Source organism: Alteromonas sp. ABH4_456 (assembly GCF_056160645.1).
This window is the reverse complement of sequence record NZ_JBSWXO010000004.1, coordinates 1-57,671: the sequence shown is the minus strand read 5'-3', so window position 1 is coordinate 57,671 and position 57,671 is coordinate 1. Positions and strand designations below refer to the sequence as shown.

57 protein-coding genes and 1 tRNA gene (1 of these 58 running past the window's edge) are annotated in these 57,671 nt (G+C 48.7%); 26 read left to right on the top strand and 32 right to left on the bottom strand.

All coding sequences use genetic code 11. The annotated features are described in order from the left end of the window. Window positions 1-867 carry the 5' portion of a UDP-N-acetylglucosamine--undecaprenyl-phosphate N-acetylglucosaminephosphotransferase gene (gene wecA, locus ACXAG2_RS07700; RefSeq protein WP_474865724.1) on the bottom strand. It extends 204 nt beyond the left edge of the window, so only the first 867 of its 1,071 coding nucleotides appear in the window; the start codon lies at window positions 865-867; its stop codon lies off the left edge, out of view. A 481-nt stretch (window positions 868-1,348) separates the two neighbouring features. On the opposite strand from wecA, the gene ACXAG2_RS07695 reads away from it, so the two are divergent. The 8 genes from ACXAG2_RS07695 to galE all read left to right on the top strand — a co-directional run bounded on the left by ACXAG2_RS07695 (window position 1,349) and on the right by galE (window position 9,235). Then, window positions 1,349-1,702, top strand: a complete 354-nt coding sequence (locus ACXAG2_RS07695; protein WP_474865722.1) for a hypothetical protein — start codon at window positions 1,349-1,351, stop codon at window positions 1,700-1,702. Between the two features lie 14 nt (window positions 1,703-1,716). Beyond that, window positions 1,717-3,564 (top strand): polysaccharide biosynthesis/export family protein, encoded by a 1,848-nt coding sequence (locus tag ACXAG2_RS07690; RefSeq protein WP_474865719.1) that lies wholly within the window; start codon window positions 1,717-1,719, stop codon window positions 3,562-3,564. Beyond that, the gene (locus ACXAG2_RS07685; protein ID WP_474865717.1) at window positions 3,564-4,346 is read left to right on the top strand and encodes an ABC transporter permease; all 783 of its coding nucleotides are present in this window, start codon (window positions 3,564-3,566) and stop codon (window positions 4,344-4,346) included. Before ACXAG2_RS07690 ends, ACXAG2_RS07685 begins: the two co-directional genes overlap by 1 nt. Continuing rightward, a complete protein-coding gene (locus ACXAG2_RS07680; protein ID WP_474865715.1) occupies window positions 4,343-4,993 on the top strand; it encodes an ABC transporter ATP-binding protein in 651 nt (216 codons plus the stop codon). The genes ACXAG2_RS07685 and ACXAG2_RS07680 overlap by 4 nt, the downstream gene beginning before the upstream one ends. 25 nt (window positions 4,994-5,018) lie before the next feature. After that, a complete protein-coding gene (locus tag ACXAG2_RS07675) occupies window positions 5,019-6,125 on the top strand; it encodes a KpsE/RkpR family capsule polysaccharide export protein (protein ID WP_474865712.1) in 1,107 nt (368 codons plus the stop codon). 199 nt (window positions 6,126-6,324) lie between these two features. Beyond that, window positions 6,325-7,806: a peptide MFS transporter gene (locus ACXAG2_RS07670; RefSeq protein WP_474866214.1), complete on the top strand. Its 1,482-nt coding sequence runs from the start codon at window positions 6,325-6,327 to the stop codon at window positions 7,804-7,806. A 110-nt stretch (window positions 7,807-7,916) separates the two neighbouring features. Continuing rightward, window positions 7,917-8,219, top strand: a complete 303-nt coding sequence (locus ACXAG2_RS07665; RefSeq protein ID WP_303574457.1) for a DUF6170 family protein — start codon at window positions 7,917-7,919, stop codon at window positions 8,217-8,219. Next, window positions 8,216-9,235: a UDP-glucose 4-epimerase GalE gene (galE, locus tag ACXAG2_RS07660; protein WP_474865710.1), complete on the top strand. Its 1,020-nt coding sequence runs from the start codon at window positions 8,216-8,218 to the stop codon at window positions 9,233-9,235. The genes ACXAG2_RS07665 and galE overlap by 4 nt, the downstream gene beginning before the upstream one ends. A gap of 99 nt (window positions 9,236-9,334) precedes the next feature. On the opposite strand, the gene ACXAG2_RS07655 is transcribed toward galE, so the two are convergent. The 10 genes from ACXAG2_RS07655 to ccmA are packed head-to-tail and all read right to left on the bottom strand — an operon-like array spanning window position 9,335 to window position 17,222. Next, window positions 9,335-10,153, bottom strand: a complete 819-nt coding sequence (locus tag ACXAG2_RS07655) for an MlaA family lipoprotein (protein WP_474850973.1) — start codon at window positions 10,151-10,153, stop codon at window positions 9,335-9,337. Next, the gene (ccmI, locus tag ACXAG2_RS07650; protein WP_474865708.1) at window positions 10,150-11,403 is read right to left on the bottom strand and encodes a c-type cytochrome biogenesis protein CcmI; all 1,254 of its coding nucleotides are present in this window, start codon (window positions 11,401-11,403) and stop codon (window positions 10,150-10,152) included. The genes ACXAG2_RS07655 and ccmI overlap by 4 nt, the downstream gene beginning before the upstream one ends. Next, window positions 11,400-11,852 (bottom strand): cytochrome c-type biogenesis protein, encoded by a 453-nt coding sequence (locus ACXAG2_RS07645; protein ID WP_474865706.1) that lies wholly within the window; start codon window positions 11,850-11,852, stop codon window positions 11,400-11,402. The genes ccmI and ACXAG2_RS07645 overlap by 4 nt, the downstream gene beginning before the upstream one ends. Continuing rightward, window positions 11,849-12,454 (bottom strand): redoxin family protein, encoded by a 606-nt coding sequence (locus tag ACXAG2_RS07640; RefSeq protein ID WP_474865704.1) that lies wholly within the window; start codon window positions 12,452-12,454, stop codon window positions 11,849-11,851. The genes ACXAG2_RS07645 and ACXAG2_RS07640 overlap by 4 nt, the downstream gene beginning before the upstream one ends. Beyond that, window positions 12,451-14,448: a heme lyase CcmF/NrfE family subunit gene (locus ACXAG2_RS07635; protein ID WP_474865701.1), complete on the bottom strand. Its 1,998-nt coding sequence runs from the start codon at window positions 14,446-14,448 to the stop codon at window positions 12,451-12,453. The genes ACXAG2_RS07640 and ACXAG2_RS07635 overlap by 4 nt, the downstream gene beginning before the upstream one ends. Beyond that, the gene (ccmE, locus tag ACXAG2_RS07630) at window positions 14,445-14,915 is read right to left on the bottom strand and encodes a cytochrome c maturation protein CcmE (protein ID WP_474865698.1); all 471 of its coding nucleotides are present in this window, start codon (window positions 14,913-14,915) and stop codon (window positions 14,445-14,447) included. Before ccmE ends, ACXAG2_RS07635 begins: the two co-directional genes overlap by 4 nt. Window position 14,916: 1 nt before the next feature. Further along, window positions 14,917-15,147: a heme exporter protein CcmD gene (gene ccmD, locus ACXAG2_RS07625; RefSeq protein WP_474865695.1), complete on the bottom strand. Its 231-nt coding sequence runs from the start codon at window positions 15,145-15,147 to the stop codon at window positions 14,917-14,919. Beyond that, complete coding sequence (locus tag ACXAG2_RS07620; RefSeq protein ID WP_474850959.1) at window positions 15,137-15,892, bottom strand: heme ABC transporter permease; 756 nt, start codon at window positions 15,890-15,892, stop codon at window positions 15,137-15,139. Before ACXAG2_RS07620 ends, ccmD begins: the two co-directional genes overlap by 11 nt. Then, entirely contained in the window at window positions 15,892-16,560 is a 669-nt protein-coding gene (ccmB, locus tag ACXAG2_RS07615; protein ID WP_474850957.1) for a heme exporter protein CcmB, read from the bottom strand. Before ccmB ends, ACXAG2_RS07620 begins: the two co-directional genes overlap by 1 nt. Beyond that, on the bottom strand, window positions 16,557-17,222 hold the full coding sequence (gene ccmA / locus ACXAG2_RS07610; protein WP_474866211.1) for a cytochrome c biogenesis heme-transporting ATPase CcmA: 666 nt from the start codon (window positions 17,220-17,222) through the stop codon (window positions 16,557-16,559). Before ccmA ends, ccmB begins: the two co-directional genes overlap by 4 nt. A 141-nt stretch (window positions 17,223-17,363) precedes the next feature. On the opposite strand from ccmA, the gene ACXAG2_RS07605 reads away from it, so the two are divergent. After that, window positions 17,364-19,427: a hypothetical protein gene (locus tag ACXAG2_RS07605; RefSeq protein WP_474865694.1), complete on the top strand. Its 2,064-nt coding sequence runs from the start codon at window positions 17,364-17,366 to the stop codon at window positions 19,425-19,427. Continuing rightward, the gene (locus tag ACXAG2_RS07600; protein WP_474844574.1) at window positions 19,424-19,732 is read left to right on the top strand and encodes an EscU/YscU/HrcU family type III secretion system export apparatus switch protein; all 309 of its coding nucleotides are present in this window, start codon (window positions 19,424-19,426) and stop codon (window positions 19,730-19,732) included. Before ACXAG2_RS07605 ends, ACXAG2_RS07600 begins: the two co-directional genes overlap by 4 nt. A 52-nt stretch (window positions 19,733-19,784) precedes the next feature. Here the strand turns inward: ACXAG2_RS07600 and ACXAG2_RS07595 are convergent, their stop codons facing one another. From ACXAG2_RS07595 to ACXAG2_RS07585, 3 genes are all read right to left on the bottom strand, one after another. Next, complete coding sequence (locus ACXAG2_RS07595; protein WP_474865691.1) at window positions 19,785-21,773, bottom strand: methyl-accepting chemotaxis protein; 1,989 nt, start codon at window positions 21,771-21,773, stop codon at window positions 19,785-19,787. Window positions 21,774-22,151: 378 nt separating this feature from the next. After that, window positions 22,152-23,189, bottom strand: coding sequence for a recombinase RecA (recA, locus tag ACXAG2_RS07590; RefSeq protein WP_119500446.1), 1,038 nt, complete (start codon window positions 23,187-23,189; stop codon window positions 22,152-22,154). A gap of 208 nt (window positions 23,190-23,397) precedes the next feature. Next, entirely contained in the window at window positions 23,398-23,913 is a 516-nt protein-coding gene (locus tag ACXAG2_RS07585; protein ID WP_474866207.1) for a CinA family protein, read from the bottom strand. 332 nt (window positions 23,914-24,245) lie between these two features. Between ACXAG2_RS07585 and mutS the strand changes: the two genes are divergently transcribed. The 9 genes from mutS (at window position 24,246) to ACXAG2_RS07540 (ending at window position 36,911) form a co-directional block, all read left to right on the top strand. Continuing rightward, window positions 24,246-26,819, top strand: a complete 2,574-nt coding sequence (gene mutS / locus ACXAG2_RS07580) for a DNA mismatch repair protein MutS (protein WP_474866205.1) — start codon at window positions 24,246-24,248, stop codon at window positions 26,817-26,819. Between the two features lie 166 nt (window positions 26,820-26,985). Beyond that, window positions 26,986-28,617: a CTP synthase gene (locus ACXAG2_RS07575; protein WP_303574471.1), complete on the top strand. Its 1,632-nt coding sequence runs from the start codon at window positions 26,986-26,988 to the stop codon at window positions 28,615-28,617. Window positions 28,618-28,675: 58 nt separating this feature from the next. Then, on the top strand, window positions 28,676-29,968 hold the full coding sequence (gene eno / locus ACXAG2_RS07570) for a phosphopyruvate hydratase (RefSeq protein WP_119500443.1): 1,293 nt from the start codon (window positions 28,676-28,678) through the stop codon (window positions 29,966-29,968). 77 nt (window positions 29,969-30,045) lie between these two features. Beyond that, window positions 30,046-30,705: a hypothetical protein gene (locus ACXAG2_RS07565; protein WP_474865688.1), complete on the top strand. Its 660-nt coding sequence runs from the start codon at window positions 30,046-30,048 to the stop codon at window positions 30,703-30,705. A 268-nt stretch (window positions 30,706-30,973) separates the two neighbouring features. Continuing rightward, window positions 30,974-32,533, top strand: a complete 1,560-nt coding sequence (leuA, locus tag ACXAG2_RS07560; RefSeq protein WP_474865685.1) for a 2-isopropylmalate synthase — start codon at window positions 30,974-30,976, stop codon at window positions 32,531-32,533. Continuing rightward, window positions 32,534-33,631 (top strand): 3-isopropylmalate dehydrogenase, encoded by a 1,098-nt coding sequence (gene leuB, locus ACXAG2_RS07555; RefSeq protein WP_474844571.1) that lies wholly within the window; start codon window positions 32,534-32,536, stop codon window positions 33,629-33,631. It begins immediately after the preceding gene. A 9-nt stretch (window positions 33,632-33,640) separates the two neighbouring features. Beyond that, window positions 33,641-35,041, top strand: a complete 1,401-nt coding sequence (leuC, locus tag ACXAG2_RS07550) for a 3-isopropylmalate dehydratase large subunit (RefSeq protein WP_474865682.1) — start codon at window positions 33,641-33,643, stop codon at window positions 35,039-35,041. Between the two features lie 3 nt (window positions 35,042-35,044). Continuing rightward, window positions 35,045-35,647, top strand: a complete 603-nt coding sequence (gene leuD / locus ACXAG2_RS07545) for a 3-isopropylmalate dehydratase small subunit (protein WP_474865680.1) — start codon at window positions 35,045-35,047, stop codon at window positions 35,645-35,647. An 85-nt stretch (window positions 35,648-35,732) separates the two neighbouring features. Then, window positions 35,733-36,911, top strand: a complete 1,179-nt coding sequence (locus tag ACXAG2_RS07540; RefSeq protein ID WP_474865678.1) for an HD-GYP domain-containing protein — start codon at window positions 35,733-35,735, stop codon at window positions 36,909-36,911. Window positions 36,912-36,918: 7 nt separating this feature from the next. Here ACXAG2_RS07540 and ACXAG2_RS07535 read toward each other — a convergent pair whose 3' ends face one another. After that, window positions 36,919-38,046, bottom strand: coding sequence for a general secretion pathway protein GspB (locus ACXAG2_RS07535; protein WP_474865676.1), 1,128 nt, complete (start codon window positions 38,044-38,046; stop codon window positions 36,919-36,921). Then, complete coding sequence (locus ACXAG2_RS07530) at window positions 38,039-38,950, bottom strand: ExeA family protein (protein WP_474865673.1); 912 nt, start codon at window positions 38,948-38,950, stop codon at window positions 38,039-38,041. Before ACXAG2_RS07530 ends, ACXAG2_RS07535 begins: the two co-directional genes overlap by 8 nt. Before the next feature lie 136 nt (window positions 38,951-39,086). On the opposite strand from ACXAG2_RS07530, the gene ACXAG2_RS07525 reads away from it, so the two are divergent. The 5 genes from ACXAG2_RS07525 to hemW all read left to right on the top strand — a co-directional run bounded on the left by ACXAG2_RS07525 (window position 39,087) and on the right by hemW (window position 45,245). Beyond that, window positions 39,087-40,199, top strand: a complete 1,113-nt coding sequence (locus tag ACXAG2_RS07525) for a tRNA nucleotidyltransferase/poly(A) polymerase-related protein (RefSeq protein ID WP_474866203.1) — start codon at window positions 39,087-39,089, stop codon at window positions 40,197-40,199. Between the two features lie 61 nt (window positions 40,200-40,260). Next, window positions 40,261-42,213 carry a RecQ family ATP-dependent DNA helicase gene (locus ACXAG2_RS07520; protein WP_474865671.1) on the top strand — a complete coding sequence of 651 codons (1,953 nt, stop codon included), beginning with the start codon at window positions 40,261-40,263 and terminating at the stop codon, window positions 42,211-42,213. A gap of 66 nt (window positions 42,214-42,279) precedes the next feature. Then, complete coding sequence (gene srmB, locus ACXAG2_RS07515; RefSeq protein ID WP_474865668.1) at window positions 42,280-43,491, top strand: ATP-dependent RNA helicase SrmB; 1,212 nt, start codon at window positions 42,280-42,282, stop codon at window positions 43,489-43,491. A 19-nt stretch (window positions 43,492-43,510) separates the two neighbouring features. After that, window positions 43,511-44,113, top strand: coding sequence for an RdgB/HAM1 family non-canonical purine NTP pyrophosphatase (rdgB, locus tag ACXAG2_RS07510; RefSeq protein WP_349584811.1), 603 nt, complete (start codon window positions 43,511-43,513; stop codon window positions 44,111-44,113). After that, complete coding sequence (gene hemW, locus ACXAG2_RS07505; protein WP_474865665.1) at window positions 44,106-45,245, top strand: radical SAM family heme chaperone HemW; 1,140 nt, start codon at window positions 44,106-44,108, stop codon at window positions 45,243-45,245. The genes rdgB and hemW overlap by 8 nt, the downstream gene beginning before the upstream one ends. 4 nt (window positions 45,246-45,249) lie before the next feature. Here hemW and ACXAG2_RS07500 read toward each other — a convergent pair whose 3' ends face one another. From ACXAG2_RS07500 to ACXAG2_RS07450, 11 genes are all read right to left on the bottom strand, one after another. Next, on the bottom strand, window positions 45,250-46,044 hold the full coding sequence (locus ACXAG2_RS07500; protein WP_474865663.1) for a DUF2884 family protein: 795 nt from the start codon (window positions 46,042-46,044) through the stop codon (window positions 45,250-45,252). Between the two features lie 95 nt (window positions 46,045-46,139). Beyond that, window positions 46,140-46,646 carry an Lcl C-terminal domain-containing protein gene (locus tag ACXAG2_RS07495; RefSeq protein ID WP_303574488.1) on the bottom strand — a complete coding sequence of 169 codons (507 nt, stop codon included), beginning with the start codon at window positions 46,644-46,646 and terminating at the stop codon, window positions 46,140-46,142. Between the two features lie 2 nt (window positions 46,647-46,648). After that, window positions 46,649-48,310: an Lcl C-terminal domain-containing protein gene (locus tag ACXAG2_RS07490; RefSeq protein ID WP_474865660.1), complete on the bottom strand. Its 1,662-nt coding sequence runs from the start codon at window positions 48,308-48,310 to the stop codon at window positions 46,649-46,651. A gap of 108 nt (window positions 48,311-48,418) precedes the next feature. After that, on the bottom strand, window positions 48,419-48,910 hold the full coding sequence (locus tag ACXAG2_RS07485; RefSeq protein WP_119500427.1) for a PAS domain-containing protein: 492 nt from the start codon (window positions 48,908-48,910) through the stop codon (window positions 48,419-48,421). Beyond that, window positions 48,910-49,902, bottom strand: a complete 993-nt coding sequence (locus tag ACXAG2_RS07480) for a response regulator (RefSeq protein WP_474865659.1) — start codon at window positions 49,900-49,902, stop codon at window positions 48,910-48,912. Before ACXAG2_RS07480 ends, ACXAG2_RS07485 begins: the two co-directional genes overlap by 1 nt. A 208-nt stretch (window positions 49,903-50,110) precedes the next feature. After that, complete coding sequence (locus ACXAG2_RS07475) at window positions 50,111-50,851, bottom strand: LrgB family protein (RefSeq protein WP_474865656.1); 741 nt, start codon at window positions 50,849-50,851, stop codon at window positions 50,111-50,113. Next, window positions 50,848-51,234, bottom strand: a complete 387-nt coding sequence (locus tag ACXAG2_RS07470) for a CidA/LrgA family protein (RefSeq protein WP_474844559.1) — start codon at window positions 51,232-51,234, stop codon at window positions 50,848-50,850. The genes ACXAG2_RS07475 and ACXAG2_RS07470 overlap by 4 nt, the downstream gene beginning before the upstream one ends. Window positions 51,235-51,303: 69 nt before the next feature. Beyond that, window positions 51,304-52,134, bottom strand: coding sequence for a LytR/AlgR family response regulator transcription factor (locus ACXAG2_RS07465; protein WP_474865653.1), 831 nt, complete (start codon window positions 52,132-52,134; stop codon window positions 51,304-51,306). A 17-nt stretch (window positions 52,135-52,151) separates the two neighbouring features. Then, window positions 52,152-52,499: a DUF3718 domain-containing protein gene (locus ACXAG2_RS07460; RefSeq protein WP_474865651.1), complete on the bottom strand. Its 348-nt coding sequence runs from the start codon at window positions 52,497-52,499 to the stop codon at window positions 52,152-52,154. A 322-nt stretch (window positions 52,500-52,821) separates the two neighbouring features. Then, on the bottom strand, window positions 52,822-53,151 hold the full coding sequence (locus ACXAG2_RS07455) for a hypothetical protein (protein ID WP_119500423.1): 330 nt from the start codon (window positions 53,149-53,151) through the stop codon (window positions 52,822-52,824). 118 nt (window positions 53,152-53,269) lie between these two features. Continuing rightward, window positions 53,270-54,079, bottom strand: a complete 810-nt coding sequence (locus ACXAG2_RS07450; RefSeq protein ID WP_474865649.1) for an MbnP family protein — start codon at window positions 54,077-54,079, stop codon at window positions 53,270-53,272. Window positions 54,080-54,547: 468 nt separating this feature from the next. Between ACXAG2_RS07450 and ACXAG2_RS07445 the strand changes: the two genes are divergently transcribed. Continuing rightward, window positions 54,548-54,624: transfer RNA gene (locus ACXAG2_RS07445), tRNA-Ile, on the top strand. A gap of 85 nt (window positions 54,625-54,709) precedes the next feature. On the opposite strand, the gene ACXAG2_RS07440 is transcribed toward ACXAG2_RS07445, so the two are convergent. From ACXAG2_RS07440 to ACXAG2_RS07420, 5 genes are all read right to left on the bottom strand, one after another. Next, complete coding sequence (locus ACXAG2_RS07440; protein WP_474865646.1) at window positions 54,710-55,225, bottom strand: hypothetical protein; 516 nt, start codon at window positions 55,223-55,225, stop codon at window positions 54,710-54,712. Window positions 55,226-55,232: 7 nt separating this feature from the next. Beyond that, the gene (locus ACXAG2_RS07435; RefSeq protein WP_474865644.1) at window positions 55,233-55,805 is read right to left on the bottom strand and encodes a hypothetical protein; all 573 of its coding nucleotides are present in this window, start codon (window positions 55,803-55,805) and stop codon (window positions 55,233-55,235) included. Then, a complete protein-coding gene (locus ACXAG2_RS07430; protein ID WP_474865641.1) occupies window positions 55,786-56,175 on the bottom strand; it encodes a hypothetical protein in 390 nt (129 codons plus the stop codon). Before ACXAG2_RS07430 ends, ACXAG2_RS07435 begins: the two co-directional genes overlap by 20 nt. Then, window positions 56,168-56,386, bottom strand: coding sequence for a hypothetical protein (locus ACXAG2_RS07425; protein ID WP_232091115.1), 219 nt, complete (start codon window positions 56,384-56,386; stop codon window positions 56,168-56,170). The genes ACXAG2_RS07430 and ACXAG2_RS07425 overlap by 8 nt, the downstream gene beginning before the upstream one ends. A 560-nt stretch (window positions 56,387-56,946) precedes the next feature. Next, window positions 56,947-57,219: a helix-turn-helix domain-containing protein gene (locus ACXAG2_RS07420; RefSeq protein WP_474865638.1), complete on the bottom strand. Its 273-nt coding sequence runs from the start codon at window positions 57,217-57,219 to the stop codon at window positions 56,947-56,949. Window positions 57,220-57,334: 115 nt separating this feature from the next. Here ACXAG2_RS07420 and ACXAG2_RS07415 point away from each other — a divergent pair, with 115 nt between their 5' ends. Continuing rightward, window positions 57,335-57,574, top strand: coding sequence for a hypothetical protein (locus tag ACXAG2_RS07415; protein ID WP_474865635.1), 240 nt, complete (start codon window positions 57,335-57,337; stop codon window positions 57,572-57,574). The last annotated feature ends 97 nt before the right edge of the window (window positions 57,575-57,671 follow it).

Below are 57,671 nucleotides of genomic sequence, written 5' to 3'. Positions count from 1 at the left end.
TCCTGCGCGCATAAAAATATTGTGTAAATGCTTACGGTCAGGACGCAACATTGACTGCCCTTTACGCGCCCGGCGATACATGATTGCCGCCATATCCATGAGAGGGAGCCCAATCAGCCACACTGCCGTTATCGGTCTGAATGCGGCAGCATCGCCCTGAGTATGGTCGACAAGCAACCACACAATTGTAAGGCCGACAAACATACTGCCGGCATCACCCATAAAAATTTTATTCCCTTTAAACCCTTTCCAGCTAAGATTAAAGGCCAGAAACGGAACGATAGCAGCAACAATAATTAACGGCTCCATAATCGCTATGCCATTACCTGTTCCGAGCAAAATTCCCACAACAGTCAACAACACAATCAGGCTCATACCACCGGCAAGCCCGTCGATACCATCAATCATGTTAAACGCATTGATAACACCAACTACACAAACGATAGTAAAGAAGTATCCCGCAATACCCAGATAAGCTTCTCCGAAGCCAAAAATATTCCCCAGGGAAGTTATATAGTTCTGAGCACTCCAGGCCATGATGGCGGCAACACCAAACTGACAAAGAAGACGTCCTTTCGCACTCAGTTGAAATCTATCGTCCAGCATACCCAGCAATACAATAAATGCCGAAGCCGTAAAAAACAGTGGATTATTCTTCATCCAAACATCAGTTGCCACACTAGCCACCAAAACAGCCATAAAAATGGCTACACCGCCGGTCAAGGGCACCATACCTGCATGCCTCTTACGGTAGGAAGGATGGTCAACTAATCCTAATTGGTGGGCAAGCGGCGTCATGACAATCAATAAAATCAGGGCGACAAAAAATGCCGTGAATAACGGTACAATTTGAAGATAATTAAGCATACAAAGTACTAGTCCCTAACCATAGGCATGACTTGCCGGTAGAAGTGTGTTGCGTTCGTGCGGTTTTGATAACAATATTCCGTTCTGGTTTTATATTCTCGATGTCCTGAACTGCGCATTATGCTTTTGTAGCCAAGTCATCGGGCATGATAATAAACTACAACTCAAAAGACTACCTTCTCTATAGCATGTATAAGATAAATAATTAGAAACTTTATGGTTCATTTACAGAATCGGCTGAATTTCCGGACAAGGCCCCAACGATAAAATTCAAAGAACGAAAAGTATCAATACACTTATCTGCTTACTCTACAACGGAAGATTATTCGTATCCAACTGAAGCAAAAAAAATGCCACCACACTCAAGCTTATGCAGTTTAAACGGGAAGCTTGGAACTTTATAACACCTATTACGTACTAACCGCTAACTAAACGATTGTGATATGCTACCCGGCCAGATTGAACAAGGAATAATTAAGACATGAGTATTATCAGAAGTTTAAGTGCTGGTCTGATCGGTCTTACCATGTTGTTGAGTGGTTGCTCTTCAGCCCCTGCGCAGGTTAGTGCTAATATTCCGCTGGTTTCAGGTGATTCAATGCGGTTAACTGAAAGTCAGGTACACCCTGTACCGCAAGGCAATTTGTCACCAGGTGAGATGTTGCTGATCGGCAACAACCAATATCAGATTCAAAACCGGTATATTTCTGCATCAGGATTAACCTGTATGTCTTTGCGCGATCTGACTAATCCTGCGAATCGCCGCGCAATTTGCGAACGCGACGGGCAATGGCAAATGCTTGCTCCGCTTCTTACTCAAACCACAGCTCAATAATCATGGCAAAATCTATGTCAGTATTCCGTACACTTTCCACCTTGAGTAAGGTGGTATTGGCTTGTGCCTGTTTTTCCTCTATTGCAACTGCGCAATCGCTGGCCGATCTTCAGCAATTACGTGAACAGGCCCAACAGCAAAATTCAGGCAACGCCGGTGCAGCAGGTTCAGTGAGCACTCAAACTCAAGCTGTATCCCCCATGAATGTACAAACATCCCGAACTCTGCCCGGCGCCCGCAACGACATGTCAATGACCACCGGCCAGTATACAAAGGTGCCGCGATCAGGTGTGTCATTACCGGGTGAACCAACAGTAGAAGATGTATTTCCGTATAGCGAGCCGCTTGTATCTCCTCCATTCGCAGCGAACTTGTTCATAGGTGGATTTGAATCTGAGCGCAGTTCAGGCGTTAACGAAAACTATCTGATTGCTCCCGGTGATAAGATTTCTATCTGGATGTGGGGTGCAGTCAACTTTTCAGATGTAGTTACCGTTGATAACCAGGGAAACATTTTTATTCCTAACATTGGTCCCGTTCGTGTTGCAGATACTCTTGCAGGATCTGTAAATGCACTGGTTACGAACAGTATAAAAAGAATTTATACCAACGACGTAAACACCTATGTAAATTTACTGACGTCTACACCGGTAGCGGTTTATCTCACCGGCCCTGTGATTCGACCCGGTCAGTATGCTGGTCTGGCATCAGACAGTGTACTTTATTACCTCAAGCGTGCCGGAGGTATCGATTTCAACCGCGGAAGTTTCCGTAAAATCGACATCCGCCGTGAAGGGAAAGTGATTGCTACGGCAGACCTTTACGAGTTTATTCGTCAGGGCACACTCCCCGGTGTTTCGTTCAAAGACGGAGACACTATCGTTGTTCACCCGGTAGGTGACAGAGTCACCGTTGCCGATGGTGCAAATAACAGCTATACCTTCGAATTCAAAAAAGATGAGTTAATGGGTGAAACCTTACTCGATTACGCCAGACCCCGGGACTTCACCAGTCATGTCTCGGTTGCCGGTCTTCGAAGTGACCAGCAGTTTGCTCAGTACGTTTCTTTAGAAGAATTCAACAATGTGGTCTTACAGTCCGGCGATGAAATCAATTTCATCAATGACCATGTTGCAAATGTTTACCAGATTAATATTGAAGGTGGCCATACCGGCCCCTCAAAAATCATGGTTGATCGTGGTACCCGTTTGCAGGATGTCCTGGATTATATTCATGTAGATCCATCCCTGGCCAGTGCATCAGATGTTTATCTTCGCCGCGAGAGTGTCGCTGATAGTCAACGGGAACTCATCGAGCAATCTTTGCAACGTCTCGAGCGAAGCATCTATACCGCCCCAATCAGTTCTACAGGTGAAGGCTCCATCCGTGTTCAGGAAGCACAGCTTGTCAGCGATTTTATTGAGCGGGCAAGACAAGTTGAGCCGCAAGGCAAAGTAATAGTTGCTGAAAACGGAGAAGTGGCCAACGTGCTATTGGAACCCAACGATACAATTGTCATCCCTGAAGCAACCGATCTTGTTCATGTTGGCGGTGAAGTAATGATGCCTCAGGCTATTGTATTCAATAAAGATGCAACTACTGCAGACTACATCGCCTGGGCCGGTGGATTTACTCAGCGTGCTGACGACGCACGAATTCTTATTATCAGACAAAACGGTATCGTGGAGTTTGACAGTATCCACGGTAGCCTTTGGTCTGAAGGTGAAGGCAAGCTATCGATCCGGTCAGGTGATCAGGTTGTAGTACTGCCGTCTATCGATGTTAAGTCCTTGCAAACCATCAAGGATATTACACAGATCATTTATCAGATTGCTGTTGCGGCTAACGTAGCTACTAACTGATGGAAATGACATTCAAGTCTCAGATTCAGGCATGGCGAAGAGTGATCTTCGCTCTGTTTCTGCGGGAACTGCAAAGTAAGTTCAATGATAAACTTGGACTCGGCTGGGCTTTTATAGAGCCTTTTGTGTTTATTTTTGCAATGTCTTATCTGCGTAGCTTTATTAGTGGTGATGATGTTCACTCAGTGCCTCTTTTCGTCTTCATGATGATAGGCCTGATGGGTGTACAGACTTTTATGACTTCTACTTCTGTGCTGCCAGAGTCAATCGGCAGAGCAAAGCCACTTTATGCTTTCAGACAAGTGCAGCCAATGGCTGCACTTATCACCTCTGCGTTTATGGAATTTGTGATAAAAGTTGGTGTTATTTGTCTGGTAGTGTGTGCGGTGTACTTACTGGATATTGACTTTGAAGTTAATGATCCTCTGCTCTTAATCGCCCTGTTCGCATTATTATGGGTTCTATGCTTTTCTGTTAGCTTGGTATTTGGCGTACTGATCGCATATATACCTGAAATGAAAAAACTCAAAAATATGTTAAACCGGCCCATATTCTTCATCTCCTGTACTTTTTTCAGCCTGCAGGATTTGCCGCCAGATGTCTGGCCCTGGCTAACCTGGAACCCTCTTGTACACTTTATTGAGTTGGCCAGATATGCCTGTTACAAAACATATGGTGATGCCGGTGTGTCTTTGCAATTTGCTATTGAAGTAACAACTATCAGCCTCTTTCTGGGACTTGCGCTCTATCATACGTCATGGAAGAAGGCACTGTCCCGATGATAAAAATAGAAAATCTGACAAAAAGCTATCCGAGTAAGTTGGGGCCACAATACATATTCAAGAATTTAAACTTTGAATTTCCCACCGACCACAGTGTTGCCATATTAGGTAAAAATGGAGCGGGTAAATCCACGCTGTTTCGGATGCTGGCCAAAAGCGAATACCCGGATAAAGGCAGAATCCTCACCAATAAATCCATGTCATGGCCAGTCGCACTGGCAACTGGCATTCATCCTCAAATGACAGGCAGAGAAAATACCAGGTTTATTGGCCGAATCAATCAGGTCAAATCGTTAAGTCAGTACGAACAACAAGTACAGGAGTTTGCTGAAATTGGCGGACGGTTTGATTTGCCAGTTAAAACGTACTCCTCCGGTATGCGGGCTAAGCTGGTTTTTGCCTGCTGTATCAATATTGATTTCGACATTTATCTCATTGATGAGGCAACTTCTGTGGGCGACCCCACCTTTCGACGCAAAGCCAGGAGTGCACTGAAAGAGAAAAACCAGACTGCAGGTATGATTATGGTCAGTCACGAACTTGACCAAATTAGGGAGTTTTGTACCTCAGCCATTCTTATTGAACAAGGTATACTCAATTATTTCGGTGATTTAGAGGAAGGCATCAGTGCCTACATGGCAGAATAAATTTAGGTTAAATGATTTTAAAACTATGAAAGCGAAAGCAACCCTCAATAAACTTAAAAAGAACAAGTTGGTTTTCATACTTGCCCCCTGGCTCTTATATGCGTTTTATCTGATCGTATGGGCAGCGCCACAATTTGAGAGCACCAGTAAACTTATTATTAAATCTACGGACGGCGGCAGTTCCTTTGACCCCACCAGTTTACTGGGTGCATCAATTAGCGGCGTTGCCACGACCAACGACAGTCAAATTATCGAGAGTTACATCAAATCTCAGGGCATGATGCGCTACCTCGAACAGGCTTTATCTCTGAGCAGTCATTACGGAGCAGACCATGCGGACATATTCAGTCGTTTACCGGAAGACCACAGCCAGACTCAATTTTATGAGTACTACCTGCAAAAAATTTCTGTGGAAGTAGATTCAACGTCTTCTGTTATTACTTTAAATGTAAAAGCTTACGCGCCGGAATTTGCTCAACAGGTTAACAGTACTATTGTGCACAAGGCAGAGCAATTTCTGAACGACATTAATAACAATCTGGCCAAATCTAAAATGGAATTCGCTAAGGGCGAACATCAGGTTGTAGAAGATAAACTGCAAACTGCAAAGCGTGACATCCTCGCTTTCCAGTCTAAGTATAATGTGCTTGACCCTACCGCAGAAGGTGCCGCTTCCCAGCAAATTGCGTTCTCTTTGCAGGCCACGCTGGCGCAAAAGAAGGCAGAGCTGAATACCATGGAGACGATGATGTCACCCAGTGCCCCTGAGGTACAAAACATCAAACGTCAGATTGGAGCCCTGCAACAACAAATTAATATTCAAAAGGAAGGCTTCAGCAACCAGGTAACCGGTGAATCGCTGTCTGTAACAGAACAGATGGCAAAGTACTCTGACCTGCAAATCCAGCTGCAACTGGCTATTCAGGCTTTTTCGTCCTCGCTGGTGTCACTGGAAAATGCCAGGGTCGAGGCCTATCAGAAGTTACAATATTTGGTCACCATCGAGTCACCCACCCTGCCGGATGACAATGCTTATCCTAAAATAGTCTATAACCTGGTGCTTTTTGGTGTCATTTTACTCATCCTGTATGGCACAGCACGTATTATCATTGCAACTATCAAAGAGTTGTAAACAGCTAAAAGGGCTACACCTGCCTTATAGGTTAGTCCTTTTAAAGACTAAGCGTTTTACCCTGTAATTCTCTTGTGTATAGTGGAGTCAGGCATTAATTCACCTGACTGAGTCCGCAAGGAAACAGAACCGCCGTTATCTCAGGCAATGAATTACAAAACCAATAACAATCATTACAAAACGGAACGACATTGTGACAATAAAAACATCTAACGATTCCAGTTTCTTTGGCCATCCGGGGGGCCTGCAGACACTGTTCTTCACTGAAATGTGGGAGCGCATGAGTTACTACGGTATGCGCGCCCTGCTTGTTATTTTCATGACTCTCACCATCCAGCAGGAAGGTTTAGGGTTCGACAAAGAAACCGCCTATGCCATTTATGGCTTGTATACCGGTGCTGTTTATTTCATGGGCCTTTCCGGCGGCTGGCTGGCAGACCGTCTGTTCGGTGGCCAGAATGCAGTGTGGTACGGCGGTATTATTATTATGTGCGGCCATATCGTGCTGGCCATCCCCACCACCTCTACCTTCTTTATCGGCTTAATCCTGGTTGTGCTTGGCACAGGTTTGTTGAAACCCAACATCAGTGCAATGGTCGGTCAGCTTTATTCTGAACATGATGCCCGCCGCGACAGTGGTTACACCCTGTACTACATGGGTATCAATATCGGGTCAATTATCGGTAACCTGGTGTGTGGCTGGTTAGCCGTTAATCAGGGTTATCACTGGGCATTCGGTGCCGCTGCTGTGGGCATGGGTATTGGTCTTATTCAATACAGAATGACTCAGCATAAGCTGCCTTCAGAATCAGCGAGTCCTACAGTGAACATGACACCAGCCGGTGTGAAGAAAAGCTGGACCGGCATTATTTTATTCCTCGTCACACTGTCCATCGTCACTTATGCCATGAGCATGGGTTATCTGGTCATTGATGTTGCAGAAGTCGCAGAATCGGTAGCCTATCTGTTTACTGCTATTTTCCTGCTGTATTTTGGTTTCATCTATTTCTTCGGCGATTTAAGTGAAAATGAAAAGAAGCGGATGCTTGCATTGTTCTTAATCTGCGTAGCCTCTTCCTGCTTCTTTGCCGGATTCGAACAGGCAGGTTCTTCACTGAACGTGTTTGCTAACGAAGATACTGACCGCATGTGGGGCGACTTTGAAATTCCTTTCGCCTGGTTCCAGTCACTCAATTCGTTGTTCATTATTGTACTGTCACCTTTCTTTGCCGCCCTGTGGATTCAGTTAGGTAAACGAATGATGGATCCTTCCTACGGTATCAAATGTGCCCTGGGTACCCTTATCATGGGCAGCGGTTTCATCGTAATGTTTTTTGCAGCCATGTATGCAGCGGGCGATCAGAAAGTGGCGCCTTACTGGTTAGTTGCTACCTACTTCCTGCACACTGTGGGTGAACTGTGTTTAAGCCCGGTAGCATTAAGTGCGGTAAGTAAATTATCCCCCCGTCGCTTCTCAGGACAGCTGATGGGTCTGTTCGTACTGACTTACTCTATCGGTAGTGTGATTGCTGGTGTAATGGCCGGTGCGTTTGGTACAGAGTCAGATAATGTGTCGGCACTGTTCAGCAATATCGCCATGTTTGCCGGCGTCATCGGTGTACTGGTTCTGGTATTCTCGCTGAAAACCCGTAGCTGGGAGAAGCTGCCACAGGAAGATTAAACATCTTCCACCAAAGGCGGGTTGATCCCGCTACCGATTAATCTATTATAAACCGCTGTAACGTTATTCCTGGTTCAGCGGTTTTTTCTTTTCAGGATCATCAAGCAGTAATGGCAATTTATTTTTCTACCAGACAAATTCCGGGCCTGTCCGCTCTTCCCCTTGCTCAGCGTATGACTGTGATGGACAGTGCCGCAAAATGTCTCACTGTCCCCGAAAAAACTCTGCTCAATATTTTAAAACTACTGGTTATCGTACCGGTGTTTGCATTGATTATACGGACAACGACGAACTGGCACTCATTGCTGTGGGCATTGCTGGTATTTTTGTTGTATCCGTTAGTCGTGAAACCTATTCAATATTCACTGTGCGCCAAGTATGTGCCACAAATATTATCTAAGGAGAGACAATGAAAACCATCCTGGTAACAGGCGGTGCAGGATATATCGGCAGCCACACTGTGCTTCAGCTGCTGGAACAGGAGTATCATGTTGTCGTACTCGATAACCTGGTTAATTCCAGTGCCGAATCCCTTCGTCGTGTTGAAAAAATCACTGGCAAACAAGTGACATTCGTACAGGGTGACATCCGCGATGACAATGTACTGAATACCATTTTCAGCCAGCATCAGGTCAATGCAGTGATCCACTTTGCGGGTCTGAAGGCGGTTGGTGAATCTGTACAGAAGCCTTTGGAATACTATGAAAACAACATGTACGGCACGCTGAGCCTGTGTAAGGCAATGCGTAAGCACAATGTCATGAATCTGGTTTTCTCCTCTTCAGCCACCGTTTACGGCGATCCTGTATCGTTACCATTGCATGAGAAAATGGCAACAGGTCATCCGACTAACCCTTACGGCATGTCAAAACTCATGGTGGAACACATGCTGACAGATTTGTACAAGTCAGATGAACAATGGAATATCGTATTGTTGCGTTACTTCAATCCGGTGGGTGCACATAAGTCAGGCCTGATTGGTGAGGATCCTAATGGTATTCCGAACAACCTGATGCCATACATCTCTCAGGTAGCTACAGGTAAACTGGAACAACTGAGCGTATTCGGTGATGACTACGATACAGAAGATGGTACAGGCGTAAGAGACTACATTCACGTTGAAGACCTTGCCAATGGGCACCTGAAAGCACTTGACCGTCTGGCGCTAAATATGGGACTGGATGTGTACAATCTGGGAACCGGACAGGGCTATTCCGTGCTGGAGATGATTAAAGCATTCGAAGAAGCATCAGGGCAAACTGTTAACTACCGGATAGCTCCCAGACGCAGCGGTGATGTTGCAGCCTGTTATGCCGACCCTACACTGGCGGCAAAAGAGCTTAACTGGCATGCTGAAAAAAACCTGCAGGACATGTGTAAAGATGTGTGGCACTGGCAGTCAAATAACCCGAAAGGTTACCAGGACTGATTATGAACCGGCACATTGAAATGTGTGCCGGAATAAGTAACCGGAGTGCGGAGAAACTTTCTCCGCATACATTTATTACTTCAGCAATCTGAATGGCGGTTAATTCTGTTCTTCAGGCAAATCAAGATCATCAAGCATAGATTCGAATTCTTCGAAATCGTCCAACTCTTCCTGCTTAATCACCTTTTCACCACTTTTTCCGTCAGTTACACGAAATTCAAGATTCTGGAAATAGGCGTTTTTAATGAAGGCATAGTCATCAATCGCCTGCTCAAGCTGCGGCTCCTGATCGATCAGCCCTGCACGACCTTCCAGAATAGAGACAGCGAATCTGGCCACATTCATACTACCGGTAAGCACAGTCATCGGATAATACACGTTATCCGCTACATCACCGGCCAGTGAGCGCGGATCGCTTGGCCCCAGTGCAGGAAACATAAGGTAAGGACCTGTTTCCACGCCCCAGTAACCGAGCACTTCTCCGAAATTCTCACGCTGACGTTTGATACCCATCGCGTCGGCCACATCAAACGCACCGAACAATCCGACGGTAGAGTTGATGATAAATCTGGCCAGGCTATCCAGCCCTTCATCAATTTTTCCCTGGAAAAAGTTATTAAACATATTGCCGGGCTCATCCAGGTTATTGGTAGCATTCACAAGCCCGGTCCGGGCAAATTGCGGCATGACCGTCACATAACCAATTGTTACCGGGCGCAATATGTATTGATCAAGTACTTCCCAGTTGAAATTCCAGGCCACACGGTTCAGTGGCTCCAGCGGGTCTCTGGGGTCACCTTCCGGTAACTCATTGGTGGCCTGTGCCTGCTCATCCACCGCACGCTGACTGGCGCAACCTGACATTAACGTTATGCCCAGCAAAATGCAGGCGAAGAGTGATTTAGACGTATTGATCACTGCAATTCCTTGTTGATTTGTATCGGGAGCGGGAGCACTTCGCCCGGTGACACCGGTACCGTAAGTACTCCACTGAGGTCTCCGGCAGCGGGCATAACATCATCACCGGTCGATATTCTTGCGGTAAGCTTAACCTGCTGCAGAGATGCCAAAGTGAACGTTGGCACCATGGCATTATCCGTACTTAGCGACAAAGATACAGGAAAATTTTGTAACTGCATTTTAACTACAGCCGCCGGCATGCGGTTTTCACTCTGTGCATCCTGCGCATAAACAATCAGATAACCATTGTCAGGGAGTTTATCTTTTATTTCATCTGCAATGGTTACCGTAATATCAAACCCTGTTTTAGCAGCCATTTGCTCTGCTGCAACAGGCACAGATTGTTGCTGTTTCTGAAGAGCTGCAATACGTTCTTCCAGCGCTAGACGGGTTTCATGTTGCGGCGGCAGTTTATCGCGGATTAGCGCAAAGTACCGTTCGGTGCCGGCCAGATCACCCAGCCTTGCCGATACCACAGCCATCATCAAAGATAAGTTGTCATTCTCAGGGTTTTCTTCTGTCAGACTCTGCAAAACCCGCCGGGCAGCGGCCAGCTTTCCGGGGTCTTCTGACACCATCAATGCCTGTGCATAGGTAATCCTGATAGTTATGTCACCGGGTTTGAGTGACAAAGCTCGCTGAATGGATTGTAAGGCCTGTTCATCTTCTCCCACAGACATCCACAACCGGCCCAGAAACATCCATCCGGTAGCATCTTCGGGTTCGCTGCGTAGCCGCTGACGGATAGCATAGGTCAGGCTGGCAATATCCTGCGCGGTGAAGTTACCGGCATCACCGGATGCCAGCTTGTCACTCAATTCCGGTAATGACTCAATCGCTGCCTCAGCCTGTCTGACCTGATGCAGGTGGTTAACCGACCCGTAAACAATGGTGCCAGTTGCTATGGCCAGCACTGCACCAGTCAGCAAAGGCAGAAATGCAGACTGTTTCTTCACCGTCGCTTCAGAACCGGCCTCATCCACCATAGCCAGCTTCAGTTCATCACTGGCTTTTTGCCTGTCAGCTTCGGAAATGAGACCTTCAGAGACCTCTCTTTCCAGTTCAGTCAGCCGCTGACGGACAATTTCAATATTCGACAAGACATCCCGCTGACGTACTTCACGACGACGTAACCAGGGGAAGGCAACGAGCAACAGAACCAGTGTGATCAGTCCTGAGGTAATCAGCCCGAATTCAGTCCAGCTCATTCTTTATCCTGCTTTAACATAGCTTCTGCGCGCTTTAATTTCTCTTCCGTGTCCACCGGCATACTCTGCCCTGACTTACGGGTGACGAAGAATAGCACCACTGCAATAAACAGCACGGGTAGAGCCCATAACCAGAATGTGGCAATGTTCACCGGCGGCTTGTAGTAAACAAAGTCACCGTAGCGTTTTTTCATGTAGCCGATGATTTCATCTTCCGACTTGCCCTGCTGCATCAGTGAATACACTTTCCGGCGCATATCATGGGCGATCATGGCGTCAGAATCGGCAATATTCTGGTTCTGACACATGGGACAACGAAGCTCTCCGGTCAGCTTTAGAAAAAGTGCCCGCCGGGCCGGATCGTCAAAAGCATAGTTATCTTCTACCGCTATCGCGGTCACAGACAGTAAAGAAACCAGTAAAAGCAAAGCTATCCGTATGGTATTCATCGGGCTCCTCCGGCTTGCTGCGCTTCCTTCTCAGTCAGGAGCTTACGGTACAAGGGCCCGACTTTGGTTTCCCAGACTCTGGGATTGATATCACCGATGTGATGCATTCTGACAATACCGCGGCTGTCTATCAGGAAGTGCTCCGGAGCGCCGGTCACACCTAAATCCAGCGAGGTGTCACGGTAAACATCAAAGATATTATACTGATACGGGTTGCCGTAGCGGCTTAGCATTGATGTGACTTCCTGCTGCACACGGCTCAGCGTTTTCGTGCCAAAGTCAGGATCCAGATCCTGATCAAAATACAAACCGACAAAGTTGACCTCCTGCTCATTACGTAGTTCCGTGAGATAAGGCATTTCAACGGCACAGGTAACACACCATACGCCCCACACGTTCAGAATCGTGACCTTCCCCTTAAAAACGTCGGGAGTATAAACAACATCAGGCTGCATCAGATCGGGCAACGAAAAGTCCGGCACCACCTTATCCTGCACTTGTGAGTCCAGTGCTCTGGGATCGGAAAACAATCCCTGAAAAAGAAACACCACCAGTGCCAGAAAAATCACCAGCGGAATAACAAATAAACCTGTTTTTTTCATCCCTGCTCTCCTGCCATAGCAGATGTTGAAGCACGAAAGGCTTTTTTCACTTTTGCCAGCCTCGCCATCCGGTAGCGGCGGTCTGATACAGAGCAAATCCCACCCAGCGCCATAATAACTGCTCCGGCCCAGATCCATGTGACAAAGGGTTTAATGTACACCCTCACCGCCCAGGCACCGTCATCAAGAGGCTCGCCCATAGCAATGAAAAGGTCACGGAAGACGGTGGAGTGAATGCCCGCTTCCGTCATCGGCATTCTCTGCACTGTATATATGCGTTTTTCCGGTTCCAGGTGGACCAGTTTTTCACCATTAACATACACATCAAAAACGCCGATATCAGCGGTATAATTAGGCCCCTGAAACGGTTTCACTTCACTGAATGTAAACGTGTAACCGCCGAGTTCTGCGGTTTCTCCGGGCGCCATACGGATATCACGCTCCAGCGCATAATTTGACACAAGGGTGATACCAATAATTGTGACAGCAAAGCCAAGGTGACCAAGAACCATGCCCCAGTGGCTGGGTGTGAGCTTACGTAATTTCCGCCACAAGCTGTCCTGCGGCATTGCATCAGTGCGCTGCATAACTTCCAGCACCGAGGTCACCAGGATCCACGCAGCCAGTACCAGGCCGAGTGCAGCCATATAGGTAGGAGAATCGTAGGTAAAATTAATCAGTAACCCGGCACTGATACTCAGCCCGGCGGCAACGGAAATTTGTTTTTGCAATGCCCCCGACGCCTGATGCTTCCACCTTGTCAGCGGCCCGAGGCCAAGAAAGAACACGAAAGGTACTATCAGCACTGTAAACATCTGATTAAAGAACGGTGCACCGATGGATATAGAACCCAGGCCAAGCTCTTTATGAACCAGAGGCAGCAGCGTGCCCAGAAGCACCACCAGTGTTGCTGCACACAAAAATACATTGTTCCCCATCAGCAGGACTTCACGGGAAAACAGGCCATAACGGCCTGGTGATTTCAGCTGTGATGCTCTCAGCGCATATAGCAATAAACCGGTTCCGGACAGCACTACCAGAATACCGAGTATAAAAAGTCCTCTTGACGGGTCACTGGCAAAGGAGTGTACAGATACAATGACGCCGGAGCGCACCAGGAAAGTGCCTAGCAGGCTTAATGAAAATGCTGCGATGGCTAACAGAACAGTCCAGGATTTAAACACCTTACGCTTTTCTGTCACAGCCAGAGAATGCATCAGCGCCGTACCAACCAGCCATGGCATGAAGGAAGCATTCTCAACAGGATCCCAGAACCACCATCCGCCCCAGCCGAGCTCATAATAGGCCCACCAGCTTCCCAGCGCGATCCCCACGGTGAGGAACGACCATGCAGCAATCACCCAGGGGCGTGACCAACGTGCCCAGGTTGAATCCAACTGACCGGAAATCAGTGCGGAAATGGCAAAGGCAAAGGAAACAGAGAAACCCACGTATCCCATATACAGCATGGGGGGATGAATAATCATGCCGAAATCCTGCAAAAGAGGATTTAAGTCCCGCCCGTCCACGGGAAAGAAAGGCAACATGCTGTCAAAAGGGTTTGAAGTGAGCAGCATAAACAGGTAGAAACCGATCCCCACAGCGCCCAACACCGACAAAACACGGGATACCATTTCATCCGGAATGCCTTTGCTAAATATTGCTACAGCCATGGTCCAGACAGATAACATCAGTACCCACAGCAGGAACGAACCTTCATGTCCGCCCCACACGGCTGTCACTTTATAATAGTCCGGCAGTCTGCTGTTAGAATGTTGCGCTACGTAAGCAACACTGAAATCATCGGTGACGAAGGCCCACACCAGCGCAACAAACGCCAGCAATGTAAACAGGAACATGCCTGAGGCCAGCGGCTTGGCGGTGCCCATCAAAAAAGTATGCTTTGTCTGTGCGCCCCACAGCGGATACACAGCCAGTAAAATGGCGCATACCAGTGCCAGTGTCAGTGAAATATTACCCAACTCAGGGATCATTGTCCGGCTCCGGTATTGGCCGGCTTCACGTGTTTAATGCCTTTCATCTGTTCAGCCAGTTCCGGCGGCATATAATCTTCGTCGTGTTTTGCCAGCACTTCCTGCGCTTCAATGACACGGTCTGCCACCAGTGTACCGGTAGCCACAATCCCCTGCCCTTCACGGAAAAGGTCCGGCAGAATGCCTTTGAAACGTACCGTCACCGCGGGCCCGGTATCGACAAGGTCGAAGGACACCGCGAGACTTTCTTTGTCACGGTTGACAGTGCCGGGCACAACCATACCGCCTATTTTTAATCGCTGGCCAACCTGTGGCTTCACACCTTCACGGCCATCGATGATTTGTGATGGGGTGTAGAACAAATCGATACTGTCGGTCAGTGCGAACAGCATCAGGCCCACAGCACCGGTAACCAGCGCGCCAACCAGAGTAACAACTAATAACCTTTGTTTTCTGCGCGGATTCATACTAAACGCTCCTGTCAGAATTAGGGGAAGAGGCCTGAGCGGCTTGCGCAGCCTTACGGATGCGCCCTTTACGTTTTTGCTCAGCAGCAATGTGGCGGATGAGTTGCTTATGCGCCAGCCAGCTTTGACAAATAATGCCGGTCATCACCAGCGCGGCAATGCCAAAGGACAGCCAGACATAAAAGCCGTAACCGCCCATAGCCCAAAATTCTGCCCAACTGTTAAATTGCATCAGATGTCTCCCGCAAACCGGTGATATCCCGCACCCAGGGCCGGTGCATTTCCCGCCGCAGAATTTCAGTTTTCATACGCATGGTCGTAACAGCGGCGATAAACAGCGCGAAGCCTGCAAGATTAATCAGCAGTGGCCACAACATTTCCGGTGCAATAGACGGCTTGTCGAATTTGGTGATGGTGGAACCCTGATGCAATGTATTCCACCATTCTACTGAATAGTGGATCACCGGGATGTTCACAACACCCACCAGCGCCATAACACCCGCCGCTTTACCCGCCTGCTGCTTATCTTCAAACGCGGTATACAAGGCAATGACGCCAAAATACAAAAACAGCAGAATAAGTTCTGACGTGAGCCGGGCATCCCACACCCACCATGCGCCCCACATAGGTTTCCCCCATGCCGCACCGGTAAGCAAAGCAATGAATGTCATTGCAGCACCCACAGGCGCCATGGCAATCATGGCCATGTACGCGGTCCGCCATTGCCAGACCATTCCCACCAGCGCAGCTACGGCCATGGCGACATAGGTACTCATTGACAACATGGCAGATGGCACATGGATGTAGATAATCCTGAAGGAGTCACCTTGCTGATAATCCTGAGGCGCAAATAAAAGCCCCCATACTGTACCGCACAACAAGCTGATTACTGCAGCCACTGAAAACCAGGGGAGCAGCGTATTACAAAGCTGGTAAGCCCGCTCAGGCTTTGCGTAGGGATGTAACCACTTCCACATCAGTTCTGACTCACTTTTAAAGAGTAGGCAATGGCAGCCGGAGCTAATGCCATTGCCAGCAACAACATCGCGCCAATAATAGCAATTTGCGCCCTGTAGGGTAATTGTAGCGCAGCTGCATCCACTGCCGAGGTAGCAAATATCAATAATGGAATGAAAACCGGGATCAAAAGCAGCGCCAGGAGTACGCCACCACGCTGAAGCCCTACTGTTAATCCCATGCCGATTGCACCCACCAGTGACAAAAGCGGTGTTCCTAACACCAGGGTGAGTACCAGCGCTATGTACATGTCAACAGTGAGATTGAGAAACAGCGCAAGCAGAGGTGACAACAGCAAAAGCGGAATGAAAGTCACCAACCAGTGGCAAAGTACCTTTAGGGCGGCGACGGCATAGTAGGGCTGTCCGGATAATTGTAACTGTTCCAGTGAACCATCTGCGAAATCGTCCCGGAATAACCGCTCCATCCCGAGCAATGAGGACAATATTGCGGCTATCCAGATAACGCCCGGTCCTATCCGTTGCAGGGTTTCAGGGCCGGGTCCTATTCCCAGCGGAAACAATGTCACTACCATTAATAAGAACATAAGCGGCTGTACCAGCTCGGCCTTCTGACGAAATGCCAGTGCCAGGTCCCGTTTAAAAACCCCCTGATACAGGCCGCTCAAAACCGGTACTCCAAATCAAATGTCTGATACCCGCCCGCGCGATGGCTCAGTGTCTGGTGTGAGGTAGTCAACACAGCACCGCCAGTGCTTACATGTTCACACATTTTATCTTCCAGTTGGGCAACGCCACGGGTATCCAGTGCAGTAAAAGGCTCATCGAGGATCCACACGTCTGCCTGCTTCAACCATAATCTTGCCAAAGCGGCACGGCGAAGTTGCCCTGCAGACAGTGTGCGGCAGGGTACATCTTCCATACCCACCAGCCCCACCAGAGCCAGCACGTCATAAAGATTGTCTTCGTTAAAGCTGACTTTATGCTGCGCACACCAGAATTGAAGGTTTTCGAAAGGCGACAAGGTGCCGTTTATGCCGGCTTTGTGTCCTATATAGATGAGGCTGGTGAACCAGTCTTCGCCCAATGGTTTCCCCTGCCAGAGAAGGGAGCCGCTTTGAGGCTGACTTAATCCACTGAGGATACGCAACAAACTGGTTTTCCCGGCACCGTTAGGCCCACGCAAATAAATCAGCTGCCCTGGCAGGAGCTGAAAAGACAGATCTTCGAACAGTACTCTGTCCCGTTTAATGCACGTTAGTTTGCTGGCAACCAGTCCCGACAAACCGCTATCCTCTTTAACATATCTTTGTATATTCCGGTCTGGCATTCTAGCATAGGCAAAACGGAACACATCACGCCCATTGGCGTATTAAACTTTTTTATGACTTAGTTCAAACTGAAGGACCATTGACAACAGTGAAATGCACAAAATGCTTGAATTTTTCAATTAGTTGCCGATAAATCTGACATGAACTTGCAGATTGCTCAACTGTTTTCGGCGAATGCCACTGCCGCACCGGTTAATGCCGACGCAGGAGCATTGCGTTCAGACACCTTGCAACAGCTGCCTGCAGTAGCCATAACCCGTTTACCCGGTCCGCTTATTCAGTTAACCGGGAACGCCCTCCCTCAGGAGGGACTTGTCGTAAAAGATCCCGGTCTCAGCACATCTCAGCCGCAGGTTTCCCTGGCCAGAACATCAGTCAGTCAGATAACGTTATTTGAACTTCTGCCTGTGAAACACAGTGCAGTGCTGACACAGGCTGACACACAAAGACTGGTTACAGCACTGGCAGAAGGGCTGGCACAGTCGCAGCAACTCAGCCTTGTCAAAAATAATCCGGCCTTATCTCTGGGTGCCATGGTTGAGCAGGCGTCCCCCAAACAACTAACACTCAGGTTACAGTTACCCGGCGCACCAGTGATTAAACTGGATTTACCGGCAACCCAACACGGTGCCACTGAGGCCGGCGATAAATTTTCGTTAAAAATAACGCCTTCAACTGACAACAGGCAGTCAGGATGGCAAATTACCTTAACGCCACAAGGGGAAGGCTCTGCCCAGCCTGCTCAAAGTGTGAATGTACCGGCATCGGCGCCGGTAGTAAAACTGGCTCTGGCAAAAGCGCTGGTCAGTGAAGGGCTCAGCATTGAGGGGAAATTGCAGGGCGCACTGCAGCGTGCATTGCATTTACCTGATGGACCATCAGGCAGTACGGGAAGAGAAACATTACAAACCCTGAATGTCAGCATGCGCGGAACGCAACTATCAGCAACGGGCACCCAAACACGCCCCCTTGCTATGGTCAATTTGCCACCTGCTTTAGCGACATCTGCAAGCAATACTCTGCAGGCTCTTCCGCCGGTCCCGCTTAAACTGGCAGACATTGCAAGCCGGAAAGGGTTGCCGGTATTGCATATCCAACCGCCACCGGATCTGGCGGCTCCGGTAGCCGGTCAGCAAATATCAGGCGCGACATCTAATAATATAAAAGATGTCCTTTCTGCAGGGCCGCTGAACCTGCCGCCCGAACAACTTAGCCGTGTCAGTGAAAATATCCGTCAGCTTTCACGGCAACTTCTCGCAGAAACCGGCTCTACATCAGAAGCACTGACTAAACTGGTTTCTATCCTTACCAAAGCGCCTCCGGGAACGGCTGCCGGCACAAAGGATTTAATGAATGCTTTATCCGCTCAGATAGCCGCTTCGCTTCCTGTTATAAAAACTGCCGCGGGAACTGACAATATTCAACATGCCGTTACCGTTCAAACAGAGACTGGCATTCCGTCTCAGGATACGGCGCAGTCGATTAAACAGCTGTTACAAACGCCTGCTCTGGTCACAACACCAACGAATATTCTTAATCCGCCATCACAATCCGGTTTTGTGAATGCCCTTATCACACTATTACAAATCAGTTTTGCAGGCCGTGCAGTTCGAAATCAACCCGACCTTGCAAAAGCGCTGGATAAAGCTGAATCGGTAATAGTCAGAAGTGGTGCTTCTGCCGGCGGGGGTAGTCCGCCATCAAAAACTGCCGGCGATATGGCGCAAATCGACAGCAGAACCCATTTGCTCGATCATGTTAAGTCACTGCTCGCTAATCATCAGCAACAAAAACTCCAGAGTGCAGAAGCCCGGTTGCAGGGTCAGGACACCTTGTATTATGTGTTGCCTGTAGCCGGTGATGAGCAGCCACCTCCCGAACTGTTTCTTCGTGTCGAAGAACGGGACGCGCGGGAAGAGCAGGCAAAATCGTCCGCACAGAGAATATGGCATCTGACCATGAAACTCAGTGCAGGCGAGTATGGAGAGCTGCTGGCAAAAACTAAAATTGATAAGGACGTTATTCATATCAATGTATACACATCAACAGATGCACTGTTGATAAAGGTTATGGACACCATGCCATGGCTGTTAAAGCGTTTAAAAGGCCTGGGTCTTGAGGTTGAACAGCACAGTTGTCAACGGGGAAAAATACCGCCGTCACTCAAAGATACGCCCTATCAACTGTTCGAGACACTGGTATGAGTGACAAAACACGTAAAGCGATTGGCTTGAGATACAACAGTGGCGAAGCCGGAGCAAAACCTAAAGTCGTGTCAAAAGGGTACGGTGAACTGGCCGGTGAAATCATTCGGGCCGCTGAAGATGCTGGCATTCTTATTCACGAAGATCCCTACCTTTCTGACTTGCTGGCAACATTAGATCTCGGGCAGGAAATCCCGGAATCTCTGTATTATGTAATTGCAGAATTGATTGCCTGGTCCTATGTGCTTCAGGGCAAAATGCCGGAAGGCTGGGAGAACAGCGGGCAACTTCCCCAGCGGGTATAAGCCGGCACAGAAACCTGCCGGCCTGTTTACCCGATACGGCCTGACCGCAAAGTTACAACTTAAACTGTCCCGCCAAATCTCTCAGCTCGGTAGATACACCGCTGAGCTGAGTAGCCTCGGCAGCCAGCTCCTCTGAATGTTCGCTGGTCTTTTCACTCAGATTAATGATTTTAACCAGCGCCTCATCTATTTCAGTTGCCACCACGGTTTGTTGCTCAGTCGCTCTGGCAATTTGTGTACTCTGCGATTGAACAGTACTGATCGAGTGGCTGATATCCCGCAAGGAAGACACCACCAGTTCGGTTTTCTCTACGCCTTTTAATGAGCGCTCTTTACCAGCCTTCATCGCCGTGTCGGTTTCTGATGCCATCTTCTGGAGCTTTTCTACCATCTTGCGGATATCATCAGTGGAGTCCTGAGTCCGCGAAGCCAGCGAGCGTACCTCATCAGCAACGACCGCAAAACCTCTTCCCTGTTCACCGGCACGGGCAGCCTCAATAGCCGCATTCAATGCCAGTAAATTTGTTTGCTCCGCTATGCTGTTGATCACATCAACGACCGCGCCGATATTATCTGACTCCTGGCTCAAACCACTAACTGTCTGAACGCCCTGACTGATTGCGTCTGCAAGAGCATGGATCTCAGTTAACATGTTTTGTGCCTGCGACATGCCGTCTGTCGCCTGCTGCTCTGCTACGGTTGCGGCTCTGCTGGATTCGGCAGCATTAGCTGAAATTTCCTGTACGGTATGCGCCATTTCCGTTACTGCCGTCGACACACTGTCTACTTCAGTTCTTTCCTGATTGATTTCGCGGCTGCTGGCGCCGGACACATCACGCAAGTGGTCTGCGGCCTCAGCGACAGCTCTGGTATGCTGAACAATATCCTGTAGTAATGTATGAATTTTACCGGTAAATACATTGAATTGTTCAGCCAATTGCCCGACTTCATCGCCCGACTTAATTTCAAGACGACGGGTTAAGTCACCATCTCCTGAAGCAATATCAGCCATAGCGTCTTTGAGCTGTAAAATCGGACGGGTGATCACTGCACCAGCAAACCAGGTAACTGCTCCGGCGATAACCAGTACAACCACAGCAACAATTAGTGAAGTATGTAGCGCCTCTTGTACCGGCGCTTCAACCACGGCCTTCGGAACCAGTAATCCCAATGTCCAGTTCATTTGCGGCGAAGCTAGAGTGACATGTTTATAAACAACAAAATAATTTTCATTGTTGTATGAAACTGGCGTCATACCTTCCGGATGGCGGGCAATATCTACGCTTAAAGCTGCAAAGCCATCAGCACCTTTCAGGCTTTTATCAATGGACGCCAGTGGAGATGATAGTGGCAGGGCTTCCCTGCTCCCCGGGAAGTACACAATATTTTGTTCGTCATCGACAAGAAACGCAGCGCCGGCTTTCTCATATTGGATCTCTGACAGCATATCTGCGACTGTGGTGATGAGAATATCCACGCCACCCACTCCCAGAAGCTTACCATCCCGGTACACAGGCCCCTGAACCACCGTCGAAACGCTTCCATCCTGTGAATCTGTCGCCGGAGGTGTGACATAGATGCCCCCTTTTTCTACAGCGGTCAAAAACCACGGGCGCTGATTTGCAAAGTAATTATCTTCTTCACCCACACGGCCCTGCTCATAAAAATACTCTCCGGTACCGGCGGTACCGAAAAAAGCAGACTTAATGTGCTTGTCATTACTGCTGATGGCGCTGAATGACGCAAAAATATCGTCAGCAGCCTCACCACTTAACGTACCGCCACGCTGCGAGTGTTGAGTAAAAAAGTCAGTGAAGAAAGGATTGTTCAGAAATGTAGAAGCGACACCTCCGTAGGTAGCAAAGAAACCTTTTACAGATTCCGCTTCACTGGTAACGAGAAAATGGAGATCCCGCTCAACGGTCTGCCTGGTTTTATCGCTGACAATATTGAGCAGGAAAATCGTTGCTACAATCAGTAACAATGCGATAGCACCGCCAACAATGAGCACAAATTTTTTCTGAAGTGAGAGTGATTTCATAACGCGTTCCCGTGTTTGTGTTTCACCTTCCATATTCGGGAGCTGGTGAAATCTTTTTTATAAATTTATGTTTTTAACGGCAGTCATCTTCACTTCTACAGTAAATTGAACGATAAAAAAGTGCATTCCTCGTCTTTTGTACAGTTCATTACCTACTGATTTTATTGTTCTTTTCATTAGATAACACTAATAAAAGGAGCTAAATGGTCTACAGAGGCCTTCTTACAGGACGGCTCGCCTTTCCGGGTATTGATTTTTTTAAAACCGGTTTTTCACACAAAAAAAGAAGCCAGCTTTTCAGCTGGCTTCTGATTTAATTTACTGTCTATTGATTTGTCGTTTCATGCGCAGCCTTTCACAGGCTGCCGGACATAAATCTTACAATTTCTCTTCTGTTTCGCCTTCGGCTTCTTCAGGCTTCACTGTTTTTTGAGCCAGTAACTCTGCGCGCAGCTTAGTTTCGATGTCATTCGCAATATCAGGGTTATCTTTCAGGAACGCCATTACGTTCGCTTTACCCTGACCAATACGGTCACCGTTGTAGCTATACCAGGCACCGGCTTTATCAACCAGCTTCTGCTTCACACCAAGGTCAATAAGTTCAGCTTCCTTACTGATACCCTCGCCGTAACGAATCATGAATTCCGCCTGCTTAAACGGTGGTGCAACTTTGTTCTTCACCACTTTCACACGGGTTTCGTTACCAACAACCTCATCACCTTCTTTAACCGCACCGATACGACGGATATCCAGACGCACAGAGGCATAGAATTTCAACGCGTTACCACCTGTTGTGGTTTCAGGGTTACCGAACATAACACCAATCTTCATACGGATCTGGTTGATGAAGATACACAGCGTATTCGATTTCTTGATGTTAGCGGTAAGCTTACGCAGTGCCTGAGACATCAGACGTGCCTGAAGACCCACGTGAGAATCACCCATCTCACCTTCAATCTCTGCTTTCGGTGTTAACGCAGCTACCGAGTCAACAATTACTACGTCGACTGCACCGGAACGAACAAGCATGTCACAGATTTCCAGCGCCTGCTCACCGGTATCAGGCTGAGAGACCAGCAGGTCGTCAATGTTTACGCCCAGCTTTCTTGCATAGACAGGATCCAGTGCGTGTTCAGCATCAACGAATGCACAAGTTTTGCCTTTCTTTTGCGCTTCAGCGATAACTTGCAGTGTCAGAGTTGTTTTACCTGATGACTCAGGACCGTAGATTTCAACAACACGCCCGCAAGGTAGACCGCCTATTCCAAGTGCAATGTCGATACTAAGTGAACCGGTAGAAATGGCTTCGATATCATGCGCCTGATTGTCACCCAGACGCATAATGGCACCTTTACCAAATTGCTTTTCAATTTGGCCAAGAGCGGCGGAAAGAGCTTTGTTTTTGTTGTCGTCCACGATATTATCCTCAAGATAATGACTGTCCGGTAGTTACCCTGTCGTTTTACGCTGCCACTTTTACTTCTGTTATTCTTTAACTTCCGCAAAATATGATTCGGTCAGCGCTTCAGTAACTCACGAAACGAAATTCGAATGTTGAATGCATTTTATACTGTATAAGCATACAGTCAAGTAAGATTTCACAATTAGTCTGTCAAATCCCGTTTTATTCAGCAACCAGTCGTTGGTACAGATATGAAATTGCATGGGCGATGGCCTGTTCCCGCACGGTTAACCGGTCACCTGAAAATACGTGACGCTGCGTGATGAGTTCACCGTCTATCATAAAGCCAAACCAAACTGTACCCACCGGCTTTTCCGCCGAACCGCCGCCAGGCCCTGCAATACCACTCACCGACACGCCAACCTGCGCACCACTCTCCTGAACAACTCCCTGCACCATTTCAGCTACAGTTTGTTCCGACACCGCACCAAATTCCGCAAGCGTTTCAGCTTTCACCCCAATAAGTGATTGCTTAGCCTCATTTGAATAAGTGACCCATGATTGATTGAACCAGTCAGAACTACCGGAAACAGAAGTTAATACGTAAGCAATTCCACCACCGGTACAGGACTCAGCACAAGATACATGCCAATTTCGCCGGCGAAGCACATCTCCGGTGGCGACCACCTGTTTAAGTAACGCACTGTCTTGTGAAACAGTTGAAAAATCTGCGCTCATACGAATAATACTCACCAATGAATTAATTCCGTTGTACCATTTTACACGTTTAGCAGACGCCGGAGCGATTAAGTTCAATCCTGTCGGGGAAAGCATTGCTTCCTGTTTCCAATGCAGTTCCATGCTCCGGCCGGAAGCACCTACTGAGAAGGCGCGCGTACGGAATACGAGGACTGCATTTGAAACCGTCTGCCGCAGGGAAGCGGCAGTCGAGGCCCCATGGATGGGTTTACGCCGTGTTTCAAATGCAGTTCCGTCTTCCGGACAGAAGCGCCTTCGCTAGCAAACAGTATCAACATAACAAAGAGGTTTTCTTGGAATCACATACGCCGATGATGCGCCAGTATCTGGCTATAAAAGCACAACATCCTAATATTTTACTGTTTTACCGGATGGGAGACTTTTATGAACTCTTCTATGACGATGCCAAAAAGGCCGCACACCTGCTGGATATTTCATTAACAGCCAGAGGCAAATCCGGCGGTGAACCCATTCCCATGGCGGGAGTGCCTTATCACGCAGTGGAAGGTTACCTGGCGCGCCTTGTAAAAATGGGCGAATCGGTGGCGATTTGTGAACAGGTGGGCGATCCTGCTACCAGCAAAGGGCCAGTAGAACGTCAGGTTCAGCGTATTGTCACCCCGGGTACAGTCACCGATGAAGCACTATTAGAAGAGCGCCGTGATAATCTGCTTGCTGCAGTGTGCGGTCACAGCATGCAGTACGGCGTTGCCACCCTCGATATCAGCAGCGGACGTTTTCTGGTGGTTGAATGTGACAGCGACGAACAATTGCTGGCCGAGTTACAACGCCTTAATCCTGCGGAACTGCTTTATCCGGAAGGATTCGAAGGTTTACCTCTTATTGAAAAACGAAAAGGTTTACGTCGCCGTCCAGAATGGGAGTTTGATCCGCAAACGGCTACAGAGCAACTCAATCAGCAATTCGGCACCAAATCACTGGATGGTTTCGGGATCAGCGGCTTAGATAAAGCCACCGGCGCAGCCGGCTGTGTACTGCAATACGTTAAAGATACCCAACGTACTGCCCTGCCCCATATTCGCAGTATTCATCGTGAACAGCAGGAAACACGTATTCAGCTAGATGCAGCCACGCGAAGAAACCTGGAATTAACCGCCAATTTATCAGGCAGTCAGGAAAATACCCTGTTCAGCGTGCTGGATTCTACCGCCACCCCCATGGGCAGCAGATTACTTCAACGCTATTTGCACGCCCCCATTACCGATCATTATGAGCTCACCCGACGCCAGCAGGCCATCGGCAAACTGATTGAACAGGGCCATGAAGGTATCGCCGATACACTAAAACGCATTGGTGACATAGAACGTATCATGGCGCGGTTGGCCCTGCGTTCAGCCCGTCCCAGGGATTTCTCCCGTTTACGCAATGCGTTTAACGAATTGCCCGGACTGCTCGACCAGTTATCCTCTCTTGAGGATCCGTTATGTGCAGATCTGGCCAATGCTGTCAGCACCTATCCTGAATTACAAAGCCTGTTAAATGAGGCTATCGTAGATAACCCTCCGGTTGTGATCCGCGATGGTGGTGTTATCGCTGAAGGTTTTAATGAAGAGCTGGATGAATTGCGGGCGCTGTCAAGGGGAGCCACGGATTACCTGGATGCTCTGGAAGTCAGAGAACGGGAGCGCACCGGCGTCTCAACTCTGAAAGTGGGCTACAACAAAGTGCATGGCTTTTTTATCGAATTAAGCCGCGCAAACAGTGGCGCAGCCCCGGCAGACTATATCCGCCGTCAAACGTTGAAGAACACCGAGCGTTACATTACGCCTGAGCTGAAAGAACATGAAGATAAAGTACTGACCAGTCAGGGCCGGGCGCTGGCTCTGGAAAAGCAGCTTTATGAAGGATTATTCGATGCCTTCCAGCCTCAGCTTACTAAGCTGATAAACACAGCTGAAGCACTGGCTAAACTGGATGTGATTCAGTGTTTTGCCGACCGGGCGACCGCGCTCGACTTACATTGCCCTACCCTCACAGATAACCGTGAAATCATTTATGAAGCCGGTCGGCATCCTGTGGTTGAGCAGGTCATGACGGACCCGTTTATTGCCAACCCGGTAACACTGGACACCAAACAGCGCATGCTTGTTATTACCGGTCCGAACATGGGCGGTAAATCAACGTACATGCGTCAGACCGCTCTGATTGTATTGATGGCATACCTTGGGTGTTACGTACCTGCAGAAAATGCAAAAATCGGCCGTGTGGATCGTATTTTCACACGTATTGGTGCATCAGATGACCTGGCGTCAGGGCGTTCTACCTTCATGGTGGAAATGACCGAGACCGCCAATATTTTGCATAATGCCACTGAGCACTCGCTGGTATTAATGGATGAAATCGGGCGCGGCACCAGTACATACGATGGCTTATCTCTCGCCTGGGCATGTGCCTGCTTCCTGGCAAGGGAGATTAATGCTTATACCTTGTTTGCCACCCATTATTTTGAACTGACACAATTAGCTGATTCTGAAGAAGGCGTGGTCAATGTGCATTTAGATGCCGTAGAGCACGACGATACCATCCGCTTTATGCATACTGTAGAAACCGGTGCGGCCAGCAAAAGCTATGGCTTACAGGTTGCCCAGCTTGCCGGCGTTCCCCGCCCGGTAATCAATGCTGCCCGGGCTAAATTGCATGAACTGGAAAACCGGGCACCACAGGAAGACGCCCCGGCCATAAAGGAAACAAAAACGTCGTCAGATTCCGGAGCTCCCACGACCAGAGCCGGACAATCGGAAATGCACTTTACCGATATGCCTGCCCCGCTGCGGGATGCACTGAATAATTTGTCTCCCGATGAGCTTTCTCCCAGGCAGGCACTGGATTTAATTTATACGCTAAAACGGCTAAGTCAGGCGTGATACTTAAGGCTTTATTAATTTACCTGAAATAAACCCGCCAGCCCGGCAGGCAAACCGATTGTTTGCCTGCTACTCTTTCGCTATAATATTGCGCCGTCCAGGTGCTTAGTTCGGTTTTCGCAACTCTCAGCACATTAGCCAAAAATTCCAACGCCTTAGGTTTCGCATGACAAATTATATTTTCGTCACCGGTGGTGTCGTATCATCGCTTGGTAAAGGTATTGCTGCCGCGTCGTTAGCAGCTATTCTTGAAGCGCGTGGTCTCACCGTTACGATGTTAAAACTGGATCCGTATATCAACGTTGATCCGGGAACAATGAGCCCAATCCAGCACGGGGAAGTGTTTGTCACGGATGATGGCGCAGAAACCGATTTAGATTTAGGTCACTACGAGCGTTTTATCCGCACCCGTATGACCAAGCGTAATAACTTCACCACGGGCCGGGTTTACGAAGAAGTATTACGCCGTGAAAGACGTGGTGACTATTTAGGTGCAACCATCCAGGTCATCCCGCACATCACCAACGAAATTAAGCGTCGCGTTATCGACGGTGCAGAAGGTCACGATGTGGCAATTGTTGAAGTAGGCGGTACAGTAGGTGATATTGAATCACAACCGTTCCTGGAAGCTATCCGCCAGTTAGGTACAGAAGTCGGCCGCGAGCGCGCCATGTTCATGCACCTGACGCTGGTACCTTACATGCCGGCTTCCGGCGAAGTGAAAACTAAGCCTACTCAGCACTCTGTAAAAGAGCTGCGTTCTATCGGTATTCAACCGGACATCCTGGTTTGCCGTTCTGTTGGCGCACTGCCGGCTACCGAACGTTCTAAGATTGCCCTGTTCACTAACGTGGCAGATAAAGCCGTTATCTCACTGAAAGACGTAGACAGCATCTACCGTATCCCGGCTGCGCTTAAAGCACAGGGTATGGACCAGCTGGTTGTTGACCGTTTCCGTCTGGATTGCAAAGAAGCGGATCTGACCGAATGGGAACAGGTACTTTATGCAGAGTCTAACCCTACTGCAGAAGTGAATATCGGTATGGTGGGCAAATATGTTGAATTGCCTGACGCGTACAAATCTGTCAATGAGGCATTAAAACATGCCGGTCTGAAAAACCGCCTGACAGTGAATATTCACTATGTCGATTCTCAGGACGTTGAAACAAAAGGTACACAAATTTTAGAACACCTGGATGCTATCTTAGTACCCGGCGGTTTCGGTGAACGCGGTATCGAAGGCAAAATTGCAGCAGCACGCTATGCCCGCGAGAATAAAGTCCCTTATTTGGGAATTTGTCTGGGTATGCAGGTTGCTTTAATTGAATTTGCCCGCAATGTAGCTGGTATGGAAAACGCAAACAGCACCGAATTTGATCCTAAAACACCGTTCCCGGTTGTTGGTTTGATCACTGAATGGCTGGATGCAGACGGCTCTACCGAACAGCGCGATGCCTCTTCAGATTTAGGCGGCACTATGCGTTTAGGCAGCCAGCTTTGTCACCTGATCCCTGGCAGCAAAGTCTGTGAAACCTACGGCAGCGAAGAGATTTACGAACGCCACCGTCACCGTTACGAAGTAAACAATAACCTTCGTGACCAGATTGAAGCTGCGGGCCTGAAAGTAAGTGGTTTGTCCACCGACAAACGCCTTGTAGAAGTGATCGAAATCCCTGACCATCCATGGTTTGTTGCCGGTCAGTTCCACCCGGAGTTTACTTCTACGCCCCGTGATGGCCACCCGCTGTTTAAAGGATTTGTAGAAGCTGCCGGGAAATACCAGAAAGAAAATCACTGATTCTAAAAAGCAGAAGGCTTACTCCCGTTGCCTTCTGCACAAACGTTGAGGAAATAAAATGGCGAAGATTGCTCGCATTGTAGGACGCGAAATCCTGGACTCTCGTGGTAACCCCACTGTAGAGGCAGACGTTTACCTTGATTCAGGCGCAATGGGTCGTGCCGCTGCACCATCCGGTGCATCAACTGGTTCACGTGAAGCACTGGAACTGCGTGACGGTGATAAAAGCCGTTACCTGGGCAAAGGCGTAGAAAAAGCCGTTGCTGCAGTAAACGACATCATTGCTCCGGCGCTGGCTGGCATGGATCCACTGGCACAAACTGACGTTGATAACAAAATGTTAGAGCTGGACGGTACAGAGAACAAAGAAAAGCTGGGTGCAAATGCGATCCTGGCGGTTTCTCTGGCTGTTGCCAAAGCGGCTGCAATTGAAAAAGGCGTTGCACTTTACGAGCACATCGCTGACTTAAACGGTACGTCAGGTCAGTACTCTATGCCTGTACCTATGATGAACATCATCAACGGTGGCGAACACGCTGACAACAACGTAGACATTCAGGAATTCATGGTTCAGCCAGTTGGCGCGAAGAGCTTCAAAGAAGCCCTGCGCATGGGTGCGGAAATTTTCCATAACCTGAAAAAAGTACTGTCTGCTAAAGGCCTGAACACAGCAGTAGGTGACGAAGGTGGTTTTGCACCTAACCTGAGCTCTAACGCTGAAGCGCTGGCTGTTATTGTAGAAGCCGTTGAAAAAGCGGGCTACAAAATGAACGAAGATATCACGCTGGCGCTGGACTGTGCGGCGTCTGAATTCTACAAAGACGGCAAATATGTGCTGTCTGGTGAAGACAAGTCTTTTGACTCAGAAACCTTTGGTGACTACCTGGCTGAACTGGCTGAACAGTACCCTATCGTTTCTATCGAAGACGGTCTGGACGAGAGTGACTGGGACGGTTGGGCAAGCCTGACTAAGAAGATTGGTGACAAAGTACAACTGGTTGGTGACGACCTGTTTGTGACTAACACCAAAATCCTGTCCCGTGGTATTGAGAATGGTATCGGTAACTCCATCCTGATTAAATTCAACCAGATCGGTTCACTGACCGAAACCCTGAATGCAATCAAGATGGCGAAAGATGCAGGTTTTACTGCGGTTATCTCTCACCGTTCAGGTGAAACCGAAGATGCGACTATCGCAGACCTGGCGGTTGGTACTGCAGCGGGTCAAATCAAGACCGGTTCTCTGTGCCGTTCTGACCGTGTTGCCAAGTACAACCAGTTACTGCGTATCGAGCAGGCACTGGGCGACAAAGCGGTATATCCGGGTCGCAGTGCAATCAAAGGTCAATAATGACATGAACGGGTAGCGCTGGCTACCCGTTCTTTTTAATGCTACTTTACTGATATTCTTCATAATCCTTTGTAGCCATGTCGTCAGGTTCTCACACGTCGTCCAGTCAGACTGATATTTTTGCTGCCACCGGCGCAACCGACGATTCTCCGGTCTTCACAGAAATTTGTAATGCCCTTTACGAGCGCGAGTTGCTGGTGCTTTCACAAGCGTCCGCTGCGCAGATATCCTACCTCCAACGCAGACTGGCCGCACTTCCTCACCGGATCCAACGGGCAGCCCACTATCTGGCAAACCACAAAACACCGCTTGCAGTAGACAGTCACAACGGTACCTGGCAATGTAAACAGGCACCTAAATGTCCAGCCCATAAAATTACGCCGGAGGACACGCTGGTTTGGTATACAAGCCATGCAGCCTATGGTTTACCCGTACCGGTAAGATTACTTCGCTTTGATGAAGAGCATATCGAGCTGGACTCTATTGACCGTGTCCAGCCTGAGAATGAAATGGTGCACACCAATAAGTATGGCTGGTTTACTTTTGATGGTGTGAGTCAGGCTAACAATACAGACACCGACTATACACTACTGAAACCCACCAAAGCTGTGATGGCTGCCGCATGCTGCGGACACCGCTGGAATCACAAAGGCAGACTGGCCCCACGCACACTCTCATTAAGAGAATTATTGCTTTCCACCACGGTAAAGTGGAAAAAATTCACCTTAAATACCTGACCAACCAAACAGAGTTAGGATAAATATAACCAATTATTATATTCATGATGGCAAAGAAAGGTTGACCTGTGGCCCCTGTATGGTTACATTGACGGCTATCAATTGGATGCCCGTGAAATTCGCATAATTATGCAACATTTTTTACTTTCTCTTCTACTCCTTATGGCAGCAAGACTGCACGGGTAGAATGCATCCAGTAAGAGGAATTACAATAAACCCGTGCATCGCACGGGTTTTTTTTTACTAATTATCACCACGAGTACAAGCCATGACGAATCAAGTAAAAATCTTTGATACCACGTTACGCGACGGCGAGCAGGCACTGCCCGCCAGTTTAAGTGCCAAAGAAAAATTGCAGATCGCTCTGGCCCTCGAACGTCTGGGCGTAGACATCATCGAAGCGGGTTTCCCGGTATCTTCGCCGGGTGATTTTAAATCCGTGCAGATGATTGCCCGCGAAGTGAAAAACAGTGTGGTTTGCGGTTTATCCCGTGCCCTTGAAAAAGACATCGATGCATGTGGCCAGGCGCTGAGTGTCGCTAAACAATTCCGTATCCATACCTTTATCGCCACATCTGAAATTCATGTTGGTGCCAAACTCAGAAAATCACAGGACGAAGTCGTTGATATGGCAGTAGCTGCAGTAAAGCATGCCCGCCGCTACACCGACGATGTGGAATTTTCCTGTGAAGATGCCGGCCGTACCCACATCGATTATCTTTGCCGCATGGTTGAAGCCGCTATCAATGCCGGTGCCACTACCGTAAATATTCCGGATACCGTGGGCTACACAACACCCACCGAGTTCGGCGGCATCATTGGCAACCTGTTTAACCGCGTACCGAATATCGATAAAGCCACGATTTCCGTGCACTGTCACAACGATTTAGGTCTGGCGGTTGCCAACTCGCTGGCGGCTGTCGAGCAAGGTGCCCGTCAGGTAGAATGTACCATTAACGGTATCGGTGAGCGTGCAGGAAACTGTTCACTGGAAGAAATCGCGATGATTCTTCAAACCCGCGAAGCTATGCTGGGCATGCAAACCAACATCAATTCCACTGAAATTTTCCGTACCTCCAAGCTGGTCAGCCAGTTGTGTAATATGCCGGTTCAGTCGAACAAAGCCATTGTGGGAGCAAACGCTTTCAGTCACTCCTCGGGTATCCACCAGGACGGTGTATTAAAAGCGCAAAATACCTATGAAATCATGACACCGGAAAGTGTGGGTATTAATAAAAACAACCTGAACCTGACATCGCGCTCCGGTCGTCACGTTATTAAGCACCGTTTAACAGAGCTGGGCTACAAGGCGGAAGACTACGACCTGGAAACGGTTTACACCGCATTCCTTGCGCTGGCCGATAAGAAAGGGCAGGTTTACGATTACGATTTGGAAGCCTTGCTGTTTTTCGATCAGCAAAAACACGAAGACGCGTATTACCAGCTGTCTTATCTGCAGGCCAACTCTGGCCGGGAAATCATTCCCAGTGCCACTGTACGTTTACAGGTCGGCAGCGAAACCGTTACCAAAACAGCCATCGGTAACGGTCCGGTGGATGCCGCCTTTAATGCCATTATTTCTATTCTGGGCCATGAAGACCTGGAAGTGGTCGACTTTAAACTGGACTCGAAAGGTGAAGGCGCTGACGCCCTTGCCCAGGTCGGTGTTATCGCCGAGTACAAAGGCCGCCGTTTCCACGGTATCGGCCTGGCCACAGACATTGTCGAAGCCGGGGTTAAAGCCCTTATCTTCGTACTGAACAATACACATGTTGCTGACCAGATTGATCAGCAAAAGATTCAACAAGAACGCGTTGCAGGAGTATAAATGAGCGAATTCAATATTGCCGTACTCGCCGGAGACGGTATCGGCCCGGAAGTCATGCAGGAAGCCAACAAGGTCCTGGATGCCGTTGAGAGCAAATTCAAAGTGACTTTCAACCGGACCGCGTATCCGGTCGGTGGCTATGCCATTGATACTGAAGGTGAAGCATTACCGCCAGCTACCCTGCAAGGTTGTGAACAGGCCGACGCGATTTTATTCGGTTCAATCGGTGGACCAAAATGGGATTCCCTGCCACTGGAGCAACGCCCTGAACGTGCAGCACTGTTAACCCTGCGCAGTCATTTCGATTTGTTCAGTAACCTGCGTCCTGCCAAAATCTATCCGGGCCTTGAGAACTTATCCCCGCTGCGTGCAGATATTGCCGCCAGCGGTGTGGATGTACTGGTTGTCCGTGAGCTGACCAGCGGTATCTATTTCGGTCAGCCTAAGGGTCGTGACGGCGAAGGTGAAGAAGAATACGCCTTTGATACCATGCGCTATTCAAAACGGGAAATTCGCAGAATTGCCGTATCCGCCTTTGAAGCTGCACAAAAGCGCCGTGGCAAAGTTACCTCGGTAGATAAAGCCAACGTACTGGTATGCAGCCGTTTGTGGCGCGAAGTCACTGAAGAAGTCGCCAAAGACTATCCTGATGTGGAACTTGAGCACATCTATATTGATAACGCGACCATGCAGGTGATGAAAAACCCGGCCCAATTCGACGTGATGTTATGCTCTAACCTGTTCGGCGACATCATTTCAGACGAATGCGCCATGATGACCGGTTCCATGGGTCTGCTCGCGTCTGCCAGTATGAACGAAGAAGGCTTTGGCTTATACGAGCCGGCCGGTGGTTCTGCACCTGACATTGCCGGCCAGGGTATTGCTAACCCTATCGCTCAGGTGTTGTCAGCAGCCATGATGTTGCGTTTCAGCTTAAACCTGCAAGATGCTGCAGACGCTATCGAAAAAGCGGTTGTAGCCACGTTAGAAGCCGGTGTATTAACCGGTGAATTGTTACCTGAGAATAAACGCGCACAAGCGTCCACCACGGCTCAGGTCGGCGATGAAATTGTCAAACAGATTTTAAATCAGGAGTAACAGACCGTCATGGCCAAGACCTTATATGACAAAGTCTGGGAAGCACACGTTGTAGACCAGATTGGCGAAGACAGCTTATTGTATATCGATCGTCACCTGATCCATGAAGTGACTTCGCCTCAGGCGTTCGCAGGTTTGAATGAAAAAGGCCGTAAAGTGCGTCGACCTGACCGTACATTCGGCACCATGGACCACAGTATCTCTACCCGCTCGCTGGCCATTGACGCCTGCGGTCCGCAAAATGCGTTACAGTTACAAACGCTGGCGAAGAACTGTGAAGAACATGGCGTTAAGCTATTCCCGGTGGGTCACCAGAAACAAGGGATAGTTCACGTAATGGGTCCTGAACTGGGTTTAATCCTGCCCGGCGTTACCGCAGTATGTGGTGACTCGCACACTGCAACCCACGGCGCATTCGGGGCCTTAGCATTCGGTATCGGTACATCTCAGGTTGAGCATGTACTGGCCACACAAACCCTGAAACAAAGTAAAGCGAAAAGCATGCTGATTAATGTGCACGGTAAATTACCGGTGGGCATTACGGCAAAAGATATCATTCTGGCCATTATAGGCAAAATCGGACACGCCGGCGCTACCGGTTATGTTATTGAGTACGCCGGTGAAGCCATCCGCTCTCTGACAATGGAAGAGCGCATGACTATCTGTAACATGAGTATCGAAGCCGGTGCGAAAGCCGGTATGGTTGCGCCGGATGAGACCACATTTAACTACGCGAAAGGCCGTGAATATGCACCTTCCGGCGAAGCGTGGGATGACGCCGTTGCATACTGGAAAACACTGTACAGTGAAGATGGTGCGAAATTCGACAGCGTTGTTGAATTAAATGCCGCTGATATCGCACCACAGGTCACCTGGGGCACTAACCCGGGTCAGGTAATTGGTGTGGATACACCGGTACCTGCGGCTGACGCCTTCAGCGATGCGGTAGAGAAAGAGAGCGCGAGAAAAGCCCTGTCGTACATGGGCTTATCTGCCGGCGACAAGCTGGAAGATGTAGCCATCAGTCATGTATTTATCGGCTCTTGTACCAATGGTCGTATTGAAGACATGCGTGCTGCTGCATTCATCGCCAAACAGGGCAAAGTCGCTGACAACGTCACCGCGATTGTTGTACCGGGCTCCGGTGCGGTTAAACGTCAGGCGGAAGCAGAAGGTCTCGATAAGATCTTTACCGATGCAGGGTTCGAGTGGCGTTTGCCGGGTTGTTCGATGTGTCTGGGCATGAATGATGACATTCTTCAGGCCGGTGACCGTTGTGCTTCAACCAGTAACCGTAACTTTGAAGGCCGTCAGGGCCGCGGTGCCCGTACTCACCTGGTGAGCCCTGCGATGGCAGCTGCCGCTGCGTTGAAAGGCCGTTTCGCCGATGTCAGAGAATTTCAGGAGTAAATCATGAGTCAAGGTTTTACTACACACACCGGCCGCGCCTGCCCCCTTGATCAGGCTAACGTCGATACCGATCAGATTATCCCGAAACAGTTTCTTACTGGCGTAACACGCAGCGGATACGGTAAACATTTGTTTCACGACTGGCGCTATCTGGACTTGCATGAAAAAGAACCCAATCCAGATTTCGTGTTAAATAAACCGGAACACGCCGGCGCAAGTATTCTGATGTCGCGGGAAAATTTTGGTTGTGGTTCCAGCCGGGAACACGCGCCCTGGGCACTGGCAGATTTTGGTTTTGATGCCGTTATCGCCACATCCTTCGCTGACATTTTCTACGGCAACTGTATTAACAACCAGTTGCTGCCGGTTGCTCTGACATCAGCGCAAATGGATGAGCTGTTTGCCATTGTCAAAACCAATCCGGAAACCGCTGTGGAAATCGATTTGCCGGCACAAACAGTGAAAGCAGGCGATGCAGTATTTAGCTTTGATATACTTGCACACCACAAAAACAATCTGATCAAAGGCTTAGATGCTATTGGTCAGACGCTGGAACTGACAGAGACCATCGAATCATACGAAAGTAGACAACCAGTCTGGCTTTAATTTTTTCGATATCAACTATACTCAAAGGGCGATGCATCAGCATCGCCCTTTTTTTCGGCCCCGGCTTCTGCTCAGGTAACATTGCATGCTAAAAAACGTGACTATTGATGAACTCATTCCGGGTATGTACGTCAATCAGGTTTTAGAACAAACCGGACAATTACGCGTGCGCTCCAGCGGCGTGGTGAAATCACCGGTCTCCATCGGTAAGCTGAAGGAAATGGGGATCACCGTGGTAGAAGTCGACTTTGCCAGAAGTCAGTTGCCGGAAGCAGCAATGGTCAGTGACCAGGTGCCCGCCCCTTCACCTGCCACACAGTCTAATTCAGACGCTCTGAATGCCGCCAGCGTACTTTATGAAGAAGCCGTGAGCTTACAGCAGTCTTTCATCACTTCGCTCAACAAGGGCGCTCCTAATGATCTCTCGCAGGCTTCAGACCTGTCATCCAGCATCATTGATGCAGTTTTCGATAATCAGGATGCCATGTCCTGCCTGACAATGATAAAGAATTCAGATCAATACCTGCTTGAACATTCGATTAACTGTTCCATCCTGATGGCTATGTTTGCCCAGCATCTTGGTTATGATCGGGATACGATTGATGAAGCTTGTATGGGCGCATTGCTTATGGATGTGGGTATGTCGCAGATCCCACAGGAACTGAGGCATAAAAATGGAAAACTGAGTCAGGCCGATTGGGATATGGTGAAAAGCCATGTTGATATTGGCGTGGAACTGGTAGAGCAAGGGGAACAAATTTCAGATTTGGCTTTGTCGGTCATATCACAACACCACGAGAGGGAAGACGGTTCCGGCTACCCGAAAGCACTGAAGAGTGACACCATCTCCCCCCTGTCAAAAATGGCGGCTATTGTGGACTGTTACGATGCGATGATTTCCAACCGTCCTCACAAAGACAGCATTACACCGGCCCTTGCGCTGAAAAGGCTGGCTAAAGATCCGTCTCTTGACAGAGTGTTAGTTAAACAGTTCGTGCAGTGTGTCGGTGTTCACCCCGTGGGCTCGCTGGTAAAACTGAAAAGCGGGAGACTGGGGATCATCAGTAAACAAAATCCCGACGATCTCACCTCACCGGTGGTAATGACTTTCTACAGCATTACCGGAGGTCACTTCAGTGAAATTAAACGCATTGATTTGCTTACTGTCGACGATGAAATTGAGTCAGGTGTCCGCCCTGATGATTTTGGCATTAATCTGCCGAAATTTTTCAAAGATGTATTTATCAGCCAGGTGCCGGGCTGAAACCCGGTCACCAGTCTGTTAACGCCGCCATAGAAAACTCTTTGTTTTCGAAACTCAGAATAACCCGCTGAGCTTCAATTTTCACTATTTGCACCTTGTCATCAATCCAGTCCCCTTCCCCGAGTTGTTTGCCGTTCACTCTGACCCAGCGGTCAGACGGACGACTGGCATACATATGCGCATTAAACGCCATACCTGGTAAACGGGTAAGCATTCTTACAGGAAGTTGATCGACACGGGGTAAATCGTCACGCACGGTGATCTGTGTTTCAGGCTCATCTTCGGTAGCCTTATTGTCCAAATCTTCAATGGCCTTGTTAAACCGTGCCATAAGCTCCGGTGACACATTCACATCGCTTTCCTGCGGCGCATTGATGATTTCACCGCCTAAATCTGAGGCCTGCGCAGCAGTATCATTCCCTGCGCCATCTCTGTTCACCGGATTGGCGGACACAGTATTTTGCTGCCCGGTTGCGCTCTGGTTTGGGATTGCGCTTATTTCACGCTGACTCCCTGCGGTGGTATCAGGAACTGGGTTTAATTCATTTGTGTTATTTACCGGGCTGCTATTCACTGCGGCAATATTATTACCGTCTGGCACCACAGCCTCTCCGGAAGATTTCAGGTTTGTGCTGTCTTCAGGTGTTGTTCCCGGTATCTCCTGTCCGTTTCCGCGCTCATCGCCGGCGGACACGATATTTACCGTATCAGGCCACCACGCAGGGTAACTGCCGATGGCACCACCTGTAATCAGTCCGGCCAGAATGACACCGGCAAAAGACACTGCCTGTCTGGTATACACTTTCCACAACGACTGCATTCCCTGCACAGTGGGAAGGAACAAGCTGCGGTTAAATTGATCTGACAACCCGGCATCAAACTTACTGACACTGGTGTCGTGTTCTCCCCTGAGCAGCGCCTGCGTTTGCGTGCGGTGATGCACCGGCTTTTCAATTTCAACGGCTTGAGCAGGGTCAACTTCAACTTCCTGCACTCCCATTTCCGCCAGGCCCTGTACCATGGCGTCACTGGATACCAGACCACTTTTGCGAATTTTAACCGGCCCGTTCTGCTCAGTGATGCGAATAATCACCATACCGGGTTTCAGCTCTGCAATTTTAATGAGGTCAGACATACAACCTCCCGAGGCCAAAGCCAGTCACCACAGCAATCACAAACAACAATATCATCAGCCATTTACGCTGACTTTGAATACGCTGGCTCACCACATCTTCGCCAAGAATTTGTTCTGCTGCGGCAAGGAATACAGGTTTCTTCACTACTGCATGCTGTTTGGTGAATGACAGGGTCAGTGCGCGGTCACAAAGCAAGTTAATTACTCTGGGAATGCCCCCTGTGATTTGGTGAATGGCTTTAATCGTCGACGGGCTGAAAATGCTCACATCCCCTTTTGCCACACTTAAGCGGTGTGCTACGTAAGAAGAAACTTCCGGTGCGGTGAGCGGTAACAAATGATAACGGGCGGTAATACGCTGAGCCAACTGCCGTAGTTCGTTTCGCTTCAGTAACTGTTGTAATTCAGGCTGTCCTATTAACACCACCTTCAGCAGTTTCTCACGGTTGGTTTCCAGATTGGTCAGTAAACGCAGCTGTTCCAGCACTTCCGGCATCAGATGCTGTGCTTCATCAATCATCAGTACCGTATTCATGCCAGCCTGATGATTGTCAGCCAATTTTGCCAGAATACGATCAGTAAAATATTTCAGACTGGCCTTGTCCACATCATAGGGAATGCCCAGCTCGTCGCAGACGGTGGCCAGCAGTTCAAGAGCAGACAACGTGGGATTTAAAATCATTGCTACCTGTGTATTGTCAGGTAAATGCTGCAACAATTTCCGGGATACCGTGGTCTTTCCGGTGCCAACCTCGCCGGTCAGCATCACAAAACCGCCGCTTTCGCGCAGGCCAAAGGTTAAATGTGCCAGTGCCTCTTTGTGGCGCGGGCTCATATATAAATAATCGGGGTTTGGCGCTATGGAAAACGGGTTGTCCGTCAGTCCAAAATAATTCAGATACATGTGTTTGAGAGAGTTAGCAATTCACCGCGACTAAACTAACCGGCCCGGGTGAATAAGTCAAAATCAAAGCCTTTCGATAAACAAAAAGCCTCTTAGTTCAGGCATAATGAAACAAAACAAACAGCGTGATGGGTTTATGGATGTTTATTTAGTGGGTGGCGCAGTGCGGGATGAATTACTCGGACGCCCGGTAACAGAGCGGGACTGGGTAGTAACAGGTGCCACACCACAGGAGATGCTCAGCAAAGGCTATGAACAGGTCGGGAAAGATTTCCCGGTGTTCCTGCATCCGAAAACCAAAGAAGAGTACGCCCTCGCCCGCACGGAGAGAAAATCCGGCAGCGGTTACACCGGATTTGTTTGTTACGCTGCACCTGACGTGACACTTGAGCAGGACTTAATCCGCCGGGATCTCACGGTAAACGCTATCACCAGAGACAAAGATGGCAACCTGATTGACCCTTACCACGGCGTTGAAGATATCGAAAGTCGTACATTGCGGCACGTGTCTGAAGCCTTCAGTGAGGATCCTCTGCGGGTATTCCGCGTTGCCCGTTTTGCAGCAAGGTATGCTTATCTCGGGTTTACCGTTGCAGATGAAACAGCGTCACTCATGCGCTCTATGGCTGACAGTGGCGAACTTGCCCATCTCACGGCAGAGCGTGTATGGAAGGAGACTATCCGTGCGTTGGGAGAAATGAATCCTGAAGTCTATTTTCAGGTGCTTGAAAACGCTGATGCACTAGGTTTCTGGTTTTTGGAGCTCATCCCGTCCCGGGCAAACTGTGACTTACGACTTCAGCGGGCAGCTGCCGTACAAAGCTGTGACGAAATCCGCTGGGCACTGCTGTTTGCAGACGTTTCACCGGAACAAACAGAGAAGTTATGTAAGCGGATAAAAGCACCCAACAAATACACCGGACTGGCGCTCCTGATCAGCCGTTTCAGCAAAAACTTTACCGCATCAAACCAGACAGAAGACTGGCTTGCCCTGTGTAATCAGTGCGACGCCTGGCGTAAACCGGAACGCTTCACTGACTTTATTGCAGCATGCTCACTGATAACAGAACCCTCAGATATGGTCAATGATTTAGCAACGGCACTGAATGAAGCGGTCAGCAAGGCTGGCAAGCTGAGCGCCAAAGCCTTTGTTGAACAGGGCCTGCGGGGACCACAAATTGGCGAAGCCATGGATCAGGCCCGTATGGAAATTATTGCGGAGTACCTGCCGGCAAATCAGTCCTCATAGCCAGTCATAAGATATCTGGTTAACGATTAATATCAGTCTAAATCACTTATTGAATAACAATATGCACACCCTGATACAACAGCTTCAGCAACGTTTTGGCTTCGACGGTTTCCGCGAAGGTCAGCAACAGACTATTGAGCAGCTTCTGGCCGGTCATTCTTCTCTGGCGGTGTTTCCTACAGGTTCAGGTAAGTCTTTGTGTTATCAGTTCACCGCGACACAATTGCCCCATCTCACCCTGGTGATTTCGCCGCTCATCGCGCTCATGCATGATCAGCTGGCATTTCTGCGGAATAAGGGTATTGCGGCTGCCAGCCTGGATTCCACTCTGAGCAAACAAGACAGCCAGCAGGTGATGCAGCAGGCCCGTGATGGCGAGCTTAAGATCCTGATGATTTCGGTAGAGCGATTTAAAAACGAGCGCTTCCGCCGCTTCATCGACAGCATTCCTGTATCCATGCTGGTAGTGGATGAAGCCCACTGTATCTCTGAATGGGGGCACAATTTTCGTCCCGACTATCTGAAACTGCCACGCTACCGCCAGTCGCTTAATATTCCACTGGTGCTGTTGCTCACCGCTACGGCGATGCGCCGGGTACAAAAAGACATGGCGCAGAAATTCGATATCGGCCTGCAGCACATCGTACAAACGGGATTCTACAGGGCTAACCTGGACATAGACCTGATTCCGGCACATAACACCGGTAAATTCCCGTTGCTCACGCAAGTACTTGATGAAACTGCCGGTGCCGGGATTGTGTATGTCACCCAGCAAAAAACGGCGGATGAACTTGCCGGACAGTTACAAGCAGCAGGCTATTCTGCGGTTTCTTATCATGCAGGCCTTGGTAACGACAACCGTGCTGCTATTCAAAATCGCTTTATGGCGGGTGAAACACGCATCATTGTGGCAACCATCGCCTTTGGCATGGGTATCGATAAAGCAGATATCCGTTTCGTGGTGCATTACGATCTCCCGAAATCCATAGAAAATTACAGTCAGGAAATCGGTCGTGCCGGACGTGACGGACAGAAAAGCCGGTGCGTACTGCTGGCCAGTCTGGACGGCATTAACGTGCTGGAAAACTTTGTCTATGGCGACACACCTGAAAAGCACGCCATTGACGCGCTGCTTAATGAAATCACGGCCAACACACAAAATGGTCAGTGGGAAACCAGGGCCTGGTCGCTGTCGCAAACCACCAATATTCGCCCTTTACCACTGAAGACGCTGCTGGTGCAGCTCGAACTCGCCGGCGCGGTTGAACCTGAATACAGCTACTACGAAGACGTAAAGGTAAAATGGCTGACGACTCCTGAGCAAATTACACAGCACTTACCGCAGGAACATCAGGGACTGTTCGACGCCATCGTCAGCCACACCCGCTTCAGGAAAATTTGGGGCGTTCCGGATTTCGACGCCCTTCAGCACCAAGGATTCCTGAGGGGAATGGTGCTGAGTCTGCTGGAGCAACTGGCTGACAACGGCCAGGCTGAACTGGAAACCAAACAACTCACCGATGTGTACCGGGTGAACTCCGAGTTAATCACCTCCGATCTTGCAGGCAACCTTTATCAGTATGCCTGCAAGAATGAAGGATCAGAAATTGCCCGTATTGCTACCATGCTGCGCTTTTTCAATCTCGACCGCTGTCTGAATCACAATCTGGCATTGTACTTCGGCGATCAGCATGCACCTGAACACTGCGGGCACTGCTCAGTATGCAGGGGACAATCACTGAGTCTTAGCCGTGATAACTCAGAAGCTCAGTCCGGCAATATCGCCACTGACATGCAACTGGCCCGCAACTGGCTTTCTGAAAAGCTTCCGGCACAGATGCTGACACCTGTCTTGCTGAGTCGCTTCATGGCCGGACTTACTCAACCCGTTTTCACCAAAATCAAGGCAAAGCAGCAGCCGCAGTTCGGAAAATACGAAGAGAAGGCTTATCACGTACTGCTCAGCTATGCCAATTCTGTTGTGAATGAATCTGAAGGCGCAGTTTCGGGATAATAGTTATCAAAACACAGCGGTGAGGTGCTACAATACGCCTTTATTTTCGCGACGCAAAAACACCGAATGACCTTTGAAGAATTAGAGCTTGATGACAGCCTCTGTCAGGCTGTTACGGAGATGGGATTTAAAAACCCGACTTCCATTCAGTCTCTCGTGATCCCGCCGGCGATGGACGGCAAAGATATCCTCGCATCGGCCCCTACCGGAACCGGAAAAACGGCGGCCTTTTTACTGCCTGCATGCCAGTTTTTACTGGATTTCCCACGTCGGGAACCCGGTTCGACACGCATCCTTATTCTCACGCCAACCCGTGAACTTGCCTTACAGGTGTATGAGCAGGCACGGGCAATTACCCGTTATACCGAACTGGTATGCGGCGTAATTACCGGCGGTATTAATTATGGTACTGACAGAGAAACACTGAGCCAGAATCTGGATATCCTGGTGGCCACGCCGGGGCGCTTATTTGAGCATATCGAGAAAGAGTCTGCGGATTGTCGCAATATTGAATGCCTTATCCTTGATGAGGCAGATCGTATGCTCGACATGGGGTTTGGTGCCATTGTGGGTCAGATTGCCTCGGAAGCCCGCTGGCGTAAACAGAACATGCTGTTCTCCGCCACACTGGAAGGGCCGGGGGTGAAGTTTTTCTCCCGCGATATTCTTAATGATCCGGTTGAGGTAGAAGCGAATCCTTCACGGAAGGAAAAAGCGAAAACTCATCAGTGGTATCACCTGGCGGATGACATGGCCCACAAACAGGCCATGCTGGTGCATATTCTTAAAAACGACATTACCAATGCGGTGGTGTTTATAAAAACCCGCGAGCGCCTGCAGGCACTGAAAGATTTTCTGATGTCAGAGAAAATTGAAGTGTGCTGGCTGCAGGGAGAAATGCCGCAGGATAAACGCAATGACGCCCTGCTACGGTTTAAATCCGGAAAAGTACCCGTACTGCTGGCAACCGATGTTGCTGCCCGTGGTATCGACGTACCTAACGTCAGTCATGTCATCAACTTCGATATGCCCCGCAAGGCCGATATCTACGTTCACCGTATTGGCCGCACCGGTCGTGCAGGCGCAAAAGGTACCGCCATATCACTGATTGAAGCACACGACTTCGACATGGTAGGCAAAGTTGAGCGTTACACCGGTGAACCGCTTAAATCCCGTTTCGTAAAAGATTTGCGGCCTAAGCACAAAGCTCCGAAAAACACCGCGAAGAAAAAGGCCAAAAAGAAAAAAGCCGCCACAGCGAAAAAGAAAAGTAAGTAATCAGTAAGGACGGTTTGATATGTCATTTCCTGAAAAAATTGTACTGGCATCCGGTAACGCCGGCAAAGTGAAGGAATTCACCCGCCTGTTTTCAGCGCTGAACGTGACCGTGGTTCCGCAGAAAGAACTCGGCGTGGAAGACGTTCCGGAAACAGGCACCACATTCGTGGAGAACGCCATTATCAAAGCCCGTCATGCAGCTAAAGTCACCGGCTTGCCGGCGATTGCGGACGACTCGGGGTTGGTAGTGAATGCACTTGGCGGTGCGCCTGGTATCTATTCCGCCCGCTACGCCGGCGCACAGGCCAGCGACAGTGATAACATTGATAAGTTGCTGGCAGCGCTGGATGGTAAAGCAAACCGCCGAGCACATTTCTTTTGTATGCTGGTGTTCATGCGTCATGCAGACGATCCGGTTCCGCTTATCAGTCAGGGTTACTGGCATGGCACGATTACGGATTCTCAGGCCGGTCACGGCGGTTTCGGATATGATCCGGTGTTTTATGTACCTTCCCATGAATGTACCGCCGCTGAACTGGACCGTCAGGTTAAGAATCAAATCAGCCATCGTGGTCAGGCCATGGCATTTCTGCTCGAACAAATGAGACAAACTTTTGCGTAATCCCTCACTGGGCCTGTATATCCACATTCCCTGGTGTGTTCAGAAATGCCCTTACTGCGACTTCAACTCACACGGGTTGAAGTCATCACTTCCTGAAAATGAATATGTCGCCCATTTGCTGGACGATCTGACTATTGACGCAGCCCGCGTAAAAGGACGCGAGATCACCAGTATTTTTATCGGCGGCGGTACGCCAAGCTTGTTTTCCACAGAATCCATAGCGACCCTTCTGGACGGCGTTAAACAACGGGTAGCGTTGTCTGAGCATGCTGAAATCACTCTTGAGGCTAATCCCGGTACTGTGGAAGCGGGACGCTTTGACGGCTATGCTCAGGCCGGAGTAAACAGGATTTCCATGGGGATCCAGAGCTTTCAGAACCATCACCTTAAAGCCCTTGGCCGCATTCACGATACTGACCAGGCAAGCCGGGCCATCACTCTGGCGAAGGCTGCACCGCTGAACAGTTTTAATGTTGATTTGATGCACGGCTTACCGGATCAAAGTATTTCCAATGCGCTGGACGATTTAGACCGTGCCATTGCCATGTCTCCACGCCATCTTTCCTGGTATCAGCTCACCATTGAGCCCAATACACCGTTTTACTCAAAACCTCCTGAGCTGCCCGATGATGATATTTTATGGGAAATCCAGTCACAGGGGCATAAGAGGCTTAAAGCTGCAGGCTTCGAACAGTATGAAATTTCCGGTTACAGCCAACCCGGCTTCCAGTGTCAGCACAATCTGAATTACTGGCGCTTCGGTGATTACCTGGGGATCGGCTGTGGTGCTCACGGTAAAATCACAGATATCAACAGCGGTGAAATAGTCCGTACAGTAAAAGTGAAGCATCCCAGAGGCTACATGGATATTGCCCGCCCCTACCTCGATACTTCCTCAACGGTAGAGAAAGAAGATTTAGCCTTTGAATTTTTCATGAACCGGTTCCGCCTTGTCGAACCCTGCCCCAAGCAGGATTTTACTGATTTTACCGGTCAGACATTATCTTCTCAAGAATTAGCAGAGCTTTCTAAAGCCCGTGAGCAGGGATTGATTGAAGAATCGGAGTTGCACTGGCAGGTGACGGCAAAAGGCAGACGATACCTTAACAGTCTGCTCTCAGCATTTGTTTAACGATTTATTCCGAAATAATAATGTCGTAAGGCTTCAGCGCAGGAATATGCTTGCGCAGCTTTTCTTCCAGGTTATTCAGGCGGTGTAGTTTGTCGCAGAACCACTGCGCTTTATTGTTCAATGATGCCGGCCCGGCTTCAAAATCCAGTTGCTCACCTACAGCCTCAAGCTGACGGGTGATTTCTTCCACCCTTTCGGTGCTTAAATCTACCCGGTTTTCATCCATGCCGCCAATGGCTGAAAGAATACCGCCGATAGACATAGAGATAGCCTGCTCCAGTTCAGCTTCAATTTCACTGTCGACAAAGTGATCGACACTTTCCAGTGATCCCGGGCCGATAAAGTAATGGTTGCTGGCATGACGGAACTTGTCTTTAACACGGTTACGCACGCGCTTCATTGCGTGCTGCAGCTTTTCGTAACTTTCGTGATCGGTTCCCACCAGCCCCTGATATACGTTATCCACGGTATCGGCTGCCAGATCTACACCTTCTGTCGCCAGAATAATCATCTTGGGAACAACGTAATGCAGTCCCCGCGCATAATCACGGAGCCAGCGGCGCTCGGGTACACTCAGGTTTTGCCAGCGACCTTTTACGAACAGCTGATCCTGGTCGTTGATTTGAACGACAGTACGGCTCTTATCAAGGATCCGTAACTGATGTTCGTTAACCACCAGACCATAGGCAAAGTCAATGTCACAGGATATATCTGCTGACGCACAAAAAGGCACCGTGGTGAAAAACACCAGCGGAACTCGCAAAGCAGATAGTAATTTTCGCATTCTCATGCGTAGCATTGTGTACGCCTTGCCCCTAAATAAAAAGCCGCGACAAGTCCAACCTGCTAAAATTCAGGTTGAATAAATCGCGGCATTATAAGGGCTGTTAACGGCTAATCAAGCTGTGTACGCACTAAACGCACGTAAACAAATCTGTCCTTTTCTTTGATTGAGTGACTGGCGTTAAAAAATGCGACTACCCAGGAACGTACCGGATCTTCCAGTGAAGGCGTTGATGTCCAGAAATCATCCGGCGGTGTATTAGGGAAAATAGCTTCGTTGATCGCAGGGCGTACACACAAGCGTTCAGTAATAGTAGACAGCTCTTTGATGTTAGGTAAACGCAATCCTGCAAGATCAACGGCATCGGCTTCCTGCGCAGCAATGAGTGCTTCCTGCCAGTTATATTTAGTGGCGGTGCCTGTGCAGGTTGTCCCGTTCCAGGTCTGACCCAGTGAGCAACGCTGCCAGATTAGCTGAGTTTCAATATGCAGAACTTCGCCGTCACCCAAATCTTCAAAATCGTCCTCGCCGGCGGTTTCAATACCATCACCCAGACAGGTCTGAGCCATTAAAGACGCCGAAAACAGCCAGCATAACAATACAAATACAGGTTTCATGCTTATCTCCCTGCCCGTACCAGACGCACCCGCGCCGGGCTCGATTTGATTAAGAAGTTATCCAGGCCGGAAGCAAAATCCAGTGCCCAGGCATTTTGTGCCGCATCACCGGACACGCCGTCAGCACTTGGCATGCGGGTCCAGTACCATAACTTGTCTTCACCGGCTGCCAGTGTGCCGGCGAAAGGAAAGTAGTCATCATCAAGCATCACGCCGCTGGGCTGGCCAAAATGTATAATCGACATCAGCTCCTGATGTGTCGGCATACGCCAGTCGTAGAACCCGCACAGGCCCTGAGCGTTTACCGCACTGACATACGCCTGGGTGTTACAGTTAGTCATTGTACAGCTGGCGGTAGTCGTAGTTTGCGGGCCCTGATAACCTCCGTTTTGCGCAGAGAAGAACCAGGAATAGGTGTTATCTGCATCACGAAGTCCGGCATCGTCGGTTTTCTTCTCCCAGATTAGACCGGTGATGTTATCGCGTACACAAGACCAGGCCTGCGACGTATCGTCTTCTTCATCACCGTTGCTATTAAGTTTGGTGAAATCAAAACCCGCTTTACCACGGCCTGCCTTTTCGAGGAAACCGGCAGCACTGATCACATCACCGCCCCGCTGTCCGTCCTGACCGGGAAAATCGTTCTGCTGGGTATTGGCGTAGGCTGTATTGTTCGCCTGCACTGTAACGCCGGTGTCGTTTAACAAAGGAACGGGCATGGGACGGACGGTAACGAAAATTTCGTCATAGACGATATGACCGAAGGCATCACTCACGGCAAGGGTATAACTCATTTGCGTTTCTACATCGACCTGCGGCGCAATCGCATACGTTGAAAGAGCATCTGCATCGCGGACCATACCGGCACTGCCTGACGCATCCCATTCGCTGAGTAGCGGTAAACCGGCGGATACCGTTGTGCTTGCAACGCCATTGAGGACAATCCGCTCACCGCTGAATACCGCCTGGTCGTTGCCGGCACTGACCTTTGGTAAGGTCTGGCTTTCTGACAATGTATTCAGGGTAACAGTGGCGGTATCTGTGGCACCTTCTGCATCAGTAACAGTCAGCGTCAGTGTCAGCGCCTGCGCACTGGTTTCCACCGGCATAGTAATGGTTATCGAAGGCTGATCAGTGGCGATACCATTTAAAACACTGTTACCTGAAGTTTGTTGCCATTCCCAGGCTGCAATGGGGTTTGCTGAATCCGGAGCATCCTCGTCTGTACTGGCCGACCCGCTCAGCTCCACGCTACTGCCGGCAGAGTATGTATTCTGCGGCTGACCGGCTTCCTGCTGCGGCGTAATCACAGCTGTCGGTGACACATTTACCGGCCTGACCAGAATATTTAAGGTGTCAGAATCGCTGTTACCGCTGCTATTGGTGACAGTCAGGGTAACAACAAACGACGTGTCTGTGGTAACGACAGGTGCAGTAAAAACCGCGTCTGCTACTGTATTGTCATCCTGCGTGATAGTGGCAGAAGGCGTCACAGACCAGCGCCAGGTTGCGCCGTCGGTATTGCCTGTAGCACTGCCACTCAAACTGGCGTCTGTGGCCTCCAGAACTTCAATGTCGGCACCGGCATTCACGTAAATCGCATTGGGATTAGCGGGCGTGCCACCGGAGTCACCACCGCCGTCTCCGCCGCATGCACTCAGCATGAGACTCATCAAGAAAACGGTGAACCCGTGCCGGCACGGAAGGTGTGGAGAAATTCGAAACATCACGTCGTCTTACCCTCTGAAAAAGAAAACGCCGGTGTATTCAGTTTATTGTGGTGAACGTCTTTCCCTGCGTTCTTCACTGCTCACCTGCAACGCTTCAAGTTGCTTTTTACCGGACGCGATATCCGTCATATCGTAAATCATTACGCTGATATGGTCGGTTTTCCCGTTCGCCGATGTTAAAGGTGCCAGTGTGATATTCTGATACATGTACGGCTCATTACCTGTAATCGGCCGGTAATTGTGAAACTTGAACAAATGAGGCCGCTGTTCCCAGGTCATGAATGCCCGGGTTTTCAACTCGAATACAGGTTTGCATTTTTTCGCAAACCAGCTTTCATTGATGTGAGGGAAAATGCTGAATAAGGTTTTGTCACGCACTTCGCTGGGTAAGAGCCCGCTGTGGCTTTCCATGAAGCCATTCCATACCTTTACCTGAAATGCTCTGTCCAGAACGATGATACCAACATCAACACTTTGCAGCATATCCATCATCCAGTGGAAAGACTGCATTTGCTCTAATTCACTGTCCTGCATTACATATCCTCCAGTAAATGAGCAAGTTTGGCGTTCATGGTTTGCATAGAGTCTTCGGTGAAAAGAATTAACAGGTCACAATTCACATTGTAGCCTTCCAGCCCGTAACTCAGTTCAATTGCCAGAGTACGTTTCCACTTCACCTGATTAGTCTGAATAATATCAGTAATCGCACGGTGCTGCCCCAGAACAATGGGCTGCCCCTGTGCAAAAGTCACGTCCATTTGTTGCGCCAGGCCAGTAAGGCAGGTGCCGATAAGAATACTGGCCGCATCCATTAGCAACTCAAGCTGCAACTGATCGTCCACATCCTCCTGCACATCGAGAATTTTTGCCACATCTTCAAAGCTTGAGTCACTGAGAATACACATGACTTCGCCGCGGATCCCTGAGCCGATAAAGCCCTGACACACTGCCGTTACCTGCTCATGGCTGTCTATATCCGACAGCATCATGCGCATTTCAGATGCTTCAATAAGATTCACATTGGGAATAGGCAGGTGAACAAACACATTCATCGTCCGCGCAAGGTGGTCACCCGCCCGTCCCATGGCAATATTAGTGATTTCCTGATAACAGTCGCGGATATCCGGATCCAGTTCAACGGACTCTTCAACTTCCGGCTCGTTTTCCAGCAAATTATGTTTAACCAGCACGCTTTCCAGCGTTGCAGGGTCCACGGGCTTGCGAATAAACTCCAGTGCTCCCAGCCGGGTTACCCGTTCATGAGCCTCGGGCTGTATATCCCCGGAGATCACAACAACTTTGGTTTTCAGCCCCTTATCCTGAATGGCCTGCAAGGTGGCGTATCCGTCCATCACCGGCATATTCAAATCCAGTAATAACAGTTGTCCTTTACCCTGCTCTATAGCGGCGACCGCTTCCTGACCATTTTTGGCGAAATGAACAGCGACACCCCAGTCAGGCGGCAAGCACTTTGCTACCTGTTTGCGTGCTACCAGCGAGTCGTCACAAACCAATACCGAAATCATGTAAAAAGAATACCTTCCTTTAGCCTTCGCAGAATTGCGAAATCTTTTGCAGAAATTGTCTGACCCTGAACATTGTACACCGTGCATACAACAGTTTTCAGTCAACTGAATCCCTTATACATTGATAGCAGGATTCTGAGTAATTTCCATTCGTCATTGGTGTAACACGGCGGTTATTTTTTAACGCAGCTTACTGCTGATGACTCTGTTACGCGAACAATAAAGGCAGGATAATGGCCGTCATGATGCCGTTCAGACACAAACCTAGTGTTGCCAGCGCGCCGGTGCGCTCACTCATTTGCAATGCTTTGGCGGTCCCCACTGCATGACACACAGCCCCCAGCGCGACACCACGGGCTTGCGGCAGAGTGACATTTAACAAGTGATAGACTCCCGGCGCAATTACCGCCCCCACGATGCCTGTAGTAATAACGAATACAGCAGCCAGCGCAGGAATACCATTGATTTGCGCAGTCGCCTCCATTGCCAGCGGCGTAGTAATGGACTTCGCCAACATGGTCATCTGAATAGCCAGCGGTGCATCATAAAACCACACTGTCAGCCATGCTGTTAACGGTGCGATAACGCCGGCAAGAAATACCGCCAGAACCAGACGCCAGCCCAGTTCACGAATTTTTTGCCACTGGGCATACATAGGGATCGCCAGCGCTACCGTGGCCGGCCCCAGTAACCAGTGAATAAAGCCCGCCTCATGCTGATAATTACCCGTTCCCTGCCCGCTTATCAAAATAACCATGCCGGTGATCACCGCAGTGACCAGAACAGGGTTCGCCAGCGGATGTCCCCGGGTTCTGCGAGCAACGGATAATGCGAGTAAATAGGCCACAATGGTTATACTTATCCAGACTAATCCCGTTGCCGAAAAAGAAGGCACAACGAGCGCAGAGACACTTGCAAACCAGTCATTAAATGCCTGTACAACAGTCATAAGCCAGGATCTTCTTCTGAATCCACAGCAACAGATTGCAATAAACGTTGCGCTATCCACCCGCTGAGGCCCAGGCTGACAGTGGTTGAAACAATGATGGCTAACCCGATGCCGGTAAGGCTTTCATTGATTTGCTGCCAGTAGACGCCAACGCCCAGCACAGCAGGAACAAAAAGCATCGCCATATGCCTTAACAGCGGGGCCCCGCCCGATATCAGCACGACAGGGGTTTTCCTGCGGAGAAACTGAAAAGCGAGCAACATTAAGAGTCCGGCGAGTGTGCCGGGGAACGGCAGTGCTAATACTCTTACCAGCATCTCCCCGCCGAAATAAAAAAGAAAGATCGCAGCCAGACCGGCAAGCATGTGCAGCAGGTTATTCATAGGCGTCCGTGTTAATGGAGATAAGGCAGTGTATCTGACAGAGTCCGGGTCTCACAACCGACAATGGTCTTAGTTCGAAGTATTGATACGTGATGTTCTCATCGCATAATGCTGACTTATCTTAAGTTTTATGTTGCCAGACAAGTGAATAAACCGGGGGCGCTTGCAACATTCATCGATTCTGACAATAGCAGTACAATTAATTATGGCTGAGCGGCTGATACGCGTAAATTGATCCGGCAATTTGCGCTGCATATCACAGAGCGAGCAACGGACAACATGATTTTCAGACAGACAGTGCACAACTAGATAGTCCCCTGCAGCTTCTATCCAAATGATGTCGCCATATTCAAGATATGTCCACTCACCCGCACAACGTAAACTCAGACGACGTTCAAAACCCGGGTGGTTAAGTTGACGGTTCAACCTCGCTTTCAATGCGCTTACGGAAATACCAGCCTGGAGCGAAATAGTTTTACAAGCGGATTCATAACCGGCGCGTTCCGTACGGGCACTGAACAGTGCGTGCTGATGTTGCAGACAAGACCGGACATTTTCCTTTGAAGGAGGCATAGAGATAAATCCTCCAGCATTGATAGCGAAGGCCTTTAAAGCTTCCTCATTTGTACTGCCGGCAATAACAAGTGGACATAGGTGAGGGCCGGTAACAGCAAAAGAGTTGAGACAACTTATTAATATTGAGTTGCGGGAACCATTAAACCAGTAAAGTTCTTCGGGGGTACGGCATATTGTCACACATCCAACCTGCGGGATATCTTCTAATATCAGCCTGAGTGACGAATGATACTGCTCATTCTCAATCATCACCAGTACACTAAGCAGGGGTAGCGGACCGGCTACAACTTCTGTGTGGCTGCCGGTACCGTTTTGACTTTCCATGTTCGTACCTGCCGGGGTTAACGCCGGGCTGTTAATGTTTCATCCTGAAGCTTCAGTCGTCTCGCGATCAATTCACTGGTGTCCATTGCACGGTGGCGCTCTGCAAAGGACATCATATCTTCACCATTACAGACTAATCCTTCATGAAGAACTTTCAGTGACACCCTCGAATCTCTTACTGCGTTTTTTAAAGCACGGGTATCATCCTTACGGATAGCATGACATACAGATACAAGGCTGCTCTCAAGCCATCTGGGATAGGTTGCGGCAATTGCATTTGAGCTTGTCACAGGAATAATGAATGACGCGCTGGTGATAACAGCGACAATTAACGCGGTGTTGGGTTTGGGAAGTTTAGATTTCATGGTCGTCTCCTTGTTAAAATCACCTTCCATCAGGTCGATGGTCAGGATATTGATAACGTAGAGAAGTGTTGTTAAAAGGACTGTGAAGAATCGATGAATCGCAAAGTTTTGAGATCTTGCGATGAACAACATTTTTTTGCCGTTCACTTATCGGCAACAGAAGGAATACATCGTGCTAAAAACACATTTTGTCACATTCATATTTAGTACGAAGATGAGTAAAAAACGAGGGAGGAAAAGAATTAAGCAGGTCAGTTCAGGTTCTGTTTGAAAGCGGCCCGGGATATTTGCCGGGCTCCGGAAGGTGTAGTTCAATGGCAGATCAGAAAGCGCTGTCCTGATGCACTTTAATGAACATAGGCGTTTCAGCTTTGCTGTAATCTACCTTGTATTCTTTACCATTCAGTGTCTGAATGAACACCAGTGTTTTTTCGTCACCGAAGACATCGCCGGTTGTAATATCAACCAGCTCCATGTCCATCATTTTGGCTTCACGCTTATTATCAGGGATTTTTCCCTCGTAGCGCTTAATACCTTTATAAGTCACGATTACCGGCGGATTTTCGTCACCGTTAACAATCAACAAATCAAACTTGCGAACTTTGTGGATGATTGTATTGCGGCCACTCACCAGGAAGGGCTTCTCAGTCATTCTTATCTCCATGCTGGCTGGCTAAAATTAGTGTAAAGGAAAGATAGCAAAGAATCTGAAACCTTGCACTACGCCACAGGCAAATTTCGCCTTAAACCACCGACTTACGTTCATACCCTCAGGATTTCAGGTATACCTTTTCAGGCGCGTCCCAACGCAACCATTCCCTGCCGGTGAGATTTTTCATGACTTTTTCACAGCTTTTATCGTGAGAACCGGCCATATTACATTCCGTAACCGCTTTTAAATCAACGCGGAACAGAATTTGTTGCAGCTTCGCCAGCAAGCTGAGGTCCGACACGTTCTGGGCCATAGGTAACTTCACCGTTACACGATTGGGAAACGCACAATCTGACGGCTTCGTTTCAGCATTCACTCCATTGCATCCTCCGCTGGCCAGTAAAAACGACCAGATGGCGCCCGGCTCGCGGGTATTTTGTAATTCCACACGGAAGAAGTTATGTCCGGCATTCACCGACTGGTACATCGTTGGTTTGTCCAGCGGCGGTGTTTGTTCCGCCGGCAATGAATGGTTCTCATCAAAATTAAGCCCCATCGTCAGGCGCAGTTCTGTAGCTCTGCTTAGCAAAGCTTCATTGGCATCCAACAGAATATGATTGTTATTCAGCTTTTTATCGCAGGCATGATGAAACTGCAAAAAGGCGACTTTATCTGACTGCCAGTCGTTATTGACGAAGTTCAGTGGTACCCATCTGCCCTCCACTTTCACTTCCGGTTGGCTCAGATAAAAAGCCAGATAGTTTATTTTCCACAGATCTTTATCCACCGTGACTTCCCAGGCACAGTCTTCACCTAATGAGAGGTCGGTAAATTCCACGGGGATATCTCCGGGGGCTCTGCTGCTCCCGAACAGATCGCCGCAGCCTGTCAGCATCAGAAAAGCCGGGATCAGGAAAATCCATTTCATGTTCATAATTACGCTTAATTTAAAACTTACACCGCCACCATAGTGAGCGGGCAGCCACCATTTCGTCAACCAGACAAAAGACTAACGGGGCAAAGAATGAGGTGCGCGGAAGCCATACGCTTTTTACTAACAACTTTAACCGCCGGGTGTTACAACTGCAGGCTGAACAACTTTTCGCCAGGCAATTGAATTCACAGGCTGTATAGGGTGACAAGCCACAAAAAACTGCTTATACTTCGCCCCGCTTGTAAAAACCAGTGCGCAGTTCTGCAGCAAACACTGGCTCTCCATACAAGCTTCTTAAAGTTAGAATGGCCCTATAGCTCAGTTGGTTAGAGCACACGACTCATAATAAGTTGGGGCTGATGGAAGATTGGTAAATTAGTGTATATACTACAATGAGTTACAACTACACTACGGCAACGAAGTTTTTGATGTAAGTCCTGTGTAAGTAAGTTACAAGATTACGGCCCTATAGCTCAGTTGGTTAGAGCACGCGACTCATAATCGCTAGGTCCCCTGTTCGAGTCAGGGTGGGGCCACCAAAACAAAAGCCCCCGATGGCGTTGTCTTCGGGGGCTTTTTTTTGCTTACGATTTGTTATTACTGACTACAAAGGAATTCGTAGCACTAAATATGTTTGAGGGTCGAGGAGATCATTTCCTCGACATATCCAATTGCAGTGTTTAATGAGGGTCTATACAGAGTTGGATGTGCGCATTGATTTCTAGTAGATAGATGCCCATCATAAATTCTAAGCTCGGGTTTGCTGATAAGTTTTAACAGTTTAGCAACTTCTAAAATCTGTCCCTCGGGAAATCCTTCCTTGAACTCATTTAAATCTTTAAATTCCCACTTTTTCCGCTCGACTCTTATTTCAGTTTCATAATTTAAATAAAGTTTTTCAGCTAAAACGTTAAAAAAGCCAGCCCACGACATTACAATAGCAGCTCTATATAATCCTTGTTCTAAGCAAACAATTGCTTCCTTAAAGTAGTCTTGAACATCTGCAGGCGAACCTGACAGCTTTTTCAAAAGGTCTTCTAGATGAATAACTCTCGACTGGGAAAGCTCGTGAGTTGCAAGAACTTTATGTGCCGCTTTAGACGCGGCGTTAGCCTTTACTACTAATTTTTTTAGTTCCATCTTTAGATTAATCTGCTAGTAGATTGTCCTTTAAAGCCTTAAAAAGTTTTTCATATACTTCAGCATTATCTGTTTCCGGCAGATGAAGCTGAATATTGATTGCAATTTGAGGAGATTTAGTAAGTGATGAAAAGTCAACAGTCTTCGATGGAGTAGTGTTTTCGTTTTGAGGCTTTACATCAGATACTTTTGCAGGTTCTATGCTACTAACATTACCTTTTGCATCTGAGTCAGAGGTTTGTTGGAGGTTTTGCTCCGAGCTCTCTGGTGTAGCGACTTTCAATATACCCTCGTGGTTTATTAAAAGGCCACCTGCAAGCAAAACTTCAACGACCGTTCTTGAGCCAGTTTTGTTTTTACCGGTAGAAGGCTGACCAGAAACATATAAAATGTGAGTTGATAGCTCTTCAGTAGATTGTCCACCTTTTATTCTAACTGTTGTTACTAATTGGGATATTGATTCACTGGTGCTTATTGCCTGATGCCAATACCTTTTTATATCATTGATTTGCTGATGTTCTAACGCTCGTGCAAGATTTTTCCCGTTTTCAGTAATCGTTTTAGATGCTCCAGCGTTCAACAACCCCCTTGTGCCTGTTCTGACGTGTAGGCTCTGGACCTTTAATTTCGTCCAGCTCTGACTTTACGCGGTACAAGGTTGCTTTAGGAGTGAGTTTGCCATTCAGTTGCATCATTGCCTGAATGGCCTGACGCTCCATATCAAGCGCTTTCTGCCCTACAGCTTCCGCCCGGTATTCAAGGTAATACCTGGCAACGTCTGGTGTCAGTGACTGAAGCCCGTTTACTTTGTTTTCCTTTGTCCACTTGGCTACAGTTTTAAGAGCTTGTTCGTAATTACGGGCTGTACCATATGACTTGATAATTCTTGCTTTTGTCAGCCCTTTAACGACATTTTCCGCCTGCGTTTCCGCTTTGGCAAACTTAGGCATTTCTGTCCAGCCAACGTTTCACCGTGGTCCAGTTTACTACAACACCTCTACGAACAAGCCAGCGCTGAAGCTCCGCTTTACTTGCTCCCTCTTCATAGAGTTTACGCAAGTGAACACTGTACTTGTCTAGCTTCGACGGTTTATGCCGCTTTCTGGCGATTAGTCGGGTCTCGGCTTTGAGCTGAGACACTTCATGTACTTCATTAAACATTATGTCATTCCTTAGGTTGTAAGATTAACTGGCTGTAAACAGCTCAGCGACACTTAAGCCTATTCGCCCCTGTTTAGCGCATAGCGCAAGGCTCGGACCGATCTCGCCTGGGATTTAAAAATCAAAATAGATAGAAACGGCAGCAATTAAGCGCCGAACTTGAGCGCCGAACTTGAGCGCCGAAAATGCGGCGCGGCATGACATATATAGAAAGACGTGAGGGTGCCTCACTACGTGGAAACGGCAGCTGGAGAGCGCCGACTTTTTTCGTTGCCCGAACGGGCTAGTGATTTAAAGATTACCTGCATATAAATCAGGATGCAATCTGCAAATAAATTTCTGCGTGTAAGCGCCAGAACCCAGACGCCCGCTATGTTGAAGGCGATTTTTCGACTTCGACATAGCGGGCGGCGGAGCGCCCGAATAAAAGAGAGGGATATTGCTCATGATGCCTCTGTTTTACGGGTGGGTTCTTAGCGAAATTTACCAGGCAATCAGGCAAATAAGATGGAAATATAGTAAAACATGAAAAGGCTTATTATTGGGTTCACGATACTTCGCTATTGTCTGTTTTGATGAAACTCCAATATCGCTTCAGCTAAATCATCTTCCACACAAAACAGAAATGCAGTGGGCACGTTAAGCACTGCACTTAAGGACAGTACCGTTTTAAAGTCTGGTGTATGAACACCGCGCTCGTACTGATTCATGCGCGCAGAGGCTACAAAGTTGTCCATCCCTGCCTGTATCCCTAATTGCTTTTGGGATAGACCTACCCTTGTTCTTGCCTGGTTTAACCGTATTGGGAACGGCGAACCATCATTTGCTTTCAATTAGTGTACGACATCTGCTATTGAAAACTAAGATTTTCTTAGCTTTAATAGCACCTAGATACTAAGGAATACTTAGCCATCAATTTGGCATGCCAAATTGAGCCTGGAGGTAAAAATGGGATTCGAAGGTTTTTTAGGGATTTTAGCGGTTGTCGCTTTATTCGTCGTAAGTGCCTTTTTTGGCAGTGATGGAACAGACAGCAAAGGAAATGAACAATTGGATAAGCTGGATGATGGTATGGGAAAAGTTATCGCTGATGGTGAGCACATGACTCGTGAAGAGGCTGAGGATGCTCAGGCGCGAGGAGAGCTGCGTATTCCGTTTTACTTGAACAGCCATTCCGGTTTTATTTGAACACCCCAGATCAACGCATCGTTGGCTAGCTGATTTTTACCTTAAGTGTTCAAGTGGCGTCAACGGTCGCCAGTGTTTTTCTCATTGACTCTCCTTT

Excerpts from the sequence above, each read along its gene's own strand:
- ACXAG2_RS07465 (WP_474865653.1), bottom strand. The coding sequence starts at position 52,134 with ATGGAAAGTCAAAACGGTACCGGCAGCCACACAGAAGTTGTAGCCGGT.
- ACXAG2_RS07565 (WP_474865688.1), top strand. The coding sequence starts at position 30,046 with ATGTCGTCAGGTTCTCACACGTCGTCCAGTCAGACTGATATTTTTGCT.
- ACXAG2_RS07440 (WP_474865646.1), bottom strand. The coding sequence starts at position 55,225 with ATGGAACTAAAAAAATTAGTAGTAAAGGCTAACGCCGCGTCTAAAGCG.
- ACXAG2_RS07600 (WP_474844574.1), top strand. The coding sequence starts at position 19,424 with ATGAGTGACAAAACACGTAAAGCGATTGGCTTGAGATACAACAGTGGC.
- ACXAG2_RS07605 (WP_474865694.1), top strand. The coding sequence starts at position 17,364 with ATGAACTTGCAGATTGCTCAACTGTTTTCGGCGAATGCCACTGCCGCA.
- ACXAG2_RS07680 (WP_474865715.1), top strand. The coding sequence starts at position 4,343 with ATGATAAAAATAGAAAATCTGACAAAAAGCTATCCGAGTAAGTTGGGG.
- ACXAG2_RS07620 (WP_474850959.1), bottom strand. The coding sequence starts at position 15,892 with ATGTGGAAGTGGTTACATCCCTACGCAAAGCCTGAGCGGGCTTACCAG.
- rdgB (WP_349584811.1), top strand. The coding sequence starts at position 43,511 with ATGTCATTTCCTGAAAAAATTGTACTGGCATCCGGTAACGCCGGCAAA.
- ACXAG2_RS07525 (WP_474866203.1), top strand. The coding sequence starts at position 39,087 with ATGGATGTTTATTTAGTGGGTGGCGCAGTGCGGGATGAATTACTCGGA.
- ACXAG2_RS07415 (WP_474865635.1), top strand. The coding sequence starts at position 57,335 with ATGGGATTCGAAGGTTTTTTAGGGATTTTAGCGGTTGTCGCTTTATTC.
- ACXAG2_RS07530 (WP_474865673.1), bottom strand. The coding sequence starts at position 38,950 with ATGTATCTGAATTATTTTGGACTGACGGACAACCCGTTTTCCATAGCG.
- ACXAG2_RS07540 (WP_474865678.1), top strand. The coding sequence starts at position 35,733 with ATGCTAAAAAACGTGACTATTGATGAACTCATTCCGGGTATGTACGTC.
- ACXAG2_RS07640 (WP_474865704.1), bottom strand. The coding sequence starts at position 12,454 with ATGAAAAAAACAGGTTTATTTGTTATTCCGCTGGTGATTTTTCTGGCA.
- ACXAG2_RS07460 (WP_474865651.1), bottom strand. The coding sequence starts at position 52,499 with ATGAAATCTAAACTTCCCAAACCCAACACCGCGTTAATTGTCGCTGTT.
- eno (WP_119500443.1), top strand. The coding sequence starts at position 28,676 with ATGGCGAAGATTGCTCGCATTGTAGGACGCGAAATCCTGGACTCTCGT.
- ACXAG2_RS07675 (WP_474865712.1), top strand. The coding sequence starts at position 5,019 with ATGAAAGCGAAAGCAACCCTCAATAAACTTAAAAAGAACAAGTTGGTT.
- ACXAG2_RS07485 (WP_119500427.1), bottom strand. The coding sequence starts at position 48,910 with ATGCAGGACAGTGAATTAGAGCAAATGCAGTCTTTCCACTGGATGATG.
- ACXAG2_RS07690 (WP_474865719.1), top strand. The coding sequence starts at position 1,717 with ATGTCAGTATTCCGTACACTTTCCACCTTGAGTAAGGTGGTATTGGCT.
- ACXAG2_RS07575 (WP_303574471.1), top strand. The coding sequence starts at position 26,986 with ATGACAAATTATATTTTCGTCACCGGTGGTGTCGTATCATCGCTTGGT.
- ACXAG2_RS07645 (WP_474865706.1), bottom strand. The coding sequence starts at position 11,852 with ATGAATACCATACGGATAGCTTTGCTTTTACTGGTTTCTTTACTGTCT.
- ACXAG2_RS07475 (WP_474865656.1), bottom strand. The coding sequence starts at position 50,851 with ATGACTGTTGTACAGGCATTTAATGACTGGTTTGCAAGTGTCTCTGCG.
- ACXAG2_RS07495 (WP_303574488.1), bottom strand. The coding sequence starts at position 46,646 with ATGAAACCTGTATTTGTATTGTTATGCTGGCTGTTTTCGGCGTCTTTA.
- ccmE (WP_474865698.1), bottom strand. The coding sequence starts at position 14,915 with ATGAATCCGCGCAGAAAACAAAGGTTATTAGTTGTTACTCTGGTTGGC.
- leuC (WP_474865682.1), top strand. The coding sequence starts at position 33,641 with ATGGCCAAGACCTTATATGACAAAGTCTGGGAAGCACACGTTGTAGAC.
- galE (WP_474865710.1), top strand. The coding sequence starts at position 8,216 with ATGAAAACCATCCTGGTAACAGGCGGTGCAGGATATATCGGCAGCCAC.
- ccmD (WP_474865695.1), bottom strand. The coding sequence starts at position 15,147 with ATGCAATTTAACAGTTGGGCAGAATTTTGGGCTATGGGCGGTTACGGC.
- ACXAG2_RS07450 (WP_474865649.1), bottom strand. The coding sequence starts at position 54,079 with ATGAAATGGATTTTCCTGATCCCGGCTTTTCTGATGCTGACAGGCTGC.
- ACXAG2_RS07470 (WP_474844559.1), bottom strand. The coding sequence starts at position 51,234 with ATGAATAACCTGCTGCACATGCTTGCCGGTCTGGCTGCGATCTTTCTT.
- ACXAG2_RS07665 (WP_303574457.1), top strand. The coding sequence starts at position 7,917 with ATGGCAATTTATTTTTCTACCAGACAAATTCCGGGCCTGTCCGCTCTT.
- srmB (WP_474865668.1), top strand. The coding sequence starts at position 42,280 with ATGACCTTTGAAGAATTAGAGCTTGATGACAGCCTCTGTCAGGCTGTT.
- ACXAG2_RS07695 (WP_474865722.1), top strand. The coding sequence starts at position 1,349 with ATGAGTATTATCAGAAGTTTAAGTGCTGGTCTGATCGGTCTTACCATG.
- ACXAG2_RS07585 (WP_474866207.1), bottom strand. The coding sequence starts at position 23,913 with ATGAGCGCAGATTTTTCAACTGTTTCACAAGACAGTGCGTTACTTAAA.
- ACXAG2_RS07635 (WP_474865701.1), bottom strand. The coding sequence starts at position 14,448 with ATGATCCCTGAGTTGGGTAATATTTCACTGACACTGGCACTGGTATGC.
- leuD (WP_474865680.1), top strand. The coding sequence starts at position 35,045 with ATGAGTCAAGGTTTTACTACACACACCGGCCGCGCCTGCCCCCTTGAT.
- ACXAG2_RS07520 (WP_474865671.1), top strand. The coding sequence starts at position 40,261 with ATGCACACCCTGATACAACAGCTTCAGCAACGTTTTGGCTTCGACGGT.
- ACXAG2_RS07535 (WP_474865676.1), bottom strand. The coding sequence starts at position 38,046 with ATGTCTGACCTCATTAAAATTGCAGAGCTGAAACCCGGTATGGTGATT.
- ACXAG2_RS07480 (WP_474865659.1), bottom strand. The coding sequence starts at position 49,902 with ATGATTTCGGTATTGGTTTGTGACGACTCGCTGGTAGCACGCAAACAG.
- ACXAG2_RS07595 (WP_474865691.1), bottom strand. The coding sequence starts at position 21,773 with ATGAAATCACTCTCACTTCAGAAAAAATTTGTGCTCATTGTTGGCGGT.
- ACXAG2_RS07490 (WP_474865660.1), bottom strand. The coding sequence starts at position 48,310 with ATGCTGAGTGCATGCGGCGGAGACGGCGGTGGTGACTCCGGTGGCACG.
- ACXAG2_RS07500 (WP_474865663.1), bottom strand. The coding sequence starts at position 46,044 with ATGCTACGCATGAGAATGCGAAAATTACTATCTGCTTTGCGAGTTCCG.
- ACXAG2_RS07685 (WP_474865717.1), top strand. The coding sequence starts at position 3,564 with ATGGAAATGACATTCAAGTCTCAGATTCAGGCATGGCGAAGAGTGATC.
- ccmI (WP_474865708.1), bottom strand. The coding sequence starts at position 11,403 with ATGAGCTGGACTGAATTCGGGCTGATTACCTCAGGACTGATCACACTG.
- leuB (WP_474844571.1), top strand. The coding sequence starts at position 32,534 with ATGAGCGAATTCAATATTGCCGTACTCGCCGGAGACGGTATCGGCCCG.
- leuA (WP_474865685.1), top strand. The coding sequence starts at position 30,974 with ATGACGAATCAAGTAAAAATCTTTGATACCACGTTACGCGACGGCGAG.
- ACXAG2_RS07425 (WP_232091115.1), bottom strand. The coding sequence starts at position 56,386 with ATGTTTAATGAAGTACATGAAGTGTCTCAGCTCAAAGCCGAGACCCGA.
- ACXAG2_RS07430 (WP_474865641.1), bottom strand. The coding sequence starts at position 56,175 with ATGCCTAAGTTTGCCAAAGCGGAAACGCAGGCGGAAAATGTCGTTAAA.
- ACXAG2_RS07455 (WP_119500423.1), bottom strand. The coding sequence starts at position 53,151 with ATGACTGAGAAGCCCTTCCTGGTGAGTGGCCGCAATACAATCATCCAC.
- mutS (WP_474866205.1), top strand. The coding sequence starts at position 24,246 with ATGATGCGCCAGTATCTGGCTATAAAAGCACAACATCCTAATATTTTA.
- ccmA (WP_474866211.1), bottom strand. The coding sequence starts at position 17,222 with ATGCCAGACCGGAATATACAAAGATATGTTAAAGAGGATAGCGGTTTG.